52 protein-coding genes, 1 tRNA gene and 2 pseudogenes (2 of these 55 cut by a window edge) are annotated in these 56,744 nt (G+C 70.7%); 14 read left to right on the forward strand and 41 right to left on the reverse strand.

The window, feature by feature from the left end; genetic code table 11:
- The 5 genes from ABD705_RS05065 to ABD705_RS05085 all read right to left on the reverse strand — a co-directional run.
- Positions 1–502, reverse strand: partial view of an aldehyde dehydrogenase family protein gene (locus tag ABD705_RS05065; protein ID WP_344781213.1) — the 5' portion only. 353 nt of this gene lie to the left of the window's left edge; only the first 502 of its 855 coding nucleotides appear in the window; its start codon is at positions 500–502; its stop codon lies beyond the left edge, outside the window.
- Positions 499–2,007, reverse strand: a complete 1,509-nt coding sequence (locus tag ABD705_RS05070; protein ID WP_344781215.1) for an aldehyde dehydrogenase family protein — start codon at positions 2,005–2,007, stop codon at positions 499–501. The genes ABD705_RS05065 and ABD705_RS05070 overlap by 4 nt, the downstream gene beginning before the upstream one ends.
- A gap of 8 nt (positions 2,008–2,015) precedes the next feature.
- The gene (gene deoC / locus ABD705_RS05075) at positions 2,016–3,020 is read right to left on the reverse strand and encodes a deoxyribose-phosphate aldolase (RefSeq protein WP_344781217.1); all 1,005 of its coding nucleotides are present in this window, start codon (positions 3,018–3,020) and stop codon (positions 2,016–2,018) included.
- Positions 3,017–3,958 carry a sugar-binding transcriptional regulator gene (locus ABD705_RS05080; protein ID WP_344781219.1) on the reverse strand — a complete coding sequence of 314 codons (942 nt, stop codon included), beginning with the start codon at positions 3,956–3,958 and terminating at the stop codon, positions 3,017–3,019. Before ABD705_RS05080 ends, deoC begins: the two co-directional genes overlap by 4 nt.
- A gap of 123 nt (positions 3,959–4,081) precedes the next feature.
- Complete coding sequence (locus tag ABD705_RS05085; protein WP_344781221.1) at positions 4,082–5,359, reverse strand: M50 family metallopeptidase; 1,278 nt, start codon at positions 5,357–5,359, stop codon at positions 4,082–4,084.
- Positions 5,360–5,416: 57 nt separating this feature from the next.
- On the opposite strand from ABD705_RS05085, the gene ABD705_RS05090 reads away from it, so the two are divergent.
- The 3 genes from ABD705_RS05090 (at position 5,417) to ABD705_RS05100 (ending at position 8,559) form a co-directional block, all read left to right on the forward strand.
- Positions 5,417–6,034, forward strand: coding sequence for a hypothetical protein (locus ABD705_RS05090; RefSeq protein ID WP_344781223.1), 618 nt, complete (start codon positions 5,417–5,419; stop codon positions 6,032–6,034).
- A gap of 86 nt (positions 6,035–6,120) precedes the next feature.
- Entirely contained in the window at positions 6,121–6,798 is a 678-nt protein-coding gene (locus ABD705_RS05095) for a DUF1775 domain-containing protein (RefSeq protein ID WP_344781225.1), read from the forward strand.
- A gap of 108 nt (positions 6,799–6,906) precedes the next feature.
- The gene (locus tag ABD705_RS05100) at positions 6,907–8,559 is read left to right on the forward strand and encodes a Mur ligase family protein (RefSeq protein ID WP_344781227.1); all 1,653 of its coding nucleotides are present in this window, start codon (positions 6,907–6,909) and stop codon (positions 8,557–8,559) included.
- 195 nt (positions 8,560–8,754) lie between these two features.
- Here ABD705_RS05100 and dxr read toward each other — a convergent pair whose 3' ends face one another.
- Together dxr and ABD705_RS05110 are read right to left on the reverse strand one after the other, a co-directional pair.
- Positions 8,755–9,837, reverse strand: coding sequence for a 1-deoxy-D-xylulose-5-phosphate reductoisomerase (dxr, locus tag ABD705_RS05105; protein WP_344781229.1), 1,083 nt, complete (start codon positions 9,835–9,837; stop codon positions 8,755–8,757).
- A gap of 66 nt (positions 9,838–9,903) precedes the next feature.
- Positions 9,904–10,857 (reverse strand): FKBP-type peptidyl-prolyl cis-trans isomerase, encoded by a 954-nt coding sequence (locus ABD705_RS05110; protein WP_344781231.1) that lies wholly within the window; start codon positions 10,855–10,857, stop codon positions 9,904–9,906.
- A gap of 140 nt (positions 10,858–10,997) precedes the next feature.
- Between ABD705_RS05110 and ABD705_RS05115 the strand changes: the two genes are divergently transcribed.
- Positions 10,998–11,789: a lysophospholipid acyltransferase family protein gene (locus ABD705_RS05115; protein WP_425562031.1), complete on the forward strand. Its 792-nt coding sequence runs from the start codon at positions 10,998–11,000 to the stop codon at positions 11,787–11,789.
- A 6-nt stretch (positions 11,790–11,795) separates the two neighbouring features.
- On the opposite strand, the gene ABD705_RS05120 is transcribed toward ABD705_RS05115, so the two are convergent.
- Positions 11,796–12,266, reverse strand: a complete 471-nt coding sequence (locus ABD705_RS05120) for an OsmC family protein (protein ID WP_344781233.1) — start codon at positions 12,264–12,266, stop codon at positions 11,796–11,798.
- Positions 12,267–12,321: 55 nt separating this feature from the next.
- Between ABD705_RS05120 and ABD705_RS05125 the strand changes: the two genes are divergently transcribed.
- Together ABD705_RS05125 and ald are read left to right on the forward strand one after the other, a co-directional pair.
- The gene (locus ABD705_RS05125) at positions 12,322–13,311 is read left to right on the forward strand and encodes an asparaginase (RefSeq protein ID WP_344781235.1); all 990 of its coding nucleotides are present in this window, start codon (positions 12,322–12,324) and stop codon (positions 13,309–13,311) included.
- A gap of 49 nt (positions 13,312–13,360) precedes the next feature.
- Entirely contained in the window at positions 13,361–14,476 is a 1,116-nt protein-coding gene (ald, locus tag ABD705_RS05130) for an alanine dehydrogenase (protein WP_344781237.1), read from the forward strand.
- A gap of 105 nt (positions 14,477–14,581) precedes the next feature.
- On the opposite strand, the gene ABD705_RS05135 is transcribed toward ald, so the two are convergent.
- The 6 genes and pseudogenes from ABD705_RS05135 to ABD705_RS05160 form a co-directional block, all read right to left on the reverse strand.
- On the reverse strand, positions 14,582–17,623 hold the full coding sequence (locus ABD705_RS05135; RefSeq protein ID WP_344781239.1) for an FtsK/SpoIIIE domain-containing protein: 3,042 nt from the start codon (positions 17,621–17,623) through the stop codon (positions 14,582–14,584).
- A gap of 113 nt (positions 17,624–17,736) precedes the next feature.
- Positions 17,737–18,627, reverse strand: coding sequence for a PP2C family protein-serine/threonine phosphatase (locus ABD705_RS05140; RefSeq protein ID WP_344781241.1), 891 nt, complete (start codon positions 18,625–18,627; stop codon positions 17,737–17,739).
- A gap of 56 nt (positions 18,628–18,683) precedes the next feature.
- Positions 18,684–20,720, reverse strand: a complete 2,037-nt coding sequence (locus tag ABD705_RS05145; protein WP_344781243.1) for an ABC transporter ATP-binding protein — start codon at positions 20,718–20,720, stop codon at positions 18,684–18,686.
- On the reverse strand, positions 20,717–22,450 hold the full coding sequence (locus tag ABD705_RS05150; RefSeq protein WP_344781245.1) for an ABC transporter ATP-binding protein: 1,734 nt from the start codon (positions 22,448–22,450) through the stop codon (positions 20,717–20,719). Before ABD705_RS05150 ends, ABD705_RS05145 begins: the two co-directional genes overlap by 4 nt.
- 1 nt (position 22,451) lies before the next feature.
- A complete protein-coding gene (locus tag ABD705_RS05155) occupies positions 22,452–23,084 on the reverse strand; it encodes a TetR/AcrR family transcriptional regulator (protein ID WP_344781247.1) in 633 nt (210 codons plus the stop codon).
- A 228-nt stretch (positions 23,085–23,312) separates the two neighbouring features.
- Positions 23,313–23,828: pseudogene (locus ABD705_RS05160) on the reverse strand (enoyl-CoA hydratase/isomerase family protein); the annotation flags it as partial.
- A gap of 103 nt (positions 23,829–23,931) precedes the next feature.
- Between ABD705_RS05160 and ABD705_RS05165 the strand changes: the two are divergent.
- The gene (locus ABD705_RS05165; RefSeq protein ID WP_344781249.1) at positions 23,932–25,134 is read left to right on the forward strand and encodes a hypothetical protein; all 1,203 of its coding nucleotides are present in this window, start codon (positions 23,932–23,934) and stop codon (positions 25,132–25,134) included.
- A gap of 110 nt (positions 25,135–25,244) precedes the next feature.
- On the forward strand, positions 25,245–25,574 hold the full coding sequence (locus tag ABD705_RS05170; protein WP_344781251.1) for a hypothetical protein: 330 nt from the start codon (positions 25,245–25,247) through the stop codon (positions 25,572–25,574).
- A gap of 39 nt (positions 25,575–25,613) precedes the next feature.
- On the opposite strand, the gene ABD705_RS05175 is transcribed toward ABD705_RS05170, so the two are convergent.
- From ABD705_RS05175 to paaA, 6 genes are all read right to left on the reverse strand, one after another.
- Positions 25,614–26,384: an enoyl-CoA hydratase/isomerase family protein gene (locus ABD705_RS05175; RefSeq protein ID WP_344781253.1), complete on the reverse strand. Its 771-nt coding sequence runs from the start codon at positions 26,382–26,384 to the stop codon at positions 25,614–25,616.
- Positions 26,385–26,393: 9 nt separating this feature from the next.
- The gene (gene paaE / locus ABD705_RS05180) at positions 26,394–27,569 is read right to left on the reverse strand and encodes a 1,2-phenylacetyl-CoA epoxidase subunit PaaE (RefSeq protein WP_344781255.1); all 1,176 of its coding nucleotides are present in this window, start codon (positions 27,567–27,569) and stop codon (positions 26,394–26,396) included.
- Positions 27,569–28,066 (reverse strand): 1,2-phenylacetyl-CoA epoxidase subunit PaaD, encoded by a 498-nt coding sequence (gene paaD, locus ABD705_RS05185; protein WP_344781521.1) that lies wholly within the window; start codon positions 28,064–28,066, stop codon positions 27,569–27,571. Before paaD ends, paaE begins: the two co-directional genes overlap by 1 nt.
- Positions 28,067–28,209: 143 nt before the next feature.
- Positions 28,210–29,052: a 1,2-phenylacetyl-CoA epoxidase subunit PaaC gene (gene paaC / locus ABD705_RS05190; RefSeq protein ID WP_344781257.1), complete on the reverse strand. Its 843-nt coding sequence runs from the start codon at positions 29,050–29,052 to the stop codon at positions 28,210–28,212.
- A complete protein-coding gene (gene paaB / locus ABD705_RS05195) occupies positions 29,049–29,357 on the reverse strand; it encodes a 1,2-phenylacetyl-CoA epoxidase subunit PaaB (protein WP_344781259.1) in 309 nt (102 codons plus the stop codon). The genes paaC and paaB overlap by 4 nt, the downstream gene beginning before the upstream one ends.
- Complete coding sequence (paaA, locus tag ABD705_RS05200; protein WP_344781261.1) at positions 29,357–30,331, reverse strand: 1,2-phenylacetyl-CoA epoxidase subunit PaaA; 975 nt, start codon at positions 30,329–30,331, stop codon at positions 29,357–29,359. Before paaA ends, paaB begins: the two co-directional genes overlap by 1 nt.
- Positions 30,332–30,454: 123 nt before the next feature.
- On the opposite strand from paaA, the gene paaI reads away from it, so the two are divergent.
- A complete protein-coding gene (gene paaI, locus ABD705_RS05205; protein ID WP_344781263.1) occupies positions 30,455–30,865 on the forward strand; it encodes a hydroxyphenylacetyl-CoA thioesterase PaaI in 411 nt (136 codons plus the stop codon).
- Positions 30,866–30,919: 54 nt separating this feature from the next.
- Positions 30,920–32,239, forward strand: coding sequence for a phenylacetate--CoA ligase PaaK (gene paaK, locus ABD705_RS05210; protein ID WP_344781265.1), 1,320 nt, complete (start codon positions 30,920–30,922; stop codon positions 32,237–32,239).
- Between the two features lie 41 nt (positions 32,240–32,280).
- On the opposite strand, the gene paaZ is transcribed toward paaK, so the two are convergent.
- Genes paaZ through ABD705_RS05225 form a run of 3 tightly spaced genes read right to left on the reverse strand, consistent with a single transcriptional unit; the run spans position 32,281 to position 35,920 of the window.
- Positions 32,281–34,320, reverse strand: coding sequence for a phenylacetic acid degradation bifunctional protein PaaZ (gene paaZ, locus ABD705_RS05215; protein ID WP_344781267.1), 2,040 nt, complete (start codon positions 34,318–34,320; stop codon positions 32,281–32,283).
- Positions 34,317–35,168, reverse strand: a complete 852-nt coding sequence (locus ABD705_RS05220) for a 3-hydroxyacyl-CoA dehydrogenase family protein (protein ID WP_344781269.1) — start codon at positions 35,166–35,168, stop codon at positions 34,317–34,319. Before ABD705_RS05220 ends, paaZ begins: the two co-directional genes overlap by 4 nt.
- Positions 35,165–35,920 carry an enoyl-CoA hydratase/isomerase family protein gene (locus ABD705_RS05225; RefSeq protein ID WP_344781271.1) on the reverse strand — a complete coding sequence of 252 codons (756 nt, stop codon included), beginning with the start codon at positions 35,918–35,920 and terminating at the stop codon, positions 35,165–35,167. The genes ABD705_RS05220 and ABD705_RS05225 overlap by 4 nt, the downstream gene beginning before the upstream one ends.
- Before the next feature lie 90 nt (positions 35,921–36,010).
- Between ABD705_RS05225 and ABD705_RS05230 the strand changes: the two genes are divergently transcribed.
- A complete protein-coding gene (locus tag ABD705_RS05230) occupies positions 36,011–36,616 on the forward strand; it encodes a TetR/AcrR family transcriptional regulator (RefSeq protein ID WP_344781273.1) in 606 nt (201 codons plus the stop codon).
- Positions 36,617–36,687: 71 nt separating this feature from the next.
- Here ABD705_RS05230 and ABD705_RS05235 read toward each other — a convergent pair whose 3' ends face one another.
- On the reverse strand, positions 36,688–37,665 hold the full coding sequence (locus ABD705_RS05235) for an aldo/keto reductase (protein ID WP_344781275.1): 978 nt from the start codon (positions 37,663–37,665) through the stop codon (positions 36,688–36,690).
- Between the two features lie 166 nt (positions 37,666–37,831).
- Here ABD705_RS05235 and ABD705_RS05240 point away from each other — a divergent pair, with 166 nt between their 5' ends.
- Positions 37,832–38,305 carry a DUF4870 domain-containing protein gene (locus ABD705_RS05240; protein ID WP_344781277.1) on the forward strand — a complete coding sequence of 158 codons (474 nt, stop codon included), beginning with the start codon at positions 37,832–37,834 and terminating at the stop codon, positions 38,303–38,305.
- Between the two features lie 2 nt (positions 38,306–38,307).
- Here the strand turns inward: ABD705_RS05240 and ABD705_RS05245 are convergent, their stop codons facing one another.
- From ABD705_RS05245 to prmC, 13 genes and pseudogenes are all read right to left on the reverse strand, one after another.
- On the reverse strand, positions 38,308–39,054 hold the full coding sequence (locus ABD705_RS05245) for a YaaA family protein (protein ID WP_344781279.1): 747 nt from the start codon (positions 39,052–39,054) through the stop codon (positions 38,308–38,310).
- A gap of 103 nt (positions 39,055–39,157) precedes the next feature.
- The gene (locus ABD705_RS05250) at positions 39,158–39,418 is read right to left on the reverse strand and encodes a F0F1 ATP synthase subunit epsilon (protein ID WP_344781281.1); all 261 of its coding nucleotides are present in this window, start codon (positions 39,416–39,418) and stop codon (positions 39,158–39,160) included.
- A gap of 1 nt (position 39,419) precedes the next feature.
- Positions 39,420–40,868: a F0F1 ATP synthase subunit beta gene (gene atpD / locus ABD705_RS05255; RefSeq protein ID WP_344781283.1), complete on the reverse strand. Its 1,449-nt coding sequence runs from the start codon at positions 40,866–40,868 to the stop codon at positions 39,420–39,422.
- A gap of 23 nt (positions 40,869–40,891) precedes the next feature.
- Positions 40,892–41,791, reverse strand: coding sequence for a F0F1 ATP synthase subunit gamma (locus ABD705_RS05260; protein ID WP_344781285.1), 900 nt, complete (start codon positions 41,789–41,791; stop codon positions 40,892–40,894).
- Between the two features lie 15 nt (positions 41,792–41,806).
- A complete protein-coding gene (gene atpA, locus ABD705_RS05265; protein WP_344781287.1) occupies positions 41,807–43,438 on the reverse strand; it encodes a F0F1 ATP synthase subunit alpha in 1,632 nt (543 codons plus the stop codon).
- A 63-nt stretch (positions 43,439–43,501) separates the two neighbouring features.
- On the reverse strand, positions 43,502–44,290 hold the full coding sequence (locus ABD705_RS05270; protein ID WP_344781289.1) for a F0F1 ATP synthase subunit delta: 789 nt from the start codon (positions 44,288–44,290) through the stop codon (positions 43,502–43,504).
- Complete coding sequence (locus tag ABD705_RS05275; protein ID WP_344781290.1) at positions 44,290–44,853, reverse strand: F0F1 ATP synthase subunit B; 564 nt, start codon at positions 44,851–44,853, stop codon at positions 44,290–44,292. The genes ABD705_RS05270 and ABD705_RS05275 overlap by 1 nt, the downstream gene beginning before the upstream one ends.
- 26 nt (positions 44,854–44,879) lie before the next feature.
- Positions 44,880–45,119, reverse strand: coding sequence for an ATP synthase F0 subunit C (gene atpE / locus ABD705_RS05280; RefSeq protein WP_029146158.1), 240 nt, complete (start codon positions 45,117–45,119; stop codon positions 44,880–44,882).
- Positions 45,120–45,162: 43 nt separating this feature from the next.
- Entirely contained in the window at positions 45,163–46,005 is an 843-nt protein-coding gene (atpB, locus tag ABD705_RS05285; RefSeq protein ID WP_425562034.1) for a F0F1 ATP synthase subunit A, read from the reverse strand.
- A gap of 137 nt (positions 46,006–46,142) precedes the next feature.
- On the reverse strand, positions 46,143–46,634 hold the full coding sequence (locus tag ABD705_RS05290) for a Cg1360 family ATP-synthase-associated protein (protein ID WP_344781291.1): 492 nt from the start codon (positions 46,632–46,634) through the stop codon (positions 46,143–46,145).
- The gene (locus ABD705_RS05295; RefSeq protein WP_344781292.1) at positions 46,631–47,809 is read right to left on the reverse strand and encodes an MraY family glycosyltransferase; all 1,179 of its coding nucleotides are present in this window, start codon (positions 47,807–47,809) and stop codon (positions 46,631–46,633) included. Before ABD705_RS05295 ends, ABD705_RS05290 begins: the two co-directional genes overlap by 4 nt.
- 218 nt (positions 47,810–48,027) lie before the next feature.
- Positions 48,028–48,696, reverse strand: a pseudogene (locus ABD705_RS05300) (L-threonylcarbamoyladenylate synthase); the annotation flags it as partial.
- Positions 48,697–48,749: 53 nt separating this feature from the next.
- Positions 48,750–49,631 carry a peptide chain release factor N(5)-glutamine methyltransferase gene (gene prmC, locus ABD705_RS05305; RefSeq protein WP_344781293.1) on the reverse strand — a complete coding sequence of 294 codons (882 nt, stop codon included), beginning with the start codon at positions 49,629–49,631 and terminating at the stop codon, positions 48,750–48,752.
- Positions 49,632–49,898: 267 nt separating this feature from the next.
- Here prmC and ABD705_RS05310 point away from each other — a divergent pair.
- Positions 49,899–49,971, forward strand: a tRNA-Arg gene (locus tag ABD705_RS05310).
- 419 nt (positions 49,972–50,390) lie between these two features.
- Positions 50,391–50,675 carry a Fe-S cluster assembly protein HesB gene (locus ABD705_RS05315; RefSeq protein ID WP_344781294.1) on the forward strand — a complete coding sequence of 95 codons (285 nt, stop codon included), beginning with the start codon at positions 50,391–50,393 and terminating at the stop codon, positions 50,673–50,675.
- Between the two features lie 149 nt (positions 50,676–50,824).
- On the opposite strand, the gene ABD705_RS05320 is transcribed toward ABD705_RS05315, so the two are convergent.
- The 4 genes from ABD705_RS05320 to ABD705_RS05335 all read right to left on the reverse strand — a co-directional run.
- Positions 50,825–54,322, reverse strand: coding sequence for an error-prone DNA polymerase (locus tag ABD705_RS05320; RefSeq protein ID WP_344781295.1), 3,498 nt, complete (start codon positions 54,320–54,322; stop codon positions 50,825–50,827).
- Entirely contained in the window at positions 54,322–55,869 is a 1,548-nt protein-coding gene (locus ABD705_RS05325; RefSeq protein WP_344781297.1) for a DNA polymerase Y family protein, read from the reverse strand. The genes ABD705_RS05320 and ABD705_RS05325 overlap by 1 nt, the downstream gene beginning before the upstream one ends.
- A complete protein-coding gene (locus ABD705_RS05330; protein WP_344781299.1) occupies positions 55,870–56,556 on the reverse strand; it encodes a hypothetical protein in 687 nt (228 codons plus the stop codon). It abuts the gene before it with no gap.
- A gap of 114 nt (positions 56,557–56,670) precedes the next feature.
- On the reverse strand, positions 56,671–56,744 hold the final stretch of the coding sequence (locus ABD705_RS05335; protein WP_344781301.1) for a bifunctional polysaccharide deacetylase/glycosyltransferase family 2 protein. 2,023 nt of this gene lie beyond the right edge of the window; only the last 74 of its 2,097 coding nucleotides appear in the window; the start codon falls outside the window, past its right edge — the gene reads right to left on this strand; it ends in the stop codon at positions 56,671–56,673.

The following is a 56,744-nucleotide window of genomic DNA, read 5'->3' on the forward strand; positions in this document are numbered from 1 at the left end:
CGAGCACGCTGACCAGGCCCAGCAGCGCAGAGTCCTGCGGCGCGACGATCGCGACGACCCCGGTCGGCTCGGGCGTGGAGATGTTGAAGTAGGGTCCGCTGACCGGGTTGCCGTTGCCGGCGACCTGCACGTACTTGTCGGCCCAGCCGGCATACCAGATCCACAGATCGATCGCGTCGTCCACCTGGCGCCCGGCCGCCGCGGCCGACACGCCCTCGGTGGCGCCGATCTCGTCGACGAACTGGGCGCGACGGCCCTCGAGCAGTTCGGCGATGCGATACAGCACCTGGCCGCGGTTGTACCCGGTGGCGCCCGACCAGCCGGGCACCGCGGCGCGGGCGGCCACGACGGCGTCGCGGGCGTCCTTGCGGCTCGCCTTGGCGGCGTTGGCCAGGAACGCGCCCCTCGCCGAGAGCACCCCATAGGTGCGACCCGACTCGCTGCGCGGGAACTTGCCGCCGATGTAGAGCTTGTAGGTCTTCGGGATCGCGAGGTGCGTCATTTGCCTGCTCCCTTCCGGAGGGTCTGCTTCTTGGCCGCGGCCCTGACCGGCTCGGGCTGCGGGGACCAGCCGGCGGACTGCAGGTACGCCATCAGACCGTGCCGGCCGCCCTCCCGTCCGTAGCCGGACTCCTTGTAGCCGCCGAACGGACTGGCCGGATCGAACTTGTTGAACGTGTTGGCCCAGACCACGCCCGCGCGCAGCTTGTCGGCCACCGCGAGGATCTTCGATCCCTTGTCGCTCCAGATGCCGGCCGACAGCCCGTACGGCGTGTTGTTGGCCTTGGCGATCGCCTCGGCGGGAGTGCGGAAGCTCAGCACCGACAGCACCGGGCCGAAGATCTCGTCGCGCGCGATGCGGTGACTGGTCGACACGTTCGTGAAGATCGTGGGGGCGAACCAGAATCCCTTTTCGGGGATCGCGCAGTCGCTGGTCCAGCGCTCGGCGCCTTCCTCCTGGCCGATGTCGCTGAGCCGCCGGATGCGCTCGAGCTGCTCGCGCGAGTTGATCGCGCCGATGTCGGTGTTCTTGTCGAGCGGGTCGCCCAGCCGCAGCGTGGACAGCCGCTCCTTGAGCCGGTCCACGACGTCGTCGTGGATGTTCTCCTGCACGAGCAGGCGCGAGCCGGCGCAGCAGACGTGCCCCTGGTTGAAGAAGATGCCGTTGACCACGCCCTCGATGGCCTGGTCGATCGGGGCGTCGTCGAAGACGATGTTCGCCGCCTTGCCGCCCAGCTCCAGCGTAACCTTCTTGCCCGTGCCGGCGGTCGACTTCGCGATCGCGCGCCCGACCGCGGTCGATCCGGTGAAGGCGACCTTGTTCACGTCGGGGTGATTGACCAGCAGCGAGCCGGTCGCACCGGCGCCGGTGATGATGTTCACGACGCCGGCGGGCAGGCCTGCCTGCTGCAGGATCTCGGCGAACAGCAGCGCGGTCAGCGAGGTCGTCTCGGCGGGCTTCAGCACGACGGTGTTGCCGGCGGCCAGCGCCGGTGCGATCTTCCACGCCAGCATCAGCAGCGGGAAGTTCCACGGGATGACCTGCGTGGCCACACCGAGGGCCCGCGGCGCGGGCCCGAGCCCGGCGTAGTCGAGCTTGTCGGCCCATCCGGCGTAGTAGAAGAACCACGCCGCCACCAGCGGCACGTCGACATCGCGGCTCTCCTTGATCGGCTTGCCGTTGTCCAGGCTCTCGGCCACCGCCAGTTCGCGGGCGCGCTCCTGCACCAGACGGGCGATGCGGAACAGGTACTTGCCGCGGTCGCGGCCGGACAGCTTCGACCAGGTGCGCTCGTAGGCGCCGCGGGCGGCCGCGACCGCGACATCCACGTCCTGGGCGTCGGCGGTGGAGATCTCGGCGAGATGCTCCTCGGTCGCCGGCGAGATGCTCGCGAACGGCGCGCCGTGGGCGGCGGTGAACTCGCCGTCGATGAACAGGCCGTATGCCGGCCGCAGGTCCAGGATCGCCTTCGACTCGGGAGCCGGTGCGTATTCGAGGAATGACATGGGTTCTCCTAGTCGATCGTCACGTAGTCGGGGCCGCTGTAGTGGCCGGTCGCCAGCTTCTGACGCTGCAATAGCACGTCGTTGAGCAGGCTGGACGCGCCGAACCGAAACAGGTGCGGGTTCAGCCACTGCTCGCCGGCCGTCTCGGCCACCGTCACCAGGTAGCGGATCGCGTCCTTGGAGCTGCGGATGCCGCCGGCCGGCTTCACCCCGATCTTCTCGCCGGTCAGCCGATGCCAGTCGCGCACGACCTGCAGCATCAGCAGCGTCACCGGCAGCGTCGCCGCCGGTGACACCTTGCCGGTGGAGGTCTTGATGAAGTCGCCGCCGGCGAGGATCGCCAGCCACGAGGCCCGGCGCACGTTGTCATAGGTGTTCAGCTCGCCGGTCTCGAGGATCACCTTCAGGTGCGCATAGCTGCCGTCGTCGCGGCGGCACGCTTCTTTGACCGCCACGATCTCATCGAACACGGCGCCGTACCGGCCGGACAGGAACGCGCCGCGGTCGATGACCATGTCGATCTCGTCGGCGCCGGCCTGGACCGCGTCGCGCACGTCGGCGAGCTTGACGTGCAGCGATGCCCGCCCGCTCGGAAAGGCGGTGGCGACCGAGGCGATCTGGATGCCGCCCGGGGCATGCGCCGCGCCGAGGGCCTCGACGGCGTCGGGCACCATGTCGCCGTACACGCAGATCGCGGCGACCCGGGGGGTGGCCGGATCGGACGGATCGGGGGTGATCGCCTTCGCCGCCAGCGAGCGCACCTTGCCGGGGGTGTCGGCTCCCTCGAGCGTGGTCAGGTCGATCAGCGAGATGATCTTGTCGAGCGCCCACGCCTTCGATGTGGTCTTGATCGAGCGGGTCGCCAGCGCGGCCGCGCGGGCCTCGAGCCCGACGGCATCCACTCCGGACAGCCCCTCCAGGTGCAGCCGGAGGCTCTTCTCAGTGAGGTCGGAGCCGAGCAGCTGCACGGCGCGCTCGGCCGGGGCGAGGGTGGTGGGTTGTGCGAGAGTCATCTGTTCTCCTCCAGTAGTGCCTGCGCCGTCGCTTCGTCGGTCACGAGCACGGTGCACAGTCCGCTCGTGACCACCGCGCGGGCGATGTCATGTTTGGCCTGCCCGGCCACGACGAAGATCGCCGTGCGCGCGGAGCGCAGCGCGTTCAGTCCGAGGCCGAGCGTGCGCTCATCCAGTGCCGGGTCGACGATGTTGCCGTCGGCCTCGATATAGCGGCCGACCACGTCGCCGACCGCGCCCTTGCGCACCAGCTCCGCGACATCGTCGGCGGTCAGGTAGCCGCTGCCCACGTGCACCGAGCTCGCGTCGGCCACGCCGGCGCTGAACAGATAGGCCGACGCCTGCGCCGCCAGAGACATGACGGCGGCCACTGTGCGGTCGGCTTCGATCGCACGCTTGGTCTCGGGTCGCTCCAGGATCGCGGGGCTGGGCAGCAGGATGGCCTCGCCGGCGGCCTTGTGGGCGATCGTGGCCGCCGTGGATGCCGCGGTGCCGGGGCGGCGGTTCAGACTGACGCCGCCGTTGATCTGCACAACGCGCACGCCGCTGGCCCAGCCGTCGGACAGATGTCCGGCCACGTCCTGCAGAGTGCGCCCCCAGCTGATGCCGAGGATGCGGGGCACCGGGCGCAGCGCGGCCAGATGATCGGCCGCGGCCTGCGCGACCCGGGACTGCGCGTCGTCGCCGTCGGCGACCGGCACGACGACGGCCTCGACCAGTCCGAACCGTTCGCGCAGCGCGCGCTCCAGGCCCAGCCGCCGGGCCCGCGGGTGCACGATCTGGATGCGGACGATGCCCTTCTCCCGGGCCTGGGCGAGCAGCCGCCCCGCCTTCCAGCGGGTGATGCCCAGGAGCGCCCCGATCTCGTCCTGCGTCTTGTTCTCTTCGTAGTAGAGCTCGGCAACCCGCACGCTGAGCAGTTCGGTGTCGTCGGACATGGGCCTCCCCTCCCTCCCAGGGTACGGTCGGCCGCGCACCAAATCCACATTCGAGTACGGATCTGCTCATATGAGCAGGCCTACGCGCGCCGCGGCGCGCATCTGCGCGATTCGCGGCCCGGGCTACTGCCCGAGCAGCGTGATCGGGTTGATCACGTCGGCCAGGATCAGCACCGCGCCCATCGCGATCAGCAGCACGACCACGACGAAAGTGCCCGGCACCAGCTTGGTCGCATCCACCGGTCGCGGGGGTGGGCGGCGGAACAGCTTCGACCAGACCCGCTTCACGCCGTCCCACAGCGCGACCGCGACGTGCCCGCCGTCCAGCGGCAGCAGCGGCACCAGGTTGAACACGAACAGCGAGACGTTCAGAGACCCGAGCAGCATCAGGAAGAACACGACCCGGTCCAGCACCGGCGCGCTGGAGGACGCAGCCTCGCCGGCGAGCACCCCGACCCCGACCGGTGAGAGCGGGCTGTTCGGGTCGCGCGGGGTGCCGGTGATCGTGGAGTGCACGATGCCGTACAGTTTCTGCGGCAGCTGCACGATGATCTCGGCGACCGCGCCGACGTTCTGCAGCGCCGCCTCCGGTCCGGTCAGGATCGGCTGGCGCGCGTATGCGGTCTGCGCGGTGATCCCGACGAACCCCACCTCGGCGCCGTTCAGTTCGCGGGCCGCCGGGGTCAGCATCAGGGTCTGCCGGCCGCCGTCGCGCTCGACGACGATGCTGAGCTGCCGGCCGGCGGACTTCTGGATGAGGGCGGATGCCGCCGCGAAGGTGTCCACCTTCGTGCCGTCGATCGAGATCAGCCGGTCGCCCGCTCGCAGTCCGGCCGTCTCGGCGGGCGAGGCGGGGTCGCCCGCCGCGCACGAGGTGGCGGTGACCGACGCGGGCAGGCAGGAGCTGACCGCCCCCACCGTCGTGGTCGCCGTCTGCAGGCCGATGCCGCTGAATGCGATCGTGAACAGCACGATCGCCAGCAGCAGATTCATGATCGGCCCGCCGAGCATCACGATGATGCGCTTGTAGACCGGCAGCTTGTAGAAGACGCGGGTGTCGGCGTGCCCCTGCAGCGTCTCGTCGTTGGCGTCGCGGGCATCCTGCACCATGGTGGCGAAGAATCCGCCGCCGGCCCGGCCGTCGCGGGCCTGCTGCTTCGGCGAGGGCGGGTACATGCCCGCCATCGAGATGTAGCCGCCGAGCGGAATCGCCTTCACGCCGTACTCGGTCTCGCCCTTGCGCCGCGACCACAGCGTCGGCCCGAACCCGATCATGTACTGCCCCACGCGCACACCGAACGCCTTGGCGGGAATGAGGTGGCCCATCTCGTGCAGCGCGATCGAGACGGCCAGCCCCACCACCATGAGGACGATGCCGATGATGAAGGCGAGGATGGTCACGCGATCACGCTACCGGGAACTGCTTTGAGTATGCCGGGCATCGCCTACGCTGAGGACGTGGACCGGATCACCCCGCGGCAGCTGCGCGCTCTGCGCGGCGTCTCGGCATCGGTGGTGACGACGCTGGTCGCCGCCACCGCGCACACCATCGGCGGTGCCGGCGCCCCGTCGGTGCTGCTGGTCGCGATCGCCGCGACGCTCGCGGCGCCGATCGCGGTCGCCGTGATCGGCCGGCGGCCATCGCTGGCGCGCACCGCACTGGCGGTGCTGGCGGCGCAGGTCGTCTTCCACACCGCGTTCGCGCTGTTCGGCGACGCCGGTGCGGTCCGCTACACGACGGATGCCGCGGCCGGCATGCATGCGATGCACATGGGCGCCCTGGTGGCCGTCGCCGGCGGCTCGGGCGCACCGTTGGCCGCGCTGTTCAGATCCGCGCCGATGCTCGCCGCGCACGGCGTCGCCGCGGCGGTCACGATCGTGGCGCTGCACCGCGGCGAGTGGATGCTGCAGGCCCTGGGCCGCGGCATCCGGCGTCTGGTCCGCCGTGTTCCCCCGGTGCTGCCGGGGCCGACGCGCCGGCGCGGGCTGGGCCGCGCGTTCACGAGCGCACGCCGGTGCGGCGCCGAGTTCGCCGCCGTCGTGTCGCGCCGCGGTCCGCCGCTGCCCGCGCTCTGACACCCCCCTCCCCTCGCGACCTCGCTCCGTGCGGAGGCGCCTGCTGGCGCCCCCGGCGCTGTCGCGGCACCCACCGAAAGAAGCTCATGACGCATTCCCGCATGTCCACCCGCGTGGCCGCCGGCCTCGCCGCCGGCGCACTGCTGGCCCTCGCCGTTCCGATGGCCGCCTCGGCCCACGTCGAGGTCGGCCCCGATTCGGCACCCGCCGGCGCTACCACGCCGTTGACCTTCACGTTCGATCACGGCTGCAAGGAGTCGCCGACCACGGCGCTGCAGATCACGATCCCGGCCGGCATCGGCAACGTCACCCCCGTCGTCGAGGGCGGCTGGAGCATCGACCGCACGACGGGTGCGAACGGCGTGCCCACCCAGGTCACCTACACCGCCGCGCAGCCGATCGAGTCGGGCCTGTCGGCGTCGGTCTCGATGGACGTCCTGTTCGACACGCCCGATGCGGGCAAGGTCATCACGTTCCCGGTGCTGCAGAAGTGCGTGGCCGGGTCGACGTCGTGGACGCAGGTGCCCGCCGCCGGGCAGAACGCCCACGAGTTGGACACGCCGGCCCCTGCCGTCACGGTCGGCCCGGCGCAGGCGCCGACGGACGAGGCCGCGGCCGATGCCCACGCTGCGCCCGCCGGCCCGCAGACCCCGGCGCAGGCCGATCCGGTGGCCCGCTGGCTCGGCGCCGGCGGCCTCGCTGCGGGCGTGATCGCGCTGGTCGTCGCGATCACCGCCGCGACCCGGCGCCGCGCCAAGAGCTGACGTCGAGCGCAGGCGGCGGCCGGTGCGCGCTGCATGCCGGCCGCCGCGGCACGCGCCGCGCATCCGGCGGTGCGCTCGGTGCCCGCGCGGGTGAGAAGATGGATCGTCATGTCCCGCGCTGATTCTGCTCCCGCCAACCTGCCACCCGTGCTGCGGCCGGAGCATCCCCCGATCCGTTCGCTCGCCGAGCTGGCCGACCGCTTCGGCGGCCAGGTGCGCGGCCCCGGCGCAGACGTCGTCGTGACCGGGATCACGCTGGCCACGGCCGACCTGCGCGCCGGTGAGGCGTTCGTCGCCATCCAGGGCGCGAACCGCCACGGAGCCGCCTTCGCCGAGCAGGCCGCCGCCGAAGGCGCCGCCGCTGTCATCACCGACGCCGCCGGCGCCGAGATCGCCGCCGGCGCCGGGCTGCCCATCGTCGTCGTGGCCGACCCACGGGCGGTGCTCGGCGAGCTGTCGGCGTGGGTGTACGGCACCGGCGCCGACGACGACCTGCCGCTGCTGCTGGGCACCACCGGCACGAACGGCAAGACCAGCGTGTCGCATCTGCTCGAGGGCATCCTCGGCCAGCTCGGCGAGGTCACCGGCCTGTCCTCCACCGCCGAGCGGCACATCGCCGGCGAGGTCATCGTCTCGCGGCTGACCACACCCGAGGCATCCGAGTTCCACGCCCTGCTGGCGCTGATGCGCGAGCGCGGCGTGCAGGCCGTGGCCGTCGAGGTCAGCGCCCAGGCGCTGAGCCGGCACCGCGTGGACGGGCTGATCTTCGACGTCGCCGGGTTCACGAACCTGTCGCACGACCACCTCGACGACTACGCCGACATGCAGGAGTACTTCGAGGCGAAGGTGCCGCTGTTCCTCGCGAACCGCTCCCGTCGTGCCGTGATCTGCCTGGATTCGCCCGCCGGTGCGCAGATGGCGACGCGCTGCGAGGTGCCGTACGTGACGATCACGACGCCGGCCATCGCCGCCGAGCCTGCCGACGCGGACTGGACCGTGCAGATCGTGGCGGAGCACCAGGACGGCACCACGTTCACGCTGACCGGCTCCGAGGGCCGCACGCTGACCACGGTGGTGCCGACCATCGGCCGGCACATGGCCGCCAATGCGGGGCTGGCGATCGTGATGCTGCTGCAGGCAGGGTACGCGTGGGAGCGTCTGGTCGCGGCGCTGGACGGCCAGCGCATCCGGGCTTATCTGCCCGGCCGCACCCAGCTGGTCTCGGGGCCGTCCGGCCCGGCGGTGTACGTCGACTTCGGGCACTCCCCCGACGCGTTCGAGAAGACGCTGGCGGCGGTGCGCCGGGTCACGCCCGGGCGGGTGCTGATGCTGTTCGGTGCCGATGGCGATCGCGACGCGACCAAGCGGCACGACATGGGCCGCACCGCGGTGCAGGGCAGCGACATCCTCGTGATCACCGATCACCACCCGCGCTTCGAGGACCCGGACTCGATCCGGGCGACGCTGATCGAGGGCGCCCGGAACGCGCGGCCGGATGCCGAGATCCTGGAGTTCTCGCCGCCGGAACGCGCGATCCGCGAGGCCGTGGCCCTGGTCGGCGAAGGGGACGCGATCCTGTGGGCCGGCCCCGGCCACCAGGACTACCGCGACATCCGGGGCCGCCGCGCGCCGTACTCGGCCCGCGAGCTCTCGCGCCGCGCGCTGCGCGATCGCGGCTGGCCGGTGCCCGACCCGGTCTGGCCGGTGCCCTACCCCGCCGACTCGACGCCGCCGTCGGACCCGGAGCGCCCGTTCCAGTAGTCCGGCCGGGTGAACCGTCCGTACAGCCGCGGCCGCAGCCTCTCGAGATTACAGTCGGCGCGTTTTACCGTTTACCTTGCCGAAAGCGGTAAATCGTGACGACTGAATGTGCGCGCGATTCTTCAGTCGGCGCGTTTTGCGGTTCGCCTCGCCAAGAACGGCAAATCGTGACGGCTGAAGAATGGCCCAGCGCGCTCAGCGGGCGGCGATCAGCCGGTCTGCGGCATCCCGCGCCCACTGCTCGGCAGCCGCCAGAACCTCGAGGCTCAGTTCGCCGGGTGCCTCGTGCGCCTGGACGACCTCGTCGATGACCTCGACGATGCCCGGGAACGGCAGCCGCCCGCCGTGGAAGGCTTCCACGGCCTGCTCATTGGCCGCATTGAACACGGCCGGATAGGTGCCGCCGGCCTGTCCCACCTGTTTGGCGAGGGCGACGGCCGGGAAGGCGCCGGCGTCGAGCGGCTCGAACGTCCAGGCAGACGCCGCCGACCAGTCCAGCGTACGGCCGGCGCCGGAGACGCGATGCGGCCAGTCCAGGCTCAGTGCGATGGGCAGCCGCATGTCGGGCGGCGAGGCCTGCGCGATCGTCGACCCGTCGCCGAACTCGACCATCGAGTGCACGATCGACTGCGGATGCACGACGACGTCGATGCGGTCGTAGGGCACGTCGAACAGCAGGTGGGCCTCGATGACCTCCAGACCCTTGTTCACCAGGGTGGCGGAGTTGGTGGTGACCACCCGGCCCATCCTCCAAGTGGGGTGGGCGAGCGCCTGCGCCGGGGTGACGTCCTGCAGCGACGCGCGATCGCGCCCCCGGAATGGGCCGCCGGATGCCGTCAGCACGAGCCGCCGGATCTCGTCGTGCGTACCGGCCCGCGCCGCCTGCGCGATGGCGGAGTGCTCCGAGTCCACCGGAACGATCTGCCCCGGCTGCGCCAGCGCGGTCACCAGGTCGCCGCCCACGATCAGCGATTCCTTGTTCGCCAGCGCAAGCGTGCGCCCCGCGCCGAGGGCCGCCAGCGTCGGTCCGAGGCCGACCGACCCGGTGATGCCGTTGAGCACGACGTCCGCCTCGACATCGCGCACCAGCTGCTCGGCGTCCGCCGCCCCCAGCGCCGTGTGCTCGACGCCGAACTCGTCGGCCTGGGCCTGCAGCGCCGCACGGTTGGTGCCGGCCGCCAGGCCCACGACCTCGAAGCGGTCACGGCGGCTGCGGATGACATCCAGCGCCTGGGTCCCGATCGATCCGGTCGAGCCGAGGATGACGATGCGTCGCATGGGGTCAGCCTAGTGACCCCTTGCGGCGCGGCCGGCGCCGCCGCCGGTCAGGCGCCACGGCGGGCGCTACTTGGTCTGCGCGTGCTGCACGCCGAGGATGTCGATCACGAAGACGAGGGTCTGCCCCTTGAGGTCCTTGTCGTTGATCTCCCCGGCACCGTAGGCGGCCGACGGCGGCAGCACCGCGAGCACCTGCGAGCCCACCGTCGCCCCGGTGACGGCGTCGCTGAAACCGGCGACGACGCCGGAGCCGACCTGGAAGCCGAACGGCTGCGCACCCCAGCTCTTGTCGAACACCTTGCCGGAGTTCCACGAGACGCCGTAGTACTGCACCAGCACCGAGTCGCCCTTGGCGATCGTGGCGCCATCGCCCTTCTTCAGGGTCTCCTTCTCGAACGCGGTGGGCATCGCGGTCTTGGGCAGCGTGACCTTCGGGGTGCCGTCGGCGGCGAGCGTCACGGTCGGCATGCCCGCGGTGGGCGCCACGTCGGTGCCCCACGCGGCGTTCGGGATCACCTTGACGACATCGACGACATCGACGCTGGCGTCGTTGTTCTCATCGCCGGGGATCGTGGCGACCACCCGGGTGCCGACGGTCGCGCAGCCCAGCACCTGACCGAGGATGCTGTCGGGCGAGATCGGCTGCGGCAGCAGGCTGCCGTCCTGCTGGCCGATCGCGCCGTTCTTGGCACCGGTCTTGGCGTTGAACTCAGTGAGGGCGAACTGCACCAGGTCGCCCGCCTTCAGCTTCGCGCCGGGGCCGTCCTTGACCACGGTGCTCTGCAGCTTCGAGACGGCCAGCGGCTTGGTGAAGCTGATCTTCGCCTCGGCGCCGACGTCGCCGGTGACCTTCACGGCGTCGGAGACGGGACCGGAGGCGACCTTGGCCGTGCACAGGTTCACCGCGGCGGCCGTGCTCGTCGGCGACGCGGTCGGCGCGGCAGCGGACGACGAGCAGCCGGCGAGCGCGAGGGTCGCCAGGGCGGCCACGGACAGGGCGATGATGGAGCGGGTGCGCACAGAGATCCTCAGAGTTTTTCGGGGAAGGCGGACTCCCTATCTTCCCGCACCTTCTCATGATCAAGCTGGGAACGCCCCCCGAGCCGCGCCTTGGCGCGGACATGCCTGCCGCGGCATGAAAACGGCAGTACCCTCGATGAGTGACAGAATCGGACACGCCCGCACCCGAGGACTCTGCCGAGCACACCCCCGTGCGCTCGGCTGAGAGGGGCTCTGCCGCCTTCGGATACCAGCTCGTGCGGTTCTTCCTGACGCCGCTGGCCCGCACGCTGTACCGGCCGCGGATCACCGGGCGCGAGAACGTGCCGCGCACCGGTCCGGTCATCTTCGCGAGCAACCATCTGTCGTTCATCGACTCCATCGCGATCCCGATCGCCTCCCCCCGTGCGGTGCGCTACCTCGCCAAGGCGACCTACTTCGAAGGCAAGGGGCTGCGGGCGTGGTTCTCGAGGACGTTCTTCTCGGCGCTCGGGGCCAGCCCGGTGCGCCGCGGCGCCGGACAGGCCGCACTGGACGCCCTGGACCAGCAGAAGGAGCTGCTGCAGTCCGGCAATGCGATCGCGCTCTACCCCGAGGGCACCCGCTCGCTGGACGGCCGGCTCTACAAGGGCCGCACCGGTGTCGCGTTCCTGGCGCTGCAGACCGGCGCGCCGGTCGTGCCGGTGGGCCTGATCGGCACGAACGAGATCATGCCGGTCGGCGCGAGGCTACCGCATCTGAGGCCGCGGGCGACCATCCGCTTCGGCACGCCGATCGACGTCACGGTGCACGGACCGGCGACCTCGGGGCGCGCACGGCGGCTCGCCACCGACGAGATCATGGAGGCCATCCACGAGCTCTCCGGTCAGGAGCTCGCCGGGGCGTACAACGAGGTGCCGGCGAGCTCGCCCCTCGACCGGATCAAGCAGGCCCTGCCGCACGAGCGGCGCTGAGCGACGTCAGGGCGCCGTCACGGTCGGTTGCACGTGCACCGGGAAGTTCACCGAGTTCGCGATGAAGCACCACTCGTGCGCCGGGGTATGCGCGGCGAGGGCCGCATCGATCATGGATTCCGCGGCCACGGTCACCCGCGGGTGCAGCACGACTTCGGTGAAGGCGCCGCCGTCGCGGCCGTCCTCGACCATCAGCCCGGTGGGGTCGTCGGTGTAGCCGACGACGACGACGCCCGCCTTCACGCAGGCGTGCAGGTACGAGAGCAGGTGGCATTCGGACAGCGCCGCGACCAGCAGCTCTTCGGGGTTCCACCGGGTCGGGTCGCCGCGGAACGGCTTGTCGGCCGAGGCGAGCAGGTCGGGCTTGCCCCGCGCCGACAGGGTCACGAGCCGGTCGTAGTCGCGGTAGTCCGTCGTGCCCGCACCGCGGTTGCCGGTCCATTCGGTGTGCAGCCGATATTCGTGTTCGCCGAGCATGGCTCCAGTCTCGCACCGCCGCCGGGGGCGCCGGCCCCGGCAGTAGGCTGAGAGCGTGCCGCAGACCTTCGCCGCCAGCGCCGCCGTCGAACTCGCCGTGATCGAGCGCAGCGGCTTCGTCGAGTCCCGTCACAGCGGATCGGCGATCGTCCTCGGGCCCGATGGCGAGGTGCTGCGCGAGTACGGCGATGCCGCGGCGCTGATCCTGCCGCGGTCCGCCCTCAAGCCGATCCAGGCGCTCGCGTGTCTTGCCGCCGGCGCGCCCCTGTCAGGCGATCAGCTCGCGCTGGCCACCGCCAGCCACTCCGGCACCGACCGCCACGTGGCCCTCGTGCGCGACATCCTGGACGCGGCACGGCTGACCGAAGACGATCTCGGCTGCCCGCCGGCCTGGCCGCTGGACGGGCCCACCCGCGACGAGCTGGTCCGAGAGCACGGCGAGCCGGCCCGGATCTGGATGGAGTGCTCGGGCAAGCACGCCGCCATGCTGCTGGCGTGCCGGGCGGCCGATTGGGACGTCGCCTCGTACCTGGACCCGGCCCATCCGCTGCAGGTGCAGATCCGAGAGCTGATCGAGCGGATGACCGGAATGAAGGTCGCCGCGACCGCAGTGGACGGATGCGGCACGCCGGTGTATGCGATGACGCTGGCGGGGCTGGCCAAGGCGATGCACCGCATCGGCACGGCCTCGGCGAGCTCGCCGTTCGCACTGCACCGCAACAGCGGCGCGCTCGTGCAGGCCGTGCGGGCGAGCCCGTGGGCGATCGCCGGCCCCGGCCAGGCCGACACGATCGTCACCGAGCAGCTCGGCGTCTTCTCGAAGCGCGGCGCCGAGGGCGTGCAGATCATGGTGGCCCCGGACGGCACGACGGTCGCGCTGAAGATGCTGGATGGCGGCGGCCGAGCGGGCGCCGTCGTCGCGCTGCGGCTGCTGGAGCTGGCCGATGCGCTGCACGCGAGCGACGTCGCCGAGGCGATGTCGCAGCTGCCGCTGGCGGTGACCGGAGGCGGACGCACCGTCGGCGCCATCCGCCCCGCCTTGTGATCGAGGGTTTCGAAGGAGAAAGCTCCCACAAGGAGCGGAAAGGACTGCGATGCGAATCAGCGTCCCGGCCGAGATCAAGAACAACGAGTACCGGGTGGCGCTCACGCCGGCCGGCGTGCACGATCTGGCCAGTGCCGGCCATGAGGTGTTCGTGCAGCGCGGTGCCGGCATCGGCTCGTCCATGCCGGATGAGGAATACGCCGCGGCCGGGGCGGTGCTGCTCGACGACCCCGGCGAGGTCTGGGCCCGCGCCGAGCTGCTGCTGAAGGTCAAGGAGCCGATCGCGTCGGAGTACGGATACTTCCGCGACGACCTGGTGCTGTTCACCTATCTGCACCTGGCCGCGGGCCGCGCCCTCACCGACGAGCTGCTGCGTGCCGGCCTGACCGCGCTGGCCTATGAGACCGTGCAGCTGCCCGATCGCACGCTGCCGCTGCTGGCGCCGATGAGCGAGGTCGCCGGGCGACTGGCGCCGATGGTGGGTGCGCACACCCTGATGCGCTCGTCCGGCGGACGCGGCCTGCTGATGTCGGGCGTGCCCGGCACCTGGTCCGCGCGCGTGACGATCATCGGCGGCGGTGTCGCCGGCGCCAACGCCGCCGTGGTCGCGTCGGGCATGGGCGCCGACGTGACCGTGTTCGACACGAATGTGCACCGGCTGCGCTACCTCGACGACCACTTCCAGGGTCGCATCAAGACGGCCGCCTCCAATCCGCTCGACCTCGACCACGCGGTCGTGGACTCGGACGTGGTGATCGGCTCGGTGCTGATCCCCGGTGCGAAGGCGCCGAAGCTCGTCACCAACGACATGGTGTCGCGGATGCGGGCGGGTTCGGTGCTGGTGGACATCGCGGTCGACCAGGGCGGCTGCTTCGCCGACACGCACGCCACCACACATGACGATCCGACGTTCCCGGTGCACGGCACGATGTTCTACTGCGTGGCGAACATGCCCGGCGCGGTGGCCAACACGTCGACGTCGGCGCTGACCAATGCCACGCTGCCGTACATCCGCCGCCTCGCCCGGCTCGGCTGGCGGGATGCCGCGCGCGGCGACGCCGCCCTCGCGGCCGGGCTGAACACCGTGGGCGGGCAGGTCGTCAACGCCGGCGTCGCGGCCGCGCACGGCCTGACGCACGTCGCCCAGGCAGACATCCTGGCCTGATCCGGCAGTACGGCGCCCGGTGCGGCGCCCGGCCCGAGCCCTGCTCGCCACGGACTCGTCGCGGGTTCGGCACGGTCGGGTCGGGCACGACCGGGTCTCGCGCGGTCAGGTTTCACGCGGTCCGGCCGCCGGCTCGGCCAGCGTGACCCGGGTCGGCGCAACGCCCGACCGGATCAGCCAGGCGCGACCGCGCCCGGGCGCGCAGTACGGCGGCAGGCCGCGCTCACCCAGCAGCACCCGGTAGTCGGCGGCGCAGCCGGCGTCCACGAGCAGATCGTGCTCGCCGGCAATGGTGCGCAGCATCCGCCACTCGCGCTGCCAGTCGTCGCCGTCGCCGACGATCACGACCGGATCGGCGCCGGACGCCGCAGCCCGAGTATCGGACAGCGGTGGGGCCTGCTCCACCGACAGCAGCCGCGCACCGGCTTCCTCGACGAGAGTGCGCAGCCGCCGATCTGCCGGCCCGTGTCGCACGACGGCGCCGGTGACCGGCGCCTGCGGCGACCAGGCCGGCACCGGCACGGCGGGGTGCGAGTGCACGGCCGGCGGCAGCGCGAACTGGACGAGGCGGCCGTCGAGCACGCCGCGCCCCGGCGGCATCCGCTCGGCGTAGGCGTCGGCGGCCCCTCCGGCCGCGACGAAGTCGGCGCGCGTGGCGGCGGCCAGCAGCGCCCGTCGCGGCAGCAGGTCGAGCAGCCGGCCGACCGCGCCGCCGGCGCGCTGCGCCGAGACCACGACGGCGCCCGATTCCGGGCCGGCGGTGTGGACGATGCGCTCCAGGTGCTCCAGCGCCGCCTGCGCATAGTCGAGCGGGAAACGCGCGAGCAGCGCGTCCGCGTCGTCGACGAGCACGACGGTGCCCGGCGGGACGCGCTGGTCGGCGAGCCGGCCCAGCTGGTCCCAGGCCGTCTCGGGGTCGGGCCCGATCCACACCGGCCGCTGCGCCTGGGCGGCGACGGTGTGCAGCAGCGCGGTGCGGCCCGACCCGGCCATGCCCAGCACGCACAGGCCGCGGTCGGAGCCGGTGAGGGTGACCGCGACCTGCCGCTGCCGGTCCGGCTCGTCGGCGATGCCGAGCACGATGCCGACGCTCGATGCCCGCGCGGAAGCACGAGTCGACATCCGCGCCGATGCCGGCTCCGACATCCGTGCAGACGCCTCGGCGGAGGCCGGCGGCTCCGTCGATGCCACGCCTGCTGCCGGTGGCCGGGCCTGCGCCGACGCCTCGGCGAGGGTCAGCCGTTCCGGCAGCGCGGGCAGCCACGGCCGGCGTGGCGCGGCGCCCTGGGCCGCCGCGGCGACCTCGGCCACCAGCCGTGCCGAAGACAGCGCCACCCGAACCGGGTGGGCTACGGCGTCGGCCGCGCGCCGGATCAGCGCCATGCCGCGCTGCCCCGGGGCGCCGGAGAGTGCGGCGGCCGCGTCGGTGCCGATCACCGCGCGGCTGTCGGCGGGGTCGCTGACCCGCAGGCTGATGCGCAGCGGGCAGTTGGCCAGCAGCGATTCGCGGAACGTGCCGGCGGCCCGCTGCGTGCCCAGGATCAGATGCATGCCCAGGGCCCGGCCCCGGGCGGCGATGTCGGTGAACAGCTCCTGCAGCTCGGGGTGTGCCGCCGTCAGCGCGGCGAACTCGTCCACGACGACGACCAGCCGCGGCAGCGTCGTCTCGCCGATGTCCCGCGCACCCGCGCGCACGATCTCGGCTTCGCGACGGCGCAGCTCGGCGCGCAGGCTCTGCAGCGCGCGGCGCGAGCCCCCGGCATCCAGATCCGTGATCACCCCGGTGACGTGGGGCAGTGCGGCCAGCGCATCGAAGGCCGTGCCGCCCTTGAAGTCGGCCAGCAGAAAACTCACCCGGTCGGTGTCGTATCTCGCGCACAGCGACGTGACCCAGCTGGTCAGCAGCTCGCTCTTGCCCGAGCCGGTGATGCCGGCGACCACGGCGTGCGGGCCGTCCGCCACCAGGTCGAGACGGAACGGGCGGGCCTGCTCGGTGCCGATCACCGCGTTCAGCCCGGCACCGTCCTTCGGGCCGTCGCTCAGCAGGTCGGCCAGCGCGACCGGCTCATCACGCGCCGCCGAGCCGAATGCGGCCTCGGCGCGCGCGGCCAGGCCGGTCGCGATCTCACGCGCCTGCTCGACGCTGACGCCTTCGACGCGCACGTCGGTGCCGAGGCCGTCGGCGCGCAGCTGCGCGCGGTCGGGACCGGTCAAGGTCAGCACCGCGCGGCAGGCCGGCGGTGGCACGGCGCCCGCCTCGACACGGGCGATCAGGATGTCGACGCTCAGCGCGACGTCGCCGGGAGCGCACACGCCCAGCGTCCGGCCGGCGGCAACCGATCGCTGCGCATGCGGCAGCAGCGCCATCCAGTCGCCGTCGGGCTCTTGCCCGGCCGGCTCGCTCAGGTGCAGCCGGCCGGGCGGCAGCGTCAGGCAGGCCTGCAGCACCAGTGCGCGCACCACGGCGCGGGCCAGCGGCGCCGGCCCCACGACGGCGATGCCAGTATCGGCGGGCACCGTGACGGGTGCGTCGTCGAGCAGCGCCGCGCTGTGCCGCAGCGCCGCGGCCGCGGCATCCCCTGCACCGCCCTCCACGCGCACGGCGCTGCGAGCAAGTCCCCGGCCGACGGTGAGCTCGTCGCCACGGCCGGGCACCGCGCGCCAGATGTCGTCGGCCCCGTGCGCGTCGCCGCGCAGTGCCCGCAGCACGTCGGGGTGCGCCGTCCACAGTCGCTCTCGTTCGGCCGCATGCCGGGCCGCGACGGTGCGCGCCACGCGCTCGCGCGCCTGCTGCGCCACTCGCGCCGCCCGGCGCCGGTCACGTCGGGCGGTGCGCGCGCCGTCGGCCAGCGAGGCGACGGCGATCAGTGGACCCAGTGCCGCGAACCACAGCATCATCATGGTTCCCGTAGCCAGCCACAGCGCGATGCCACCGACGATCGGCACGGCCGAGGCGGCCAGCGGCACGGCACTGCGCCGCGCCGGCTGTGGGGTATCGGGCAGGCGCAGCGCACCGTCCCCCTCGAGCAGGTCGTCGAACCGCGGGCCCGGAACCGCCCGTGCACCTCGCCCCGGGCGCGTGCCGGATCTCGGAACGACCTGTCCGGTTGCGGTGGGCGCTGCAGAGATGGATCCAGACCGGCGCATGCCGATCAGTCAACCGCGGCCAGGCACCGGCGCGCGGCGTCGGTGGCATATCTGTGGAGTACTCCCGCCCGGCGGCGGCTGGGGAGGAGCCGTGCGCGGCCGGCCGGGCCGGGTCAGTGCGCGGCGGTCTCTGCGCCGGGCTCGGACGACCCGCGGTCGGGCCCGGCTGCCTCGTCGAAGTCGCGTGAGCCGGACGAGTCCGAGTCGGAGGAATCGGATGCGTCGCCGTCGCCGGCGCGGTGCAGCGTGACGTCGAGCACGATGATCGAGACGTTGTCGCGCCCGCCGTTCTCCAGCGCCGCGTCGAGCATGGCCGCGACGGCGTCGCCGGCGTCGGGATGCTCGGCGAGGAAGTGCTGGATGCCGTAGTCGGTGAGCTCTTTGGTGAGCCCGTCCGAGCAGATCACGAACCGGTCGCCGTCGACCAGGTCCAGGCGCACGTAGTCCGGCTTCACGCTGTCGGTGGCCCCGACCGCGCGGGTGATGACGTTGCCGTACGGGTGGTTCTCGGCCTCTTCGGGGCTGAGCCGGCCGGCCGCAATGAGCTCCTGCACGACGGAATGGTCGGTCGTGATCTGCCCGATCTCGCCGCCGCGCACCAGATACACCCGCGAGTCGCCGATGTTCAGCGTCACCCAATGCGGGTCGGCCGCCGCCTCATCGAGGAACACACCGGTGACGGTCGTGCCGGTGCCGTCGTCGGTGGACTCGGGGTGGGTCGCGATGTCTTTGACGGCACGCGCCAGCGCCTTCTCGATCGTCTTGGGCGTCACGGTGCCGGATTCGGCGACCGGACGCAGCCGGTCGACGGTGCTCGTGCTGGCGATCTCGCCACCGATGTGCCCGCCCATGCCGTCGGCCACGACGAACAGCGGGAAGACCGCGAGGACGGCATCCTGATTGGTCTCACGGCGCCGGCCGACGTCGGTGGCCGCCGCCCAGGCGAGGTCGAGGGAGCCATCGTTCAGAACAACAGTGTGGTGCAGAGTGCGCACGTCGGGCACGCCGAGTCCTCCCTGGGGATCGCCTCGCCGATGGGTGTCGGCGACGCCCTCACATCTTAGTTGACGCCCTCGGACACGCCAGGACCCGCCTCGCCGGATGCGCCCGAGACCTGCATGCTGCCGACTCCGGCGGGGATCGGCGGCGCTCCGGTGTCGAGCACCGGCGCCTCGAACTGGGCGTTGTACAGCCGCCAGTAGGCGCCCTTCGCGGCCAGCAGTTCGTCGTGCGTGCCCTGCTCGACGATCGCGCCGTGCTCCATCACCAGGATCAGATCGGCGTCGCGGATGGTGGAGAGCCGGTGCGCGATCACAAACGAGGTGCGGTCGGTGCGCAGCGCCGACATCGCGCGCTGGATGAGCAGCTCGGTGCGGGTGTCGACCGAACTGGTCGCCTCGTCCAGGATCAGGATGCGCGGGTTCGCCAGGAACGCGCGCGCGATCGTGACCAGCTGACGCTCGCCGACCGACAGGTTGGTCGCCTCGTCGTCCAGCAGCGTGTCATAGCCGTCCGGCAGCGCGTGCACGAACCGGTCCACATACGCGGCCGTCGCTGCCGCCACGATCTCGTCTTCGGCGGCCGCAGGCCTGCCGTAGGCGATGTTCTCGCGGATCGTGCCCGAGAACAGCCAGGTGTCCTGCAGCACCATGCCGGTGCGGCTGCGCAGATCGGCACGCGTCATCGTGCGGGTGTCGACCCCGGCGAGGCGGATGCTGCCGGAGTCGACGTCGTAGAACCGCATGATCAGGTTCACCAGCGTGGTCTTGCCCGCCCCGGTCGGACCGACGATGGCCACCGTGTTGCCCGGCTTCGCGCCGAGGCTGAGGCCGTCGATCAGCGGTGTGTCGGGCAGGTAGCGGAACGCGACGTCGTCGAAGGCGAGCGCACTGGCGTCCTCGGGCACGGTCTGCGCCGGATCCGGGTCGAGGCTCTCCTCGTCCTCGTCGAGCAGTTCGAAGACCCGCTCGGCGCTGGCCACTCCGGACTGCAACAGGTTCGCCATCGAACCCAACTGGCTCAGCGGCTGGGTGAACTGGCGGGAGTACTGGATGAACGCCTGCACGTCGCCGAATGAGATGGCCCCGGCCGCGATCTGCAGGCCGCCGACGACGGCGATCGCGACGTAGACCAGATTGCCGACGAACATCATCGCCGGCATGATGATGCCCGACACGAACTGCGCACCGAAGCTGGCCCGGTAGACCGCCTCGTTCTCCCCGCGGAAGGCCTGCTGCACGTCGTGCTGGTGCCCGTACACCTTGACGATGGCGTGCCCCGAGAAGGTCTCCTCCACCCGCGCGTTGAGCACGCCGGTCGCGGCCCACTGCGCGATGAACATCTTCTGCGAGCGCTTGGCGACCACGACCGTGATGGCGATCGTCAGCGGGATCGTGACCAGGGCGATCACGGCCAGCAGCGGCGAGATCACGAACATCATGACCAGCACGCCGACGACCGTCAGCATCGAGATGACCACCTGCGACATGCTCTGCTGCAGGGTCTGCCCGATGTTGTCGATGTCGTTGGTCAGGCGACTGAGCAGCTCGCCGCGCTGCATCCGGTCGTAGTAGCTCAGCGGCAGCCGGTGCAACTTGTCCTCGACCATCATCCGGATGCGGTGCATCGCGCGCTGCACGACGATGTTCAGGATGCGGCCCTGCAGCCACATGAACACGGCCGAGATGAGGTAAACGGTCAGCACCGCACCGATCAGCCAGGCCAACTGGGTGAAGTCGATGCCCTGTCCGGGGGTGAAGTCCATGCCGCGCAGCATGTCGGCGATCTGGCCCTGGCCGGATGCGTGCAGCTGCCCGATCACCTGGTCTTTGGTGACCCCGGCCGGCAGGTTCTTGAACTGCATCGACACGAAGCCGGCGACCACGACGTTGGTGGCCTGGCCGAGCAGCTTCGGACCGACGACGCTGAGGGCGACGCTGATGACGCCGAACAGCACGACGACGGTCAGCCACAGCGCGTCGGGCCGCAGCATCCCGAGCAGTCGCTTCGCACTGGGGCCGAAGTTCTGCGCCTTCGACACGGGGGCACCCCCGCCGAAGGGCCCGTGGCCGCGCCCGCGCGGCCCGCCGCCGCTCATGCCGCCTCCGTCGCTGACAGCTGCGAGTCCACGATCTCGCGGTAGGTGTCGTTGGTCTCGACCAGCTCGTCGTGCGTGCCGACGCCGACGATCCGGCCGTGCTCGAGCACCAGGATCTGATCGGCATGCTGAATCGTCGACACCCGCTGCGCGACGATGATGCGGGTCGCCTCGGGCAGCCGCTCCTTCAGCGCGCGGCGCAGCTGCGCATCGGTGCGCAGGTCGAGCGCCGAGAACGAGTCGTCGAAGATGTAGACCTCGGGGCGGTGCACGAGCGCCCGAGCGATCGAGAGCCGCTGGCGCTGACCACCCGACACGTTGGTGCCGCCCTGCGCGATCGGCGCGGCCAGCTGCTCGGGCATCGATCGGACGAACTCGGTCGCCTGCGCGATCTCGAGGGCATCCCACAGCTGCTCGTCGGTGGCCTGCTCGTCGCCATACCGCAGGTTCGAGGCGATCGTGCCCGAGAACAGGAACGCGCGCTGCTGCACGATGCCGGTGCGCAGCCACAGCTCGTCGGGGTCGTACGATCGCACGTCGACGCCGTCGACGCTCACCTGCCCGCCGGTCACGTCGAACAGGCGCGGAATCAGGCCCACCAGGGTGGTCTTGCCCGATCCGGTGGCGCCGATGATCGCCGTGGTGGTGCCGGGTTCGACGGTGAAGCTGATGTCGTGCAGCACCGGCTCGGCCGCGCCCGGATAGGCGAAGTCGACGTGATCGAACACGACCCGCCCCTCCGGCGCCGGCGCCTCGACGGCCTCAGCCGGGGCGACCACCGACGGCTCGGTGTTCAGCACCTCGCCGATGCGGTTCGCGCAGACGGCGGCGCGCGGGATCATCACGAACATGAAGGTCGCCATCATGACGCCCATCAGGATCTGCATCATGTAGGTCAGGAACGCGAACAGGGTGCCGATCTGGGCGTCGCCGTCCTGCACCTGGAACGCGCCGAACCAGATCACCGCCGCGCCCGAGACGTTCAGCACCACCATCACGGCGGGGAACATGATCGCCATCAGGTTGCCGGCCGTCACGGCCGACTCCATGACATCCGCGCTGCCCTTCTCGAACCGGTTCCGCTCCTCGCGCTCGCGCACGAACGCGCGCACCACCCGGATGCCGGTCAGCTGCTCGCGCATCACCTGGTTGATCCGGTCGATGCGACGCTGCATGGCACGGAACGCCGGCACCATCCGCACCACGATCAGCGAGACGATCACCAGCAGCACGGGCACCGACACGCCCATCAGCCAGCTGAGCCCGACATCCTGACGGATCGCGAAGATCACCCCGCCGATGGCCAGGATCGGGGCCGAGACCATCAGCGTCGCCGACATCTGCACGAGCATCTGCACCTGCTGCACGTCGTTGGTGTTGCGGGTGATCAGCGACGGGGCGCCGTATTGCCCGACCTCGCGCTGCGAGAAGGCGACGACCCGGCGAAACAGGTCATTTCGGATGTCGCGGCCCAGCCCCATCGCCAGCCGTGAGCCGAAGTAGACGGCGGTGATCGCGCAGAGGATCTGGCCGAAGCTGATCACCAGCATGATCGCGCCGGTGCGCCAGATGAACCCGATGTCGCCCTTGAGCACGCCGTCGTCGATGATGTCGGCCTGCAGCGTGGGCAGCCACAGCGAGGCCAGCGACTGTGCGAGCTGGAAGACGAGCACGCCGGTGATCAGCACCCATCCGGGGCGCAGATAGCGGGCGAGGAGCTTGCCCAGCATGTCAGTCCCTTCCGCGCGGCCGGCCCGCGATGCCATAGAGGATGAATCCGACGAGCTCATCGTCGGTGAAGCCTGCGTGCTGGTCGAACCGCGCCACGCCCGCGGCCATGCCGGCCATCCGCATGATCGCGGCCATCCGGCCGACGTCGATCGTCAGCTTGTCGGCGTCGGGGGCGAACACCGCGGCGACGGCGCTGCGGTACGCATCCTCGTGCGGGCCGGCGAACAACGAATGGATGTCTTCGCGCGGCACGAGCGAGAACATCCGCATCATCTGCTGCGTCCAGGTCCGGGTGCCGTGGACAAGCTTCGCGACCTTCTCTTCGAGCGGCAGCGAGGGATCGACCAGCCCGTCTGCCAGCCGCGCGCGGCCCTGCGCGAAGAACGTCTCGACGACGGCGCGCACGAGCGACTCCTTGTCGCCGAACGCACGGAAGATCGTGCCCTCGGCGATGCCGAGGTGCTCGGCGAGCTGCCGGGTGGTCAGCGCCGAACCGTACTCGAGGAACAGCGGCACGGCCTGCTCGGCGATCATGGTGCGCCGCTCGTCGGGCGCCATAGGCTCGGCGCGGGTGCGCCCGTCCGGCGCATCCGAATCAGGATGACCGGAATCGACGAGATCGGCAGCAGGCACGGAAACGACATTAGTGAGTGAGGACTCACTCCGCAACGTGGCGCGTGTGCGCTGTCAGCGAACTCGGACGCGTGCAATCCCCGCGCCGGAGAGTGCGTCCGGCGTTGACCACCGCCGGCACCACGACCAACCCGGCCGTGATCAGCACAGCTGACGCGATCGCGGCAACGAGGCGCCTCCTCATCCGGGAACTGCTCGGACCTTCTTGCAGCCCCGCGTCGCACCCACTCACCGCCCGTGGAAGACCGGCGACCGCTTCTGCCGGAACGCGGCGAAGCCCTGGCGGTAGTCCTCGGTGCCAGACAGCTGGGTCTGCGCGACCGCTTCGGCCGCCATCGGGTCCCACAGGTTCAGCGGCTCGTCGCGCAGCCGGGTGACGATCATCTTGCTGGCCAGGAACGCGGCGGTAGGACCGACGGCCGCGGTCCGTGCGGCTTCGGTCGCGGCATCCTGCACCTTCGCGGCCGGAAAGACGCGCGAGAACAGCCCCAAGGCCACCGCTTCCTCCCCCGTCATCAGCCGGCCGGTGTAGATCAGGTCGAGCGTCTTGTGCGGGCCGAGCCGCTCGGTGAACAGGGCGTGCCCGCCTGAATCCAGCAGCGCGCCCAGCGCCGCGAACGGCGAGCCGATCTTCGCGGTATCGGCCACAAACACCACATCGGTCGCGATCAGCAGGCCGAGCCCGACGCCCAGGCACGCGCCCTGCGCGGCCGCGAACGTCGGCGCCGGAAACGCCGCCATCCGCCATGTCACCTACGTCATTGGCATCCACGCCCGTCATTCGATCATTGACGGTACCGCGGGCAGCCGGTATCGTCGCACCACATTCAAGAGGGGGGAATCGACCGTGAAGATCAACAACCAGATGAAGATTGCCGGAGTATCGACAGCCCTCACCATACTGACAGCCCCACTAGTCGCAACGACTGCAGTTGCTTCGACGGACGCTACCGACTCCAAGGGTCTACGCCGATCTGAGTCTTCGACAACAAGCGTAACCGTGCCCTTCAGCAACCCTGTCTCGCTGTCGGATGCCGCCAATCAACGGACTGTACTCGGCTATCCCGTTGAGGGCTATCGCTTCGAGAACCCCGAGATCGTTGGAGAGTTCAGTCCCCTCTCCGGGCTATCAGTGGCCGACTTCTTGAGAGATTTTAAAGCCTCTTATGGGACTCAGCCCCAGGTGGTTGGGGCCATCATCGAGGTTCCGAAACTCGAAGCGATCGAGATGGCCAAGCGAGTTGCCGCGACCCCCATAGCTGCCCCAGGAGACGAGTTCGAGGCACCCCCGGTCGATGCATCTCGATCTTCTCAACTCCAAGCATTCCGAAAGCGCAACCCTGACCTGGAAGGAAGTAGCCCCGCCCACGCAGCAGCGAAGACGGGCGCCCAGGTCCTCACCGCAACAAATTGGCGCCCGACCCAGGCTGACATTCAGATCTTCAGAGCGAACACCTCCACGGTCTACTTCTCCCAGTACTACTACTGGGACGGAACGACGGCACGCACGTCGGTTCTCCCCGCCGACGACGGTTGGGAAGCCGAGGTAAACATCTTCACCAGCCGCCCCGACTCGGAAACCTGTGGGAGCGGACATCCCGAGGACTACCCGTTCGCAAAGAACTATGGGTGGACCTGGTCCGCTTTTGTGAACACGGGATCCGGAATGACTGCAATGGCGTCAGCGGTCGGAGCCTACGCCGACTATAACGATGACTCCGACCCGTGCAATCGAAACAGTATGGCGATTGGCGTGCGGACGCCGCAGTCCATTCCCGCGTACTCATCGGGCGCGCAGGAAGTCATGTTCACCATCTTCGCGCCGCGGGGCCTCGACAATACGGGGCGTATCGGAGGGGTCGTTCAGGCCGTGAACGAGACCGGTTGCGTCTTGCAGCCTTGGCTTTCCAACACAGACTGCATGGGTTTGACAACCAGTACATCAGGCACTCGCGCCACTCTCGCTGAGTCCCGCAACTGGACTGCCCCACCGAAGTGCTGGATGTCTCTGAACTACGGAAACACGGCGCCCACCACCTACACATGCTAGGGAAGCGCTCGAAGCAAGCTTCTCGCGATGGCCTAGCCAACGGTGGCTGGATCCCTAGCGCGTCACTCGGCCTCACTGTTGTCTGCGCACTGGTCATTCTCGCGATAGTCGTGCAGCTGTATGGCGACACCCGAGAGAACGTGGACTATCGATGCATTGTTGACGGAAGCCCGGCTGGTGTGGCCGCGACCGAGAATGCCCTGATCTCGGCCAGAGTGACACTCGTTCCGATGGGCCGACTGTGCACGTGGCATGCGGCCAACGGTGGGGTCGTCTTGGACCAATCGGGCTGGCCGCTCACGCTGGTATTCCTGGGATGCTCAGCACTCGCTGTTGCGTTCACCACCTACGGAGCATTGAAGCGGTATGCCTCAGGGCTTGTCCCGCTCGCGGTGCTTGCTGCGTTCTGGCTGGGGATTCTGGCCTACGTGAACGTCTGACCTGCCTCGCCGATTTCGGATCGTGAGCCCACCTGCCTCTCACCTCCCGTGGAAGGCCGGTGGCCGCTTCTGCCCGAAGGCGGCGAAGCCCTCGCGATAGTCCTCGGTGTGCGCGAGCTGGGTCTGCGCGACGGTCTCGGCCGCGATCGTCTCCCACAGGTTCAGCCGCTCGTCGCGCAGCCGGGTCACGATCATCTTGCTGGCCAGGAACGCGGCGGTAGGACCGACGGCCGCGGTCCGTGCGGCATCGGTCGCGGCATCCTGCACCCCATCCGCGGGGAAGACGCGCGAGAACAGCCCCGAAGCCACCGCCTCCTCCCCCGTCATCAGCCTGCCGGTGTAGATCAGGTCGAGCGTCTTGTGCGGGCCGAGCCGCTCCGTGAACAGGGCATGCCCGCCCGAATCCAACAGCGCGCCCAGCGCCGCGAACGGCGACCCGATCTTCGCGTCCTCGGCCACGTAGACGACGTCGGTCGCGATCAGCAGGCCGAGCCCCACCCCCAGGCACGCGCCCTGCGCGGCAGCGAACGTCGGCGCCGGAAACGCCGCCATCCGCCGCAGCAGCGGGGCCAGCAGGCCATCGAGATAGCCCGGCACGTCGTCGGTGGCCGGGTCGACGCCGGCGATGTCGCGCCCAGCGCAGAACGCGCGCCCCCGCCCGCGCAACACCAGCGCACGCACGCCGGCCTGCTCGGCGTCGGCGTAGGCGACGTCCAGCTCGTGCAGCGCCTGCTCGTCGAGGGCGTTCAGCTTCTGCGGGGCGTTCAGCACGACCTCGGCGACGCCACCGGACACGGTCAACTCGATCACGGCTGCTCCTCACACGTCGTAGTCGACGACGACCCTATCGGTCGTCGGGTGGGACTGACAGGTCAGAATGTAGCCGCGCTCGAGTTCTTCGGGTTCGAGCGCGTAGTTCTCCGTCATCCGCACGTCGCCCTCGACCAGGTGCGCGCGGCACGTGCCGCACACTCCCCCGGCGCACGCGTATGGCACATCCGGGCGGATGCGCAGCGCCGCGTTCAGGATCGTCTCGTGCGCGCTGGCGGGACTGTCCACGTCGGCGGACTGGCCGTCGAGGGTGAACCGGATGTGGCAGACCGGCTCGTCGGGCACCGCGATCACGGGGCGGCCCGCGCTGCCGACCGGGTGACCGGGCTCGCCGGTGGTGAACAGCTCGTGCCGGATGTGCGCACGGTCCACGCCGACGTCGGTGAGCGTGTCGCGGCACAGCTGCACCAGATCGAACGGGCCGCATAGGAACCACTCGTCGACGGTGGCGGGCCGGATCAGCACGTCGAGCATGGTGCGCAGCTTCTGCTCGTCGATGCGGCCCGACAGCAGCGGCGCGGTGCGCTGCTCGCGCGAGAGCACATGGTGCAGCGCCAGCCGGGCCGGGTAGCGGTCCTTCAGGTCGGCCAGGTCGTCGAGGAACATCACGTCGGTGCGCGACCGGTTCGTGTACACCAGCGTGAACCGGGAGGTCTCGGATCGCTCCAGCACGGCGGTGGCCAGCGCCATCAGCGGCGTGATGCCGGACCCGGCGGCGATGCCGACCAGGTGCCGGCCGTCGAGGTCCTCGAGCTGCGTGGTGAAGGTGCCCTGCGGACTCATCACGTCGATCGGATCGCCGGGGTGCAGCTCGGTCTGGGCCCAGGTCGAGAACTGTCCGCCCAGGTCGCGCTTGATCGCCACGCTCAGCCGGCCGCCCTCGGGCGGTCGGCACAGCGAGTACGACCGGCGCAGCTCCTGGCCTTCGAGTGTCACCCGTAGCGCGACGTGCTGGCCGGCGAGATAGCCGTAGTCGTCGTGCAGGTCGTCAGGTACCGCGAAGGTGACCTCGACGGCATCGTCGGTCAGCGGCCGCACGTCGGCGACGGCCAGGGTGTGGAAGCGGGCGCGATGCCGCGGCTTCGGGCCGCCGACCGCGCCGGCCAGGAATGAGCGGGCGACCTGGTGCGCCGGGCTGGAGTCGGCCGTTGTGACGTCGGTCATCAGTGCGCCTTGAAGTAGTCGAACGGTTCCAGGCACGCACGGCACTCGTAGATCGCCTTGCAGGAGGTGGAGCCGAAATGCGAGATCTCGCGGGTGTTCAGCGAGCGGCAGTGCGGGCAGCGCACGTGCAGGCCGCCGAGCACCGGCTCGGTGGGTCGGATGCCGGTGGGGGGCGCGATGCCGAACTCCTCGAGCTTGCGCCAGCCGTCGGCGCTGAGCCAGTCGGTGGTCCAGGCCGGGGCCAGCTCGGTACGCACGTCGACGTCGGCGAACCCGGCGTCGCGCACGACCCGGGCGACATCCCGCGCCATCACGTCCATCATCGGGCAGCCCGAATATGTCGGCGTGATCACGATGGTGACCCGGCCGGCGTCGACCTGCACGTCGCGCAGCACGCCGAGGTCGGCGATGGTCAGCACCGGCAGTTCCGGGTCGCACACGGTGGCCGCCGCGTCCCAGGCGCGCTGCTGCGGGGTGCCGGGCGCCGGGCTGCGGATCGGCTCGGTCGCTGCGCGCGCTCGCTCAGCGACCGAGTCGGCGTCGCCGATCGGTACCTGCGCCGCTCCGAGCACGGCGCGCAGCGCCTCGTCGCGGGACGGCTGCAGCGCCGCCCGTTCGGCCAGATCCCGCTCGAGCACGATCACCAGGTCGCTCCCGGGTGCTGCCGCGCCAGCACCTGCATCTCGGCCAGCAGAAAGCCCAGCCCCGAGAAATGGTGCCCGCGCCGTCCACCGCCGGACGCGTCGAACCGCTCCGGGCGGGCCAGCTCGGCTTCGGCGAACACCGCGTCGATCAACTCGTCGAACGGCTCGCGCAGCGTCGAGGGCCGCACCGCGACTCCCTCGAGCCGGTCCATCAGCGGCTCGTCGCGGAACAGCTCGTCCACGTACGGCCAGACGTCGTCTGCTCCCTGGATCATCCGGCGCCGCGACTCGTCGGTGCCGCCGGCCAGCCGCAGCGTCCACTGGATGGCGTGGTCGCGGTGGTAGGCGACCTCTTTGACGGCCTTGCCGGCCACCGCCGCCAGCACCGGGTCGGCCGAGGAGACCAGCCGCGTGTACAGCTCGAACTGGAAGGCGGATGCCGCCAGCTGCCGTGCGATCGTGTGCGCGAAGTCGCCGTTGGGCTGTTCGAACAGCCACGCGCTGCGGAAGTCGGGCTCGTCGCGCAGGTACGCCAGGTCGTCTTCCGTGCGCCCGTCGGCGGTGCCCGCGTAGCGCAGCAGACTGCGTGCGTGGCCGAGCAGGTCCAGTGCGATGTTGGCGAGGGCGACATCCTCCTCCAGTTCGGGGGCGTGCGCGATCCACGCACCCAGCTGCTGGGCGAGGACCAGCGCGTCGTCGCCCAGCCACAGCGCATACTCCGCGACATCCGGCGACGCGACGCGGCCCGCCTCGCCGACAAGCTCCGCGGACAGCTCGAGCTCGTCGACCGAGATGTGCACGGCGCGGGTGGCGTGCGAGGTCCGGGACGGCCCGGTCATAGGTGCGGCACCCCCTCGGACGCGGTGTAGTAGGTGGCGTGCCGGAAGTTCTTGCCCGCCGCGGACTCGAAGAACGCGCCCTTCGAGTCCGGGTCGCTGGTCGTGATCGCCTCGGAGGGCACCACCCAGATCGACACGCCCTCGCCGCGCCGAGTGTACAGGTCGCGCGCATTGCGCACCGCCATCTCGGCGTCGGGCGCGTGCAGCGACCCGACGTGCACGTGCGACAGGCCTCGTCCGGACCGGACGAACACCTCCCACAGCGGCCAGGTCTCGGCCCCGGCTGTGCCGCCTGCAGTGCCCATCACGCCACCTCCGCGTCGCGCAGCGCTTGTTTGCGGGCGTACTCCGCGGCCGCCGCGCGCACCCAGGCGCCGCCTTCGTGCGCGTCGCGCCGGGTCTGGATGCGCACCGCGTTCATCGGCCCGCGGCCGGCCAGCACCTCGCTGAACTCGTTCCAGTCGATCGGACTGGTGTGCCACTGCTGGGCGTCCTCGTCCCAGGCAAGCTCCGGGTCGGGCAGCGTGATGCCCAGCACCTCGGCCTGGGGCACCAGCATCCCGATGAACCGCTGCCGCAGGTCGTCGTTGGAGAACCGCTTGATCTTCCACGCCATCGACCGCGCCGAGTTCGGCGACTCGTCGTCGGGCGGACCGAACATCATCAGCGACGGCCAGTACCAGCGGTCCACGGATTCCTGCGCCATCTGCCGCTGCGCCGCGGTGCCCTGCATGAGCGTCAGCAGGATCTCGAAGCCCTGCCGCTGATGGAAGGACTCCTCCTTGCAGATCCGGATCATCGCCCGCGCATACGGCCCGTACGAGCAGCGGCACAGCGGCACCTGGTTCACGATCGCGGCACCGTCGACGAGCCACCCGATCGCGCCCATGTCGGCCCACGTCGGGGTCGGATAGTTGAAGATCGACGAGTACCGGGCCTTGCCGTCGATCAGCTGCTGCGTCATCTCGTCGCGCGTGATGCCCAGGGTCTGCGTCGCGCTGTACAGATACAGGCCGTGGCCGGCCTCGTCCTGCACCTTGGCCATCAGGATCGCCTTGCGCTGCAGGCTCGGCGCGCGGGTGATCCAGTTGCCCTCCGGCTGCATGCCGATGATCTCGGAGTGCGCGTGCTGCGAGATCTGCCGCACCAGCGTGCGGCGATAGGCCGCCGGCATCCAATCACGCGGTTCGACCCGCGAGTCGGCCTCGATCAGGTCGTCGAACACCGCCTGGCCCGCCGCGTCGTCCGGGTCTGCGATCGTGAGCTCGGGTGCAGTCATCCTCGACTCCTTCGGGCAATTACCTACCGCTCGTTCAGTAATTATGGCATACTCGTGCCGGGGCGTGGCCGTGTGCTGAGCGCCGCGACGCTGCGCGCGAAGCCCCGCTGCGAGGAGACACAGATGTCGGATGCCGCTACCCGGCCGATGCTGGTCCGCGACCGCGCGGCGACCGCGCTGGGAATCCGGGTGGAGGTCGACGAGCCCGGTCGGGCGGTGCTGTCGATGCGGGTGCGCGCGGACATGACCAACGGGTTCGACATCACGCACGGCGGGCTGGTGTTCGCGCTGGCCGACACCGCGTTCGCGGTCGCCTGCAATGAGGACGAGCGGGTGACCGTGGCCGCCGGCGCCGACATCACGTTTCTGAAGTCGACGCAGGAGGGCCAAATGCTGACGGCGACGGCCGTGCGGCGCGTGCGCAGCGGGCGCAACGGGCTGTATGACGTGACCGTGACGGATGAGACCGGCGATGTCGTCGCGGAGTTCCGCGGCCGCTCGCTGACGACAAATCGCACGCTGGCGGCGGAGTGAGCGCCGTGCCCGTGGCGCCAGCGGCGGGCACGGCATCGAAGTGAGGATGAGCAGATGGTGACCACGACCGCACGACGCGTACAGGCGCCGACGCCGGAGGAGCTGGACCCCGAGGAGCGGATGGATCACGAGCAGATCCGCGCCCTGCAGCTGCAGCGCCTGCAGCAGACCGTGCACCACGCGTACCAGAACGTGCCGCTGTACCGGCAGAAGTTCGACGCCGCCGGCATCCGGCCCGGCGACATCCGCTCCCTCGACGACGTGCGCCGACTGCCGTTCACGACCAAGGACGACCTGCGCCAGACCTATCCGTTCGGCATGTTCGCGGTGCCGATGGCGCAGGTGCGCCGCATCCACGCGTCCTCCGGCACGACCGGGCGGCCGACCGTGGTCGGCTACACCGAGACCGACCTGGACAACTGGGCGAAGCTGATCGCGCGGTCGCTGCGTGCGTCGGGCGTGCGGCCCGGGATGCTGCTGCACAACGCCTACGGCTACGGGCTGTTCACCGGCGGACTCGGGCTGCACGACGGCGCCGCGAAGCTCGGCGCCACCGTGATCCCGGTCTCGGGCGGGCAGACGGCGCGGCAGGTGCAGCTGATCTGCGACTTCAAGCCCGAGGCCATCTCGTGCACGCCGAGCTACCTGCTGACCATCGCGGACGGCATGGAAGCGGCCGGAATGGACCCGGCATCCACTTCGCTGAAGGTGGCGGTGCTGGGGGCCGAACCGTGGACGACGCAGCTGCGCGACGAGATCGAGCGGCGGATGAACGTGGATGCCGTCGACATCTACGGGCTCAGCGAGGTGATGGGGCCGGGCGTGGCCAACGAGTGCGTCGAGACCAAGGACGGGCCGCACGTGTGGGAGGACCACTTCCTTCCCGAGACCATCGATGAGCAGTCCCTTGAGCCGGTCGCCGACGGCGAGCTCGGCGAGCTGGTGCTGACCTCGCTGACCAACCAGGCGTTCCCGGTCATCCGCTATCGCACCAAGGACCTGACCCGGCTGCTGCCGGGGACGGCCCGGCCGGGGATGCGGCGCATCCAGAAGATCACCGGGCGCGACGACGACATGATCATCCTGCGCGGCGTGAACCTGTTCCCGACCCAGATCGAGGAGCTCGTGCTGGGCATCGAGGCCCTCGCCCCGCACTTCGTGCTGGAGCTGAGCAAGAACGGCCGGCTGGATGCGATGACGGTGCGCATCGAGCGCGATCCGGCCCTGTCGGTGGAGGTCTGCGAGGCCGCGTCGCAGGTGCTGCGGCAGCGGATCAAGGGCCGGATCGGCACGACCGTGGAGGTGCGGCTCGAAGAGCCCGGCGCGCTGCCGCGCAGCGAGGGCAAGTACAAGCGCGTCTACGACCTGCGCTGACGCGCGCGGGGCGCGCCGCGCGGCCAGCGGAGTCGCACCCGCTACTGCTTCGACACCAGCGTGAGCACGTCGTACGAGGCGACCAGGTCGTCGTTCTGATTGCGGATGACGGCGTCCCAGCGCACCTCGCCGTAGTCGTCGGTCTCACGCGGGGTGATCTGCTTCGCGGTCAGGATGACGCGGATGCTGTCGCCCGGCGAGACCGGAGTGACGAAGCGCAGGTTCTCTAGGCCGTAGTTGGCCAGCACCGGGCCCGGTGCCGGGTCCACGAACAGCCCTGCGGCGAACGAGATCAGCAGGTACCCGTGCGCGACCCGGCCCGGGAAGAACGGGTTGGCCGCGGCGGCCTCCTCATCCATGTGCGCATAGAACGTGTCGCCGGTAAAGTGCGCGAACGTCTCGATGTCGTCCAGCGTCACCTCGCGCGACGCCGAAGCCAGCTGGTCGCCGACCCGCAGCCGTGACAGCGGCTTGCGGAACGGATGCTCGCCGCCGGCCACCGCGGCACCGGGATGCCACACCCCGGTGATCGCCGTCAGCATCTGGGGCGAACCCTGCACCGCGGTGCGCTGCATGAAGTGCAGCACGGCGCGGATGCCACCCAGCTCCTCTCCCCCGCCGGCGCGCCCGGGCCCGCCGTGCACCAGGTGCGGCACCGGCGAGCCGTGCCCCGTAGAGCTGCGCGCGTCGACCTGGTCGAGGAAGAGCACCCGGCCGTTGTACGCGCCGATCCCCGCCAGCAGCTCGGCGGCGACGGCGGGGTCGTCGGTGGCGACACTGGTGACCAGCGACCCGCCGCCGCTGTTGACCAGCGACACCGCCTCGGCCAGCGTGTCGTACCCGATCATGCTGCTGACCGGGCCGAACGCCTCCACCTCGTGGACGGCCTCCGGAGCGCCCGGTCCGAAGCCGACGACGATCGGATCGAGGAACGCGCCGTCGGGCGCCCACCCGCGGGTGCCGTCGGCGCGCACCACCTCGGGGGCCGCCGTGGAGCCGACCAGCAGGGTGCCGCCGGCATCCACCAGCTTGCGCACGCCGCGCAGCACCTCGTCGCGCTGCGCGAGCGAGACCACCGGCCCCATCGTCACGCCCTCGACGTGCGGATCGCCGACCACGACCTTCTCGCTCAGCTTCACGCGCAGCGCGTCGCCGACGGCCGGCATGAGCCCGCGCGGTACGATCGCGCGGCGGATCGCGGTGCACTTCTGCCCGGTCTTGGCGGTCAGCTCCACCATCAGCTGCCGGACGAACGCATCGAAGACCGGGGTGCCGGGGGCGGCATCCGGCCCCAGCACCGATGCGTTGATCGAGTCGGTCTCGCTCGTGAACCGCACCCCGTCGGGCGTCTGCGCCTGCAGCGCCTTCGCCGTCGACGCCGACCCGGTGAACGCCACGGCATCGCCGAGTCGCAGCAGATCGAACACACCCGGCAGCGCCCCCGACACCAGCTGCAGCGCCCCCTCGGGCAGCAGACCGGAGTCGACGAGAATCCGCACCCACGCCTCGGTCAGATGCGCCGTCGGCGTCGCCGGCTTGATCAGCGACGGCACGCCGGCCAGGAACGTCGGCGCGAACTTCTCCAGCGGCCCCCAAGTGGGGAAGTTGAACGCGTTGATCTGCACCACCGCGCCCGGCAGCCGGGTGTACACGTGGCGGCCCAGGAATGAACCGTCCTTCGACAGCGTCTCGGCCGGTCCGTCCAGGTAAATGCGTGCATTGGGCAGCTCGCGCCGCCCCTTGGAGCTGTAGGTGAACAGCACGCCGATGCCGCCGTCGACGTCGATCATCGAGTCGCGCACGGTCGCGCCGGCGGTCTTGGCGATCTCGTACAGCTCGCTCTTGCGCTCGGTCAGCGCCTGGCCGAACTGCTTGAGCAGCAGTGCGCGCTGGTGGAACGTCAGCGCGCCGAGGCTGCGCTGGCCGACGGTGCGGGCGTAGTCCAGGGCACCGGCCAGGTCGACGCCGGCGCTGGAGATGCGGGTGACCTCGGCCCCGGTGGACGCATCGCGCACGACGATCGCACCAGCGTCGTCGACCGGCGTCCACCACGCCCCCTGCAGGTAGCTGGGCAGTGTCATCGTTCGCTCCATTCGTAGAATCCGCGGCCGCTCTTGCGGCCCAGGCGCCCCTCGGCGACCATGCGGCGCAGCAGCTCCGGCGGGGCGAACCGCTCGCCGATCTGGGCGTGCAGCTCTTCGGCGATGCCCAGGCGCACGTCCAGGCCGACGACGTCGGTCGTGCGCAGCGGGCCCATCGGATGCCCGTACCCGAGCTCCATCGCCGCGTCGATGTCGGCGGGAGCCGCGACGCCCTCAGCCACCATCCGGATCGCCTCCAGACCGAGGGCCACGCCCAGCCGGCTGGAGGCGAACCCCGGCGCATCCCGGACCACGACGGCGGTCTTGCCGAGGTCGCCCACCCAGCCCTGCACCCGCGCGGTCACGGCCGGGTCGGTGGCCGACCCCGTGACGACTTCGACGAGCTTGGAGGAGGGCACCGGATTGAAGAAGTGCATGCCGCAGAAGCGCTCGGGGCGCGTCACCGTCTCGGCCAGCGCGTCGATCGAGATCGAGGACGTGTTCGAGGCGAGCACGACGTCGCCGCCGATCACCGCCTCGGCGCGCGCGAACGCGTCGGCCTTCAGCCCGCGGTCCTCGGGCACCGCCTCGATGACCAGGACGCAGCCGGCGAGCCCGCCGGCATCCGTGCCGGTGACCAGCCCCGCCGCGACGTCGTCGACCGGTCGGGCCAGGGTGCCGCGCTCGGCGGAGCGGGCGACCAGGCTCCGGATGCGCGTGGCCGCGGCATCCGCCAGCGGCGCGTCGCGCTCGATGACGACCACCGCCGATCCTGCGCACAGGAAGGCGTGCGCGATGCCGGCGCCCATCCGGCCGCCGCCGATCACACCGACGCGTTCGGGGGTCATCGCCGGTGCCGTTCCAGGAATGCCGTCATCCGGGCGATCTTCGCGGGGCTCTCGAACAGCTCGGCCTGCAGCTCGAGATCGATCGCCGGGTGGTCGTCGCTGAGCAGCGCGGTCTTGGTGTGCCGCACGGCCAGTGGATCGTTCGCCGCGATGCGATCGGCCAGCGCGTGCGCAGCATCCATCAGTTCGGCGGCAGGGTGGAGGGCCGACAGCAGTCCCCACGCCAGCGCCTCGTCGGCGGTCAGGATCCGGCCGGTGTACAGCAGCTCGGCCGCGCGCGCCTCGCCCACGAGTTCGGGCAGGCGCCAGGTGGCTCCGGCGGCGGCGATGATGCCGAGCCCGGTCTCGGGGTTGCCGATGCGCACCTCCGGCGTGCCGATGCGCAGATCGGCGGCGTAGGCGAGCTCGGCGCCCCCACCCAGCGCGTACCCGTCGATCGCCGCGATCACCGGCATCGGCAGGGCGCGGATGCGGCGGAAGACCGTCGTGTTGATCCCCGCCCGCGCGTCGGCGGCGCGCCGCCGACGCAGCTGCGCGATGTCGGCGCCCGAGGCGAACACCCCGTCGGCGCCGGTGATGATGAGGATGCGCGGGGATGCCTCCAGCTCGGCGCACAGCACATGCAGACGATCGACGAGGTCCTGGTCGATGGCGTTGCGCACGCGCGGCCGGTTCAGCATCGCCACGACCCGATCGCCGCGGCGGTCGATGCGCAGCGGTGCAGTGTCGGGAGTCTCCCCCGTGTGCGGCATCCTCGTCGCCCTCCTGCCGGCCCATTGCCCGCGCTAGGAATACCTTACCGATCGTTCAGGAATTCTCCCACCCCGTGCCAGACTGGTGCCGTGAGTGATCTGGCCGGCACGACGGCGCGACGGGGGCGCCCCGGGTATGACCGCGACCAGATCCTGGCCGTCGCCGTCGCCGTCTTCAACGAGCAGGGCTACGATGCCACCTCGGTCGCCCAGCTGGCCGCCCGGCTCGGCGTGAGCAAAGCGGCGCTGTACCACCACTTCGATTCGAAGGAGCAGCTGCTGCAGCTGGCTCTGGAGCGAGCCCTGGGCGGGCTGGAGGGCGCACTGGACGCGCACGCCACCGGCGAGGAGTCGGCCTCGGAGCGCCTGGGCGCCGTGCTGCGCGGGGCCGTGCGCGTTCTGGTCGACGAGCTGCCGTACGTCACGCTGCTGCTGCGGGTGCGCGGCAACAGCGTGATCGAGCGCGCCGCGCTGCAGCGCCGGCGCGCCTTCGACCGGCGGGTGACGGCCCTGGTGCGCGACGCCCAGCGCGAGGGGTCGGTGCGCGCCGACATCGACGCGTCGGTGGCGACCCGGCTGGCGTTCGGCATGGTCAACTCGCTCGTCGAGTGGTACCGGCCCGGCGGCCCGGAGTCGGCCGACCAGCTCGCGCGCGACGTGCTCGCCGTCACCCTGGACGGGCTGCGCACCCGCTGAGAGTCGCCCGTCAGGCGGCTCGCGGGCATCGCCCGCGCAGCGCGCCGACGCCGGCCGCGCCGCCGCCTGGGTCAGGCAGCCGGATCGACCGGCAGCGGGAACAGCTCGTCGATGGCGGCGACGTCCGCGGCCGACGGCCCCCAAGCGGCGGCGGCCGCGTTCTGGCGCACCTGCTCGGGCGTCGTGGCGCCGGCGATCACGCTCGACAGCGCCGGCTGAGCCAGCAGCCACCCGAACGTGGCCTGCAGCATCGTGATGCCGCGCTCATCGCAGAAGGCCTGATACGCCTCGAGCGCATCCCACGGCGCGTTCTGCTGCAGGTGCGGGCGCTGCCGCATGATGCGGCTGTCGGCTGGTCCGCCGCTCCGGTTGAACTTGCCGGTGAGCAGTCCGTTGTGCAGCGGGAAGAATGGGAAGAAGCCCAGGCCGGCGTGGCGCACGGCCGGCAGCACTTCGCGCTCGGCGGCACGTGCGAGCAGGCTGAAGTGGTTCTGCGCCGAGATGAACGGCACGGCGTGGGCTGCGCGCGCCGCGGCATCCGCCTCTATCACCTGCCAGCCGGCGAGATTGGAGTGCCCGATGTAGCGCACCTTGCCTTCGCGCACCAGGTCGCCGAGGGCGTCCAGGGTCTCTTCGATGGGGGTGAGCGGGTCGGGCGTGTGCAGCTGGTACAGGTCGATCCAGTCGGTCTGCAGACGGCGCAGGGATGCCTCGACGGCTCGCCGCACCCAGGTTCTGGAGCCTTTCGCGGCCCCGACGACGCCGGCGTCGTAGCCGACGTGACCGAACTTGGTGGCCAGCACGACCTGGTCGCGCCGGCCGCGCAGCGCGTGGCCGATCAGCGTCTCGGACAGCCCGGGTTCCGCGCCGTACGAGTCGGCGGTGTCCAAGAACGTGACCCCGGCTTCGAGCGCGGCATCCAGCACCGCGGTCGTCCCCTCCTGCGTCTGGGTCGCCGTTCCGGTTCGGCCGAAATTGTTGCAGCCGAGGCCCGTCGCGCTCACCAGCAGGCCCGATGCGCCGACCCGGCGCTGCACAGGATTGGTCACGCCCTCCACGCTAGCGGCAATCCGCGAGATTGCTCCTTCGCAGCCATTGCGGACACCCGGCGAGACAAGTACGGTGGGTGGCTGGGTCATTTCGTAGAAGGCCCGGTCGGCACCGCATTCACGCCCACCGTCCTCGCAGGCGAGGACCCGAAGAAAGGCCAGAGCGATGAGTGATTACAACGCCGCAGTACCCGAAGACTCCGGTGTCCCGCCGCAGCAGCCGCCCGCACCGCCCTACGGCCAGCAGCCGTCCCCCGGCGCGCCCCAGTATGCCGCAGGGCCGGCGGCACCGCTGTCGGCCGAGTCGGACAAGCAGGCCGCGATGTGGGCGCACATCGGCGGAATCGTCGGCTTCCTGCCGTCACTGATCATCTGGCTGATCCTGAAGGATCGCGGCCCCCGCACCCACGTCGAGGGCAAAGAGGCGCTGAACTGGCAGATCACGTTCACGATCATCTACATCGCGATCTGGATCGTCACGAGCATCCTCACCGCGATCGTCTGGGTGCTGGGTCTATTCCTGTGGCTCCTCCCGCTGGCCTGGTGGGTGCTGAACGTGGTCTTCTCGATCATGGGCGGCATGAAGGTGAACGCCGGCGGCAGCTACCGCTACCCGTTCAACTTCCGCATCATCAAGTAGCGCTACACCAGCAGTTCCAGTTCGTCGTCGGCGCCGCGCAGGCCGGCGCCGGCGGCGGACGCCCACGCGCGCAGCCCGCCCAGCGAGCGGATCCGCGGCCGCTGCAGCGCCAGGGCGCGCACGAGCGCGCCCTTGGCGTGCTTGTTGAAGTGGTTCAGCGCGCGCACCGTGCCGTCCGGGCCCTCGGTCACGACCCGCAGATAGGCCGTCGGCACACCGGAGGGCACCGGTCCGAGCGCGACGTACGCCTCGGAGCGCAGGTCCAGGATGAACGAGGCGGATGCCGCCGCCAGCGCCGCCGTCACGGCACCGGCCCACACCCGGCGCAGCGCCGGCAGGCCGGGCAGCGCCGTGCCGGCGGCCAGCCGGTAGGTGGGGATCGGATCCAGCGCGCCGATCGGCCCGAACGGCGCCGAGTGGATCAGCACGTGCGCACCGAGCCAGCGCCGGGCCGGGGCATCCATCGTCTTCGCGTCCAGTGCGTCGAACAGCACCCCGGTGTAGCGGTCGACGGCGGGCAGAGTCGGTGCGGTGCGCAATGCGGCGTTGTGGCCGATGTCGTCGCGCTGGCGCGGCGACAGCTTCAGCACCCGCGCGGCTGCGTCCTCGTCGGCGGCCAGCGCCACCAGCGCGTCGATCACCCGATCGCGCTGGGGCGCCAGCTGCGCCAGAGCGAGCTGATCCACGCGTACGGGGCGGGCGCGGCCGCCGGGGCGCTTGGACTCCGAGGGCGGCAACAGCACCAGCATCCACCTGCTCCTGTCTTCGGGCGCGCGACTGCCCGCCGCAATGACGAGAGCACATCACACGTCGGGCGTGATGTGCTCTCGTCCGGATCGCACGAGGGGCGGCTCAGGCCACCAGCGCGGCCTGGCCCGCCACGATCGTGACCCGGTCGTTCTCGACCGAGACGAACCCGTTCTGGGCGTCTGCCACGATCTTCTCGCCGTCGGTGCCGGTGATGCGCACCTGACCTTCGGCGAGGATGCCCAGCACCGGCTCGTGACCGGGCATGAAGCCGATCTCGCCCTCGACGGTCTTGGCGATCACCAGGGATGCCTCGCCCGTCCAGACCTCGGCCTCGGCCGAGACGAGAGTGACCTGCAGGGCCATGTCAGCCGTTCTCCTTCTGGATCTGCGCCCACTTGGCCTCGACGTCGGCGATGCCGCCGACGTTGAAGAACGCCTGCTCGGCGACGTGGTCGTACTCGCCCTTGACGATCGCGTCGAACGACTCGATCGTCTCCTTGATGGGCACCGTGGAGCCTTCGACGCCGGTGAACTTCTTGGCCATGTAGGTGTTCTGCGACAGGAACTGCTGGATGCGGCGGGCCCGCGAGACGACGATCTTGTCCTCTTCGCTCAGCTCGTCGACACCGAGGATCGCGATGATCTCCTGCAGCTCCTTGTTCTTCTGCAGGATCTGCTTCACGGAGGTGGCGACCCGGTAGTGGTCGGCGCCGATGTAGCGCGGGTCCAGGATGCGGCTGGTCGAGGTCAGCGGGTCCACGGCCGGGTACAGTCCCTTGGACGCGATCTCACGGCTCAGCTCGGTCGTGGCGTCCAGGTGCGCGAACGTGGTGGCCGGCGCCGGGTCGGTGTAGTCGTCGGCGGGCACGTAGATCGCCTGCAGCGAGGTGATCGAGTGGCCGCGCGTGGAGGTGATGCGCTCCTGCAGCACGCCCATCTCGTCGGCCAGGTTCGGCTGGTAGCCCACCGCGGAGGGCATCCGGCCCAGCAGCGTGGACACCTCGGAGCCGGCCTGCGTGAAGCGGAAGATGTTGTCGATGAACAGCAGCACGTCCTGCTTCTGCACGTCACGGAAGTACTCCGCCATCGTCAGGGCCGACAGTGCCACGCGCAGGCGCGTCCCCGGCGGCTCGTCCATCTGGCCGAACACCAGGGCGGTCTTGTCGAAGACGCCCGCCTCTTCCATCTCGTTGATCAGGTCGTTGCCCTCACGGGTGCGCTCGCCGACACCGGCGAACACCGACACGCCGCCGTGGTCCTGCGCGACGCGCTGGATCATCTCCTGGATGAGCACGGTCTTGCCCACGCCTGCACCGCCGAACAGGCCGATCTTGCCGCCCTCCACGTACGGGGTGAGCAGGTCGATGACCTTGATGCCGGTCTCGAACATCGTGGTCTTGGATTCGAGCTGGTCGAAGCTCGGCGCCTGCCGGTGGATGCCCCACCGCTCGGTGACCTCGATCTGCTCACCGGGCTTGGCGTTGAGGATGTCGCCGGTCACGTTGAACACGCGGCCCTTGGTGACATCGCCCACCGGCACGCTGATCGGGCCGCCGGTGTTGCGGACGTCCTGACCGCGGACCATGCCGTCGGTCGGCTTCAGTGAGATGGCGCGGACCAGATCGTCACCGAGGTGCTGGGCGACCTCGAGGGTGATCTCGGTGTGCTCATCACCGATCGTGATGGTGGTCTTGAGCGCGTTGTAGATGTCCGGGATCGCATCGTGCGGGAACTCGATGTCGACCACGGGTCCGGTCACGCGCGCGACGCGACCGACAGCGGTGGTCTCGGTCTCCTGTGCGGCAAGGCTCATGGCTTCTTCTCTTTCGATGGGTTCTACTTGCCGGACGCCAGGGCGTCCGCGCCGCCGACGATCTCGGCGATCTGCTGCGTGATCTCCGCCTGACGCGCATTGTTGCGCAGGCGGGTGTAATCGGTGATGAGCTTGTCGGCGTTGTCGCTGGCCGACTTCATCGCCTTCTGCGTCGCGGCGTGCTTGGCCGCCGAGGACTGCAGCAGGGCGTTGAAGACCCGACTCTGGATGTACACCGGCAGCAGGGCGTCCAGGACGGTCTCCGCTTCGGGCTCGAACTCGTAGAGCGGGTACACCTGCGCGCTCTGGTCGTCCTCGGCGGCCTCGACCACTTCCAGCGGAAGCAGTCGCACCGTCTCGGGAGTCTGCGTCATCATGTTGACGAACCGGTTGTAGACGAGGTGGATCTCGTCCACGCCGCCGTCCTGGCCGCCCTTCTCGAACGCGTCCAGCAGCGTCGCCGAGATGTCTTCGGCCCAGGTGAACTTCGGTGTGTCGGTGTCGCCGACCCACTCACCCGAGTGCTCGATGCGGCGGAACTGGAAGTAGCCCACCGCCTTGCGCCCGACCAGGTAGTAGACCGGCTCGCGGCCCTCCTGCTGCAGCAGCTCGGCCAGTTCGAGTCCCTCCCGCAGGATCTGCGAGTTGAACGCGCCGGCCAGGCCCCGGTCGGACGAGAAGATGACCACGGCCGAGCGCCGGATCTGCTCGGGTTCGCGGGTCAGCGGGTGGTCGATGCTCGAGTGCGTCGAGACGGCGGAGACGGCCCGGGTCACGGCACGCGCGAACGGCGAGGCCGCGCGAACGCGACCCATCGCCTTCTGAATGCGCGAAGCCGCGATGAGCTCCATCGCCTTCGTGATCTTCTTGGTCGTCGCAGCAGAAGCGATCTTCTGCTTGTAGACCCGGAGTTGTGCGCCCATGTCTGTCCTGTGCGCCTAGCCCCGACGGCCCTTGACGATCTTCTCCTGATTGACGTCCTCGGCGTCCGCCGCGTCGACCACGGGGGCGGTCGGACCGTCGTCGGCACCGCCCTGGAACTCGGGGATGAACGCGTCGCAGGCCTTCGCCAGCGCGGCGGCCGTGTCGTCGTCCAGCACGTTGGTCTCACGCAGCGTGTCGAGGATCGTCGTGTTGCGACGGACGTAGTCGATCAGCTCGCGCTCGAACCGCAGCACGTCCTCGACCTCGATCGTGTCGAGCTTGCCGTTGGTGCCGGCCCAGATCGAGACGACCTGCTCCTCCACCGGGTACGGCGAGTACTGCGGCTGCTTGAGCAGCTCGGTCAGTCGCGCGCCACGGGCCAGCTGACGCCGGGATGCGGCATCCAGGTCCGACGCGAACATCGCGAACGCCTCCAGCGAACGGTACTGGGCCAGCTCCAGCTTGAGCGTGCCCGAGACCTTCTTGATCGACTTGACCTGGGCGTCGCCGCCGACGCGCGACACCGAGATGCCGACGTCCACGGCCGGCCGCTGGTTCGCGTTGAACAGGTCGGACTGCAGGAAGATCTGGCCGTCGGTGATCGAGATCACGTTGGTCGGAATGTAGGCCGACACGTCGTTGGCCTTGGTCTCGATGATCGGCAGGCCCGTCATCGATCCGGCGCCGAGCTCGTCGGACAGCTTCGCGCAGCGCTCCAGCAGACGGGAGTGCAGGTAGAACACGTCGCCCGGGTAGGCTTCGCGCCCCGGCGGACGGCGCAGCAGCAACGACACGGCACGGTAGGCCTCAGCCTGCTTGGACAGGTCGTCGAAGACGATCAGCACGTGCTTGCTGTCATACATCCAGTGCTGGCCGATGGCCGAGCCGGTGTAGGGGGCGAGGTACTTGAAGCCGGCCGGGTCGGACGCGGGGGCGGCGACGATGGTCGTGTAGGCCATCGCGCCGGCGTCTTCGAGCGCACCCTTGACAGATGCGATGGTCGAGCCCTTCTGGCCGATCGCGACGTAGATGCAGCGCACCTGCTTGTTCTCGTCGCCGGACTCCCAGTTGGCCTTCTGGTTGATGATCGTGTCGATCGCCAGAGCCGTCTTGCCGGTCTGGCGGTCGCCGATGATCAGCTGCCGCTGGCCGCGGCCGACCGGGATCATCGCGTCGATCGCCTTCACGCCGGTCTGCAGCGGCTCGTGCACGCTCTTGCGCTGCATGACGCCGGGCGCCTGCAGCTCGAGGGCGCGGCGGCCGACCGTCGCGACCTCGCCGAGGCCGTCGATCGGGTTGCCCAGCGGGTCCACGACGCGGCCGAGATAGCCGTCGCCGACGCCCACCGAGAGCACCTCGCCGGTGCGGGTGACCTGCTGGCCGGCCTCGACGCCGGAGAAGTCGCCCAGGACGACCACACCGATCAGTCGCTCGTCGAGGTTCAGGGCCAGGCCCTGGATGCCGTTGGCGAAGGTGACCAGCTCGTTGGCCATGACGCCGGGCAGGCCCTCGACGTGGGCGATGCCGTCGGCTGCGTCCACGACCGTGCCGACCTCGGTGGCCGCTGCTCCCGTGGGCTCGTAGGCCGCGACGAAGTCCTTCAGCGCGTCACGGATGACGTCGGGGCTGATGGAGAGTTCTGCCATTGTCTTCCTTTTGTTCGAGGGGCCTCGGCCCCGAAGTCGCCGTCCGAGGACGGGAAATCTGTGTCAGCCTGCGAGTCGTTGCCGCAGGTCGCTCAATCGGGACGAGACGGTCGCATCGATCACGTCGTCGGCGATCTGCACGCGCAGACCTCCGACCAGGGTGCGATCGATGATGGTGTTGACCGAGATGTCGGTGCCGTAGCTGGACTTCAGCCACGCGGCGAGCCGATCCACCTGGGCCGCGCCCAGCGCGACGGCACTCGTGACGGTGGCGACGGTGCGCCCCCGTGCATCGGAGACGATCCGCTCGGCACGGCCGAGCAGTTCGCGCACCCGGCGCTCGCGCGGTCGCTGCACGACCGATGACGCGATCAGCGCGGTCGCCGCATTCGCGCGGCCGTTCAGCAGCGACTGAACGAGACGCCCCTTCACGGCCTGGTCGCCCAGCCGGCTGCCCAGCGCGAGCTCGAGCTGGGGGTCGGCGGCCACGATGCGGGCGAACTGGAACAGCTCGCGTTCGATGTCGGCCTCCGGCTCCGCGGTGGCTGCGGCGCGGATGGCGAGCTCTTCGACGCCGTCGACGAGGTCGCCCGCGTCAGACCAGCGCTCGCGCACGACCTTCTGCAGCACATCCTGTGCGGTCTGCCCCAGCGCCGCGAACACGGCCGTGGCCACCTTCGCGCGGGCGTCGGGAGCCGAACCCCAGTAGGCCAGCGCGCCGCTCAGCTGCGGCGTGTCGGCCAGGGCGCGCGCCGCGGCGAACAGGTCGCCGGCGACACCGAGGTCGACTCCGGACGCGGCGCCCAGCGCCGCATTCGATGCCGCAAGGGCGTGAGTGGTCGCGCTGCCCATTACTGCGACGCCTTCGCGGCTTCGGATGCCTCGAGCTCGGCCAGGAAGCGGTCCACGACGCTCTGCGCCTTGGCGTCGTCGGAAAGGCTCTCCCCGATGACACCGCCGGCCAGGTCGAGTGCGAGCGTGCCGACCTCGCCGCGCAGCGACACCAGGGTCGACTGCCGCTCGGCCTCGATCTGCGCGTGCGCGGACGCCGTCACCCGAGAAGCCTCGGCGGTCGCGGCATCCTTCGCCTCGGCGACGATCTTCTTGGCGTCTTCGCGAGCGGACTCACGGATCTCGCCGGCTTCCTTGCGGGCCTCGGCGAGCTGCGCCGTGTACTGCTCGAGCGCGGCCTCGGCCTGACGCTGCGCCTCGTCCGCCTTCTCGATGTTGCCCTCGATGGCGGCCGCGCGCTGATCGAGCATGTCCTGCATGCGGGGCAGCACGAACTTCCAGAAGACGACCAGGATCGCAATGAAGCACAGCGCCCCCCAGATGAGATCGTAGATCTCGGGAAGCAGCGGGTTGTTGGTCGTTTCCTGGGTCTCCGCGGCGAGAGTGACAAGAGCCGGAAGCATCCTGTCTCCTTATCTGAAGAGGTGGATCAGTTGTAGCCGAAGATGAAGCCGGTGGCGATGCCGATGAACGCGAGCGCCTCGGTGAAGGCGATGCCGATCCACATCAGGACCTGCAGGCGGCCGGCCAGCTCGGGCTGACGCGCAACGCCCTCGATCGTCTTGCCGACGACGATGCCGATGCCGATGGCGGGGCCGATGGCGGCCAGGCCGTAGCCGACGGTGGCGATCGAGCCGTTCACTGCGGCCAGAACCGTAGTAGCTTCCACGGGTTTTTCCTTTCGTTGGGTGGGGCGGCGGGTGCCGGCCCGCTCAGTGCTCTTCCGCGATTGCGAGCTGAATGTAGACCGCGGTGAGGATTGCGAAGATGTACGCCTGGAGGACGGCCACCAGGATTTCGAACAGGGTGAAGGCGAAGCCGAATGCGAGGGTGCCGGCACCCAGCAGGCTCCAGAAGCCACCTGCGGTGAAGAAGAAGAACCAGGTCGCCGAGAAGAACAGCACCAGCATCAGATGCCCGACGATCATGTTCATCTGCAGACGCAGCGTGAGCGTGACGGGGCGGACGATGAACGTCGAGATGAATTCCAGGATCGCCACCATCGGCTTGATGGCGGTGGGGATGCCGGAGGGGAAGAACGAGTTGCGCACGAACTTCTTCGGGCTCTTCTTCAGTCCCGCGTAGATGAACGTGAAGTATGAGATCACGGCGAGCATCAGCGGGATGGCGATCAGCCCGGTGCCGGCGATGTTCAGGAACGGCACGATGCCGGTCAGGTTCATGAACAGGATCATGAAGAAGATCGTGGTCAGCAGCGGCAGGAAGCGGTCGCCGTCCTTGCGGCCGAGCAGGTCGTGCGCGATGCCGTTGCGCACGAAGTCCAGGCCCATCTCGATCACGCTCTGGAAGCGGCCCGGGACCAGCTTCATGCGACGGGTGCCCAGCACGAACAGCGTGATCAGGGCGAGCGTCGCGAGGATCTGGATGAGGTTGATGCGCGTCAGCGCGAACGCCGTCCCGGCGAAGAGCACCTCTGGCGGGAAGAAGTCGGCGATCGACGGCGGATGGAATCCACCATCAGACTCCGCGGCTTTCGCAATCAGTGTCGCAGCTTGAGTGAACAGCGCTGGCTCCAACTTCGGGGCACCGGTCAGGACCGGGGCGACGATGGTCGATGAGATGAACCCGCACGGCAGCTCAAGCACTCGGGCGTAAGCGGGCGGGTACTCGACTACCCTATCAAACTCGGGGGCTCACGACGGACCGACGGGCCCGAACCCGGCCCCGCGCCTCATCGGCGGTCCGAGTGCGGCGCCTCGTCGTCGGGTGCCTGGGTGGGCAGGTCCACCGCCACGGCCGGAATGCGCATCCGGGTGAGCACGACCACATCGATGACCAGGGATGCCAGGATCCCGGCGACGATCGCGACGAAGAACACCGTCGGCTGGATCCAGGGCTGACCGCGCAGGACGAGCAGCACGACGATGAACACCACGAATTTGAGGATCCAGCCGCCGAGGACGATGCCGAAGAAGATCGGGATGTAGAGCGGATCGCCGAACCAGCGGTTGGCGATCAGGATGCTGATGCCGGTGATGCCCAGGAACAGCGCGGCCAGCACGATGCCGGCCAGGGCGCTGAACAGGCCCGGTGCGCCGGCGACGAGAAAGCCGACGACGGCGCCGATGACGGCCAGGACGGCCGTGCCGATGGCCGACCAGATCAGGGTCGTGCGCAGCACGGGTGTGCTGGTGATCGGGCTCGTGCCCTTCGGATCGGTCAACGGTGCTCCTTCACGGTCTGCGGGTGCGCGGCGGCGTGGGCGGCCCGCGCGGCCCGCCGGCGGGCCGGGGCGAGGGTGACGATCACGCAGGCGATGAACCCGACGACGCCGTAGCCGACGCCCAGCCAGTACGTACCGGGCCAATCATGCCCGACGCCGATGTACATCAGCAGGATGGACAGTCCGATGATCGCCGTCCACGCATAGAAGATCAGCACCGACTCGCGCGTGGAATGCCCCATGTCCAGCATCCGGTGATGCAGATGCTTGCGGTCCGGCGAGAATGGCGACTTGCCGGCGCGCATGCGCCGGAACACCGCCGAGGCGAAATCCAGCAGCGGCAGGATCACCACCGCCACCGGCAGCAGGATCGGCATGAACGCGCCCAGCAGCTGCGAGCGGCCGAACTCGTCCGGGTCGAGGGTCGCGGGGTCGAACTGACCGCTGATAGCGATGGCGCTGGTGGCCATCAGCAGGCCGAGCACGAGGGCGCCGGAGTCGCCCATGAACAGCTTGGCGGGATGCCAGTTCATCGGCAGGAAGCCCAGGCAGATGCCCACCAGCACGCAGGCCATGAACGAGGCCAGGTTGAAGTAGCTGCTGGCGCCCGAGTCGCGCACCACGAAGTACGAGTAGGCGAAGAAGATCACGTTCGCGATCAGGCAGACGCCGGCCACGAGTCCGTCCAGCCCGTCGATGAAGTTCACGGCGTTCATCACGATGACGATCGCGAACACGGTCAGCGTGAAGCTGACCGCGGCCGAGGGCACCGTCATCCCGCCGATGGGCAGCGAATAGATCTGCAGCTGCCCGAACCAGGCGATGATGCCGGCGGCGAGGAACTGGGCGGCCAGCTTGATCATCCAGTCCAGGTCCCACAGATCGTCGGCCAGCCCCACCAGCACGGTGAGCAGGACGGCGGCGAGGATCGCATAGACCTGGCGCGGATTCGACCAGAAGATCTGGAAGTAGGGCGTGAACGCCGAGACGGCGAACGCCGCGACCACCCCCAGGAACATCGCCACCCCGCCCAGCCGCGGCGTGGGCGTGGAGTGCACGTCGCGCTGCCGGATCGCCGGGTAGAGCTTGTACCGCAGGCCGATCCGCCATACGGCCCACGAGAAGATCAGCGTGACCGTCGCGGTGAACAGAATGGTGAAGACGTACTGCTTCACCCGTCACCGCCGGGTGCGGCATCCCTCGCGCCCGCGGTGCGCGAGGCGGGAGCCTCGCCTGACTGGTCCTGGTGCGGCGGGTCCTGGGGCGACACGTCCTGGTGCAGGGCGCCCTGCGGCGGCACGTCCTCGGGCAGTGCGTCCTGGTGCGGCGGCTCGTCGTAGACGGGGCCGCCATGGTTGTGGCCGTCATGGGAGTCGTGCAGTGCGCCGGCCAACTGAGGGTCGGCCTCGAGCAGCTCGCCGAGCACTTCGCGCAGCCGCTCGCGGCTGATCGCGCCCTCGCGCAGCACGCGCACGATCGGGTCGGTGCCGCCGACCAGGCTCGTGACATCCACGATCGTCGACGAGACGCCGGTCTGGCTGAGGCCGTCGTCCAGATAGACGGCGACGCTGTCGCCGAGCATCGCCTGGGCGTCTTCGGCGGCGATGGCGGCGGCCTTGCCGGTGAGGTTGGCGCTGGATACCGCCAGCGGCCCGGTCTCTTCGATCAGCTCGCGAGCGAGGCGATGGTCGGGCATGCGCACCGCGACGGTGCCGTGCGTATCGCCCAGATCCCACGCCAGCGAGGGCTGGGCAGGCAGGACGATGGTCAGCCCGCCGGGCCAGAACGCTTCGATGAGCCGGTCGGCCGGCTCCGGGATCTCGGCGACGAGCGCCTGCATCATCGCGCGGCTGGCCACCAGCACCGGCGGCGGCGACTGCCGGCCGCGACCCTTGGCCGCCAGCAGCGCCGTGACGGCGTCGGGGCTGAACGCGTCGGCGGCGATCCCGTAGACGGTGTCGGTGGGCATCACGATCAGTTCACCGCGGCCGATCGCCTGACGTGCTTGACGCGTGCCGGCGAGCAGCTGGGCCGGATCGGCGCAGTCGAAGAGGGGGGACATGACCCTGACAGTGTAGCGACGAGGGATGGGATGCCGCCGACAGCGGCGGTCGCTCAGGGGCGGATGGCCGTGGTCGCGCGGTCGCGCATCGTGAGGTCGGGGTGGGTCGCGGCGGCGCGCCAGCCGTCCGCCGCCAGGATCGCGCGGATGGGCTCGCCCTGCCACTCACCGTGCTCGATCGCGATGATCCCGCCCGGACGGGCCAGCCGCAGCCCGACCCGGCTGAGCACGCGCACCACGTCGAGTCCGTCCGCTCCCCCGTACAGCGCCTCGTGCGGGTCGAACAGCCGCACCTCGGGTTCGCGCGGGATGGCGTCATCCGGCACGTACGGCGGGTTGGAGGCGACGACGTCGATCGTGCCGTCGAGGTCGGGGAAGGCATCCGCGAGATCGCCCAGGACCAGATGGGCGTTGTCGGTGCCATAGCGGGCGAAGTTGCGCTGCGCCCAGGCGTGCGCGGCCGCGGAGCGCTCGGCGGCCCAGACGTGCGCGTGCGGCACCTCGGTGGCCAGCGCCAGGGCGATCGCGCCGCTGCCGGTGCCGAGGTCCACGGCACGCGGTGCGGGCGTGGGAACGGCGGCGAGCGCGTCGATGGCGATCTGGGCGAGCACCTCGGTCTCGGGTCGCGGCACGAATACGCCCGGGCCGACCTGCAGCTCGAGGTGGCGGAACGGCGCGGCGCCGACGAGGTGCTGCAGCGGCTCGCGCGCGGCGCGGCGGGCGATCAGGCCCTGCAGCTCGTGCGCTGCCGGGGCGTCGAGGGCGTCGTCGCGCAGCGCCGCTGCTTGCACGCCGCCGCGGGACAGACCGAGCACGTGGCCGACCAGCAGTTCGGCATCGACGTCGGGGGCGGGCACGCCGGTCTCGGCGAGGATGCGCGCGGCCGCGCGCAGGGCCGCGTTCACGCTGCGCGGGGGGTGGGGTTCAGGTGCCATGAGCGGCATCCAGCCTAGCGGCGCCCGGCGGTCGCTCGTCGCGGCGGTCGCCCTGACTGCGACGGCCTGCGGCGGCGCCTCCGCCTGGGCGGCGGGCTGCCCGCGCACCGGATCGGGGATCGCCGCCACCACGTTGCCCGCGCACGAGCTCGGGGGTCGTGGTCGACACGTCGGGGGCGACACGACAGGCGGCGGCGTGCCGGCGACGACCCCGATTCCGTGCGCGCCGATGAGCGGCCCCGCCGAGCAAGTAGGCTGAGTGCCTACGCCCCCGTAGCTCAGTGGATAGAGCGGCGGACTCCTAAGCCGCGCGTCGCAGGTTCGACTCCTGTCGGGGGCACCCCAGCGCTCTGCGCCATTGCCCGCGGATTCGGCATGGCCGAATCGCGCCCTCGAACTCGGTCAGGTCATGCGCGGACTCGGTGCCACGGGACCGAGCACGCAGACTTGGCGCTGCGGGACCGATGCATGGCCGGTGGCCCATCGCTTCTCGCGCGATTCACTCGCGCTGTCGTTTTCGACATCCGCGCATGAAACTTTCGGGCGCGGATGTCGGAAACGACCGCGCGAGCGCCTGGCCGGCGGCCACAACATGCGCGCAGGCAAGAAACATACGCACAGGGCCGCAGGTGCGGGGCCGAGGGCCGCGGGTGGCCGCGGCGCGGGTGTGAATCCCCTCCGAATGCGCGCTGCGGGTTGCGCGTCGCGCCGATTCTCGGAATCGTGGCCGGTTCCAACCCCCAAACGGAAGGAAAGCACATGCTGACTCTGACCGAGAATGCGGCCACCGCGGTGAAGTCCATCGTCTCCAACGGTGCGGATGCCGATACCGCAGGACTGCGCATCCACAGTGCAGACGACCAGACGGCGGGCTTCGCGCTGACCATCGCGCCGACCCCGGAGGCGGAGGACGCCGTCGTCGAGGAATCGGGCGCCCGGGTGTTCCTGGACGCCGGTGCAACGCTGGCCCTGAACGACCAGGTGCTCGATGCCCAGGTCGGCGAGGACGGCGCCGTGCGCTTCGACCTCGCTCTGCAGAGCTGACGGCCCCGCAGCGCTGACCGCCCCATAGAGCTGACCGCCCCGCAGCACTGACGGTCCGAGCACTAGCTGCCCTGACGAGCTGACGAGCTGACGAGCTGACGAGCTGACGAGCTGACGAGCTGACGGCGAACGCGACACCGGCCCTGCGGCTATTGGAAGTCGCGGGACCGGTGCGCGACGCCCACCCGCAGGTCTTCGAACGCGTCGGCCAGCAGCGCGGTCACCCCCTCCGGCGAGCGTTCCACGATCCCCCGGGTGATCAACGCCGGCGCGTCGCGCACGATCCGCCGATAACGCTGCCAGACGCCGACCGTGCAGATCACGTTCACGATCCCGTGCTCGTCCTCGAGGTTCAGGAACGTGATGCCGGATGCCGTGGCCGGCCGCTGTCGGTGCGTCACGAGCCCGGCGACCTGAACCCGCCGCCCGGCCTCGTGGGTGCGCAGTCCGCGCGAGGTGAGCACGCCGCGGGCATCGAGCGCGGCGCGGAAGTGGATCAGCGGATGATCGTCGGTCGAGATGCCGGTCGCCCACAGGTCGGCTGAGAGCCGCTCGTAGCTGCTCGGGTCGGCGAACAGCGGCGGCTGCACGGCCACGATCGAATCGGGCAGGAACTCAGCACGGTCCGCTGCGGCGGCGCCGGCCAGCCAGATCGCCTCGCGGCGACCCAGGCCCAGGCATTCGAACGCCCCGGCCGTGGCCAGCGCCTCCAGCTGGGCGGCGGTGACCCCGACCCGGCGCACCAGGTCGCGCATGTCGCGGTAGTGCCCGCCCGCCGCACGCTCGGCCACGATCTTCTCGGCCAGAGCCGTGCCGATGCCCTTCACCTCGGCCAGCCCCAGCCGCACTGCGAACGCCCCGTCGCGCCGATGCGCGGCCGATTCGTCGGGTGCGGCGACATCGAACGACGGCACCGGCGGCTGGACGCGGGCCAGGCACGAGTCCATCCCCGTCACAGGGCCCGCATCCGTCCCCACGGCGCCCGGCGCCGCTTCCGCTCCGACCGCACCCGGCTCGACGACCGGGTGCGCGTGTGAGCGGTGCAGATCGGGCCGGCGCACCTGCACGCCGTGCCGGCGCGCGTCGGTGACGAGGCTCGCCGGCGAGTAGAACCCCATCGGCTGGGCGCGCAGCAGTCCGGCCAGGAACGCCGTCGGGTAGTGCAGCTTCAGCCACGAGCTGGCATAGACCAGCAGCGCGAACGACAGCGAGTGCGACTCGGCGAACCCGAAGTTGGCGAACGCCTGGATCTTCGCGTAGATGGCATCGGCATCCTCCCCCACCAGTCCGTTGCCGGCCATCCCGGCGTACAGCTTCTGCTTGATCGATTCGATCCGCTCGATGCCGCGCTTGGAGCCCATCGCCCGGCGCAGCAGATCGGCGTCCTCGCCGCTGAGCCCGCCGATCGCCATGCCCATCTGCATGAGCTGCTCCTGGAAGACCGGGATGCCCAGCGTGCGCTCCAGCACCGGCTCCAGCTTGGGGTGCGCATAGGTGACCTTCTCCTGCCCCAGCTTGCGGCGCACGAACGGGTGCACGGCGCCGCCCTGGATCGGGCCGGGACGGATCAGCGCGATCTCGATGACCAGGTCGTAGAACCGGCGCGGCTGCAGGCGCGGCAGCAGCCCCATCTGTGCGCGCGACTCGACCTGGAACACGCCGATCGAATCGGCCCGGCACAGCATGTCGTAGACGGCCGCTTCTTCTTTGGGGATGGTCGCCAGCTCCCACACCTCGCCGGTGGATCCGCGGACCAGGTCGAAGGTGTGCTGCAGCGCTGCGAGCATCCCGAGCCCGAGCAGGTCGAATTTGACCAGCCCCATCCACGCCGCGTCGTCCTTGTCCCATTGGATGACGGTGCGGTTCTCCCTCCGCGCGTGCTCGATCGGCACCACCTCGCCGACCGGCCGGTCGGTGAGCACCATGCCGCCGGAGTGGATGCCCAGGTGCCGAGGCGCCTTCAGCAGCCGGCCGGCGTACTCGATGACCTGATCCGGGATGTCGTGGCCGCCGTCGCCGGACCGTGCCGAACCCGCGCCCGGCCCACTCCGGGCATCGCCGGCACGCTGCCCCCAGGCCCGGGGCACGGGGCCCCAGCGCTCGACCTGCTTCAACCAGGCGTCCTGCTGCCCCGGCGAGTGGCCCAGCGCCCGGGCCATGTCGCGGATCGCGTTCTTCGGCCGGTATTGGATGACGTTGGCCACCTGCGCGGCGCGATCGCGGCCGTAGGTCGCATAGACCCATTGGATGATCTCTTCACGGCGGTCGGCGTCGAAGTCGACGTCGATGTCGGGCTCTTCTTCGCGCATGCTCGACAGGAACCGCTCGAACGGCAGGTCGTAGGCGATGGCGTCGACGGCGGTGATGTCCAGCAGATAGCAGATCGCGCTGCTCGCCGCCGACCCGCGCCCCTGGCAGAGGATGCCGCGGCGGCGCGCCTCCTGCACGATGCCGTGCACGATCAGGAAGTAGCCGGGGAAGTCCTTGGTCTCGATCACGTCGAGCTCGTGCGCGATGCGCCCGCGGCCTTTCGCCGTCAGGTCGGGGTACCTGCGGGGCACCGCATCCCACACCAGCTGCCGCAGCCAGCTCATCGGCGTGTGGCCAGGTGGCACCGGCAGCTTCGGCAGCGCGGGCCTGGCCGCGCGCAGCGGAAAGGCCAGCTCGTCGGCCAGCGTCACGGTGTGCGCGATCGCGCCCGGGTAGCGGGCGAAGCGGCGCTGCATCTCGGCGCCGCTGCGCAGGTGGGCGCCGGCATGCACCGGCAGCCAGCCGTCCAGCTCGTCCAGGCTGCGCCCGGCCCGCACCGCAGCGACGGCAGCCGCCAGGTGCCGCTGGCGCGGCGTCGCATAGTGCACGTTGTTGCTGGCCAGCACCGGCAGCCCGCGGGCGGCGGCCAGATCGGCGAGCAGATCGTTGGCGGCGTCGTCGCGCGGGTCGCCCTGGTCGATCAGCTCGACGTGCACGGCGTCCCGGCCGAACAGGGCCACCAGCCGGTCGAGCTGGGCCGCGGCGGCGGCCGCCCCGCCGGTCAGCCCGCCGTCGGCGAGGGCGCGGCGCACGGCGCCCTTGCGGCAGCCGGTCAGGATCGCCCAGTGCCCGGCCGCCTGCGCGGCCAGCTCGTCCAGGTCATAGACCGGGCGGCCCTTCTCGGCGCCGCGCAGCTGCGCGTGCGTGATCGCCGCGGCCAGCCGGTGGTACCCCTCCTGCCCGCGCGCGAGCACCAGCAGGTGCGCGCCGGCCGGATCCGCCTGCCCCGCTTGCCGCTTCGGCAGCTCGAGCGACAGCTCGGCGCCGTACACCGTCTTGACCTGCCGCGGCGCCGCGGCCTCGGCGAACCGGACGATGCCGTAGAAGCCGTCGTGATCGGTGATCGCCAGTGCATGCAGGCCGAGCCGTTCGGCCTCTTCGACGAGCTCTTCCGGGCCGGATGCCCCGTCCAGGAACGAGAACGAGGAATGCGCGTGCAGCTCGGCATAGGGCACCGCGTCGACGGGCCGTTCCAGTTCCGGCGGGAGGTACGGGCCGCGCTTGCGCGAGAACGCCGGGCTGTCCTCCGCGCCGGCGGGGACGCTGCTCGGGCGGCGCCGGTCGCTGAGCAGCCGCTCGAAATCGGACCACGGGATGGCCGGGTTGTCGAAGCCCATCAGTCGTACCTGGCCTCGGCGGCCCACCGGCCGTCCTCGCAGATCAGCAGCCAGGCGCTCTGGTCGGCGTCGACGACCTGGAATCGGTGCGCGCGACGGGCCCGGGCCCGGTCCCACCCGCGCTCGTCGACGGTCCACGGCCCCGCCCACGACACGATCGCGCGGCGCCGGCCCGCCTCGGTCAGCTGCGCGGGCGGCGCGCTGAGCGCGCCGCGCTCGTCGACGTCGACGGGCAGCCCCCCGTCGGCCGCGACATCCACCGCCTGCGGCTGCGGAAACACCGTCGCCGGCAGCGGCGCCGGCAGGCTGCCCGGCCATGGCCGGGAGCGATCCTGCGCGATGACGCCCCGATCCCCCCACGGCACCAGCACCTGCCGTTCGGCCAGCCACCGGCCGCCGCCGATCTCGGGGGTGAGCACGCCGCGATGGCCGAGCATCGCCTGCACCCGTGAGAGGGCGTGGTGCACCTTCTCTCCCCCACTGCCGCCGAAGATCGCCGGCTGGTGGACGGATGCCGCATCCACCCGCTCCGGCGCGATCCGCACCGCGGCGACCGGGCCGCGCAGCACCTGCGCCTGGGCGTCTTCGCCGAGCTGCCAGCGCACCCGGTCGACCACGGCGGCGGCGTCGAACGAGCCGGGATGCAGCCACACCCGCTCGCTGCGCCGGCCGCGCTCATCGGTCAGCTCGACGCGCAGCTCGGTGCACACCAGGCCCCGCGCGCCCAGTCCGGCGATGAACTCGGCCGCGGCGATGCGCATGCCGAACGCGACCTGCTCGGCCAGTTCCAGCGGCGGCTCGAACGGCACCTCGCGATCCAGCTCGGGCGGCGGCACGCGCGGCGTGACCGGCCGGGAGTCGGCGCCGGCGGCCAGGTCGTGCAGGCGCGTGCCCCGATCGCCGAACCGCTCGCGCACCCGGTCGGCTCCGAGGGCGACGAACGCGCCCAGGGTGTGCACCCCGAGCCGGCCGAGCAGATGCGCGAGCTCGGGGTCGTCCAGCGCCGTCACCGGCAGCGGCGCCAGGAACGCCGCCGCCTGACCTGCCGGCACGACGCGCACGGGGTCGTCGGCCCTGGTGGCGCGGGCGGCCCGGGCTGCGGTGAACGGCCCGTCGGCCACTCCGGCGCGCACCCCGGTCAGCCCTGCACCCTCGGCCAGCGCGTCGAGGATCGCGCAGGCGGCGGCGTTCTCGCCGCCGTAGTAGCGGGCAGGTCCCCGAGCGCGCAGGGCGCACAGCCCGGGGCGGATGATCTGCACCCCCGGGGCGAGCTCTTCGATCTGCGAGACGACCGGGCTGAACGCGCGCTGGTCACGGACCGGGTCGGCAGGCACTATCTGCAGCCGCGGACAGCGCGCCTGCGCGTCACGGCGGCGCTGGCCCCGGCGCACCCCCTCGGCCCGGGCGGCGACCGAGCACGCCACCACCGTGTTGCCGTGCACGATCGCGATCACGGCGTCGGATGCCGCATCCGTCGTCTGCTCCCGCAGGAACGCCGTGACCGGCCAGTCCGCGAACCACAGCACCAGGCTGCGCACGACATCCATCTAGCCCACCGCCCGCATCGGCGCACGCGGGGGCTCGGACCAGGATGCCGCCGTCAGCGCCCCGGCCTCGTCCGGCAGCAGCATCCGGGCCCGGCGCGGTGCGGGCCGGTATCTGCTGGTCACGCTCACGGTGAGGGCGCGGCGGGTGAGGTAGCCGTGCCCGTCCCCCACCCCGGACCACTGCGGGGCGTCGATGCTCAGGGATGCTTCGGCCTGCGGCCACCTCCCCTGCACGAGCAGCACGGTGCCCTTCTCGCGCAGTCGCGCGCTCAGGCGTGCGATCTCGGCGGTGCCGGCCCCCGAGCGCGGGCGCACCGCCACCACCGGCAGCACGTCGGCCACGGTCGCCGTCACGGCGAGCCAGCGCGGGCCCGGGTCGGGGATCAGCACGAGCCGGGACAGGTCGACCCCGAGCGCCTCGGCGGCCTCGGCGCCGAGCTCGGGCATCCCGACCACCGCGCACCACGACCCGGTCTGCGAGGGGCGGACCAGCAGCGCGAGCAGCAGCGAGGCCGAGGGCGACACGGTGTATGCGGCCCCCGGCCGCAGCCCGCCCCCGGGCAGCAGCTCGGCCAGCGCCGCAAGCACGGGCAGCACCGGTGCGTCCAGCCGCCGCCCCTGCAGCTGCTCCAGCCGAGTGCGCAGCCGTGAGACCTCTGCCGCCGATGCGCCCATGGTCGTCCTCACTTCTACATACTAGAACGCATGTTCTAGATTCTCTACTGTGAGAACGACGATAATTCCCTCTTCCGACATTGCAAGAGGACATATCCGTTTGCTATGTTCGATTGTCGCCGTGAATCAGGAGTCGCCGGAGGCCGGCACCCGCAGGGTGCCGTAGCGCTCCATCCGATGCCAGCGCAGCCGGGTGCCCG

It is taken from the genome of Microbacterium kribbense (genome assembly GCF_039537285.1).
Classification (GTDB): Bacteria; Actinomycetota; Actinomycetes; order Actinomycetales; family Microbacteriaceae; genus Microbacterium; species Microbacterium kribbense.

Bases quoted from the DNA above. Each gene is read 5' to 3' on its own strand.
- ABD705_RS05070 (WP_344781215.1), bottom strand. From the start codon at position 2,007: ATGTCATTCCTCGAATACGCACCGGCTCCCGAGTCGAAGGCGATCCTG.
- deoC (WP_344781217.1), bottom strand. From the start codon at position 3,020: ATGACTCTCGCACAACCCACCACCCTCGCCCCGGCCGAGCGCGCCGTG.
- ABD705_RS05080 (WP_344781219.1), bottom strand. From the start codon at position 3,958: ATGTCCGACGACACCGAACTGCTCAGCGTGCGGGTTGCCGAGCTCTAC.
- ABD705_RS05095 (WP_344781225.1), top strand. From the start codon at position 6,121: ATGACGCATTCCCGCATGTCCACCCGCGTGGCCGCCGGCCTCGCCGCC.
- ABD705_RS05100 (WP_344781227.1), top strand. From the start codon at position 6,907: ATGTCCCGCGCTGATTCTGCTCCCGCCAACCTGCCACCCGTGCTGCGG.
- dxr (WP_344781229.1), bottom strand. From the start codon at position 9,837: ATGCGACGCATCGTCATCCTCGGCTCGACCGGATCGATCGGGACCCAG.
- ABD705_RS05120 (WP_344781233.1), bottom strand. From the start codon at position 12,266: ATGCTCGGCGAACACGAATATCGGCTGCACACCGAATGGACCGGCAAC.
- ald (WP_344781237.1), top strand. From the start codon at position 13,361: ATGCGAATCAGCGTCCCGGCCGAGATCAAGAACAACGAGTACCGGGTG.
- ABD705_RS05135 (WP_344781239.1), bottom strand. From the start codon at position 17,623: ATGCGCCGGTCTGGATCCATCTCTGCAGCGCCCACCGCAACCGGACAG.
- ABD705_RS05145 (WP_344781243.1), bottom strand. From the start codon at position 20,720: ATGAGCGGCGGCGGGCCGCGCGGGCGCGGCCACGGGCCCTTCGGCGGG.
- ABD705_RS05150 (WP_344781245.1), bottom strand. From the start codon at position 22,450: ATGCTGGGCAAGCTCCTCGCCCGCTATCTGCGCCCCGGATGGGTGCTG.
- paaE (WP_344781255.1), bottom strand. From the start codon at position 27,569: ATGACCGACGTCACAACGGCCGACTCCAGCCCGGCGCACCAGGTCGCC.
- paaC (WP_344781257.1), bottom strand. From the start codon at position 29,052: ATGACCGGGCCGTCCCGGACCTCGCACGCCACCCGCGCCGTGCACATC.
- paaB (WP_344781259.1), bottom strand. From the start codon at position 29,357: ATGGGCACTGCAGGCGGCACAGCCGGGGCCGAGACCTGGCCGCTGTGG.
- paaA (WP_344781261.1), bottom strand. From the start codon at position 30,331: ATGACTGCACCCGAGCTCACGATCGCAGACCCGGACGACGCGGCGGGC.
- paaI (WP_344781263.1), top strand. From the start codon at position 30,455: ATGTCGGATGCCGCTACCCGGCCGATGCTGGTCCGCGACCGCGCGGCG.
- paaK (WP_344781265.1), top strand. From the start codon at position 30,920: ATGGTGACCACGACCGCACGACGCGTACAGGCGCCGACGCCGGAGGAG.
- paaZ (WP_344781267.1), bottom strand. From the start codon at position 34,320: ATGACACTGCCCAGCTACCTGCAGGGGGCGTGGTGGACGCCGGTCGAC.
- ABD705_RS05220 (WP_344781269.1), bottom strand. From the start codon at position 35,168: ATGACCCCCGAACGCGTCGGTGTGATCGGCGGCGGCCGGATGGGCGCC.
- ABD705_RS05225 (WP_344781271.1), bottom strand. From the start codon at position 35,920: ATGCCGCACACGGGGGAGACTCCCGACACTGCACCGCTGCGCATCGAC.
- ABD705_RS05240 (WP_344781277.1), top strand. From the start codon at position 37,832: ATGAGTGATTACAACGCCGCAGTACCCGAAGACTCCGGTGTCCCGCCG.
- ABD705_RS05245 (WP_344781279.1), bottom strand. From the start codon at position 39,054: ATGCTGGTGCTGTTGCCGCCCTCGGAGTCCAAGCGCCCCGGCGGCCGC.
- ABD705_RS05250 (WP_344781281.1), bottom strand. From the start codon at position 39,418: ATGGCCCTGCAGGTCACTCTCGTCTCGGCCGAGGCCGAGGTCTGGACG.
- atpD (WP_344781283.1), bottom strand. From the start codon at position 40,868: ATGAGCCTTGCCGCACAGGAGACCGAGACCACCGCTGTCGGTCGCGTC.
- ABD705_RS05260 (WP_344781285.1), bottom strand. From the start codon at position 41,791: ATGGGCGCACAACTCCGGGTCTACAAGCAGAAGATCGCTTCTGCTGCG.
- atpA (WP_344781287.1), bottom strand. From the start codon at position 43,438: ATGGCAGAACTCTCCATCAGCCCCGACGTCATCCGTGACGCGCTGAAG.
- ABD705_RS05270 (WP_344781289.1), bottom strand. From the start codon at position 44,290: ATGGGCAGCGCGACCACTCACGCCCTTGCGGCATCGAATGCGGCGCTG.
- ABD705_RS05275 (WP_344781290.1), bottom strand. From the start codon at position 44,853: ATGCTTCCGGCTCTTGTCACTCTCGCCGCGGAGACCCAGGAAACGACC.
- prmC (WP_344781293.1), bottom strand. From the start codon at position 49,631: ATGGCACCTGAACCCCACCCCCCGCGCAGCGTGAACGCGGCCCTGCGC.
- ABD705_RS05315 (WP_344781294.1), top strand. From the start codon at position 50,391: ATGCTGACTCTGACCGAGAATGCGGCCACCGCGGTGAAGTCCATCGTC.
- ABD705_RS05320 (WP_344781295.1), bottom strand. From the start codon at position 54,322: ATGGGCTTCGACAACCCGGCCATCCCGTGGTCCGATTTCGAGCGGCTG.
- ABD705_RS05325 (WP_344781297.1), bottom strand. From the start codon at position 55,869: ATGGATGTCGTGCGCAGCCTGGTGCTGTGGTTCGCGGACTGGCCGGTC.